This is a genomic window from Sphingomonas chungangi (genome assembly GCF_013778325.1).
Classification (GTDB): Bacteria; Pseudomonadota; Alphaproteobacteria; order Sphingomonadales; family Sphingomonadaceae; genus Solisphingomonas; species Solisphingomonas chungangi.
Genome location: NZ_JACEIB010000001.1, coordinates 114,414 through 170,251, shown reverse-complemented (window position 1 = coordinate 170,251; position 55,838 = coordinate 114,414). Strand labels below are relative to the sequence as shown.

Sequence of the window (55,838 nt, the reverse complement as noted above, 5' to 3'; positions counted from 1 at the left end):
CGTGTTCAGCATGATGTTCATGAACCAGGCCGCGATCCGATCGGTCGGCCCCGATCAGGCAAGCGACGCATCCGGCCTCTACAACACTGCGCGCAACCTCGGCGGCAGCCTCGCACTCGCCACGATCGGCGTGATCCAGGATCATCGCATCTGGCTGCACAGCCGCCGGATCGAGGAGAGCCTGTCTGCCAACTCGGACACCGTGCAGGCCTACATGCAACAGCAGTCCGCCTCGCTCGGCGGCAGCGACGCAGCCTATCAGTCGCTCGGCGGGCTCATCCAGACACAGGCGCTGACCATGACCTATGCGGACCTGTTCTGGCTGCTGACCGTCGCGATCATCTGCGTGACGCCGCTTGCCTTGTTCCTGCGGCCGCTGCCGAAGAACCAGCCGATGTCGATGGGTCATTGAGATGAAGACGATCCGCCCCGCTTCCGCCCTCGTCGTATCGGCGCTGCTCGCCGGCTGCACGGTGGGCCCGAACTATTCCGGCCCCCCGGTCGCCGCACCCAAGGCTGCGAAGGCGCCCGCCTTCGTGCGTGCCGGGGATGCGCCCGTGGCCGCGACGCCGCCCGTCGCGCGGTGGTGGGAGTCGCTGAACGACACCACCCTGACGGCGCTGGAAAATCGCGCGCTATCTGCCAATCCGGATCTCGCCGCCGCCGAGGCGAAGCTGCGGCAGGCCCGCGCGTCCCTGCGAGAGCAGAAGGCCAATCTGCTGCCCAAGGGCAGCGCCAGCGCACTTTACGCCCATGCCCGCTTCCCCGGCCTCGATCTCGGAAGCTCCGACAGCGGCAGCGGGCAGGGCGGCAGCGGCAGCGTGTCCGATATCGATCTGTACAATCTCGGCTTCGACGCGAGCTGGGAGGTCGATATCTTCGGTGGCCAGCGCCGTGCGATCGAGGCGGCGCGCGCCACGGCGGAGGGCGCGGAAGCCAGCCTCGCCGACGCGCAGGTGAGCCTCACCGCAGAAGTCGCCCAAGCCTACATCAATGTTCGCGACCGGCAGCGTCGCATCGCGCTCAACCAGCAATCGATCGCGATGCAGGAGCAGATGCTGGCGCTGACCCGGCAGCGCTTCGAGCGCGGCACCGCCTCGCGCCTCGACGTCGAGCGGCTGAGCCAGCAGCTCGACAGCACCCGCGCCGACGTGACCCCACTCCATGCCGAGCTGGACGCCTATCTCGACGAGCTGGCGACGCTGACCGGCGACGAGCCCGGCGCGCTCGACGCCACGATGGCGACGCCCGCGCCACTCCCCCTGCCCCCGGCCGAAGTCGCGATCGGCGATCCGGCGGGTCTGCTCCAGCGCCGGCCGGATATTCGCGCCGCCGAACGAATGCTCGCCGCCGACACCGCCAAGATCGGCCAGGCCAAGGCGGCCGAGTTTCCGAGCCTTTCGTTCATGGGGATCATCGGCATCGGCGGCACCAGCCCTGCCGACCTGACTAAGCTGGACGATTTCACTGCACTGCTGGCGCCCCAGCTCAGCTGGAGCTTCCTCGATTTCGGACGCAACGCCGCCAAGGTGAAGCAGGCTGAGGGCGTGCGCGACGAGGCGGAGGCCAAATATCGCTCCGCCGTCCTCGCCGCGCTGCGCGATGCCGAGGATTCGCTCTCGCAATTCCGCAACCGGCGCGGCACGGTGGCGACGCTGGCCCGCGCCAAGGCCTCGGCGGACGAGACGCTGGCGCTATCCCGCCAGCGCTACGCGGCGGGCACGTCGACGTTGATCGATCTTCTCGATGCCGAGCGGCAGCAGGTGGAGGCTGAGCAGAATCTGTCGATCGCCGAGGCCGGCCTCTCCGGCGATTTCGTCACGATCCAGAAGGCGTTGGGACTGGGCTGGGGGGCAACCGAAGCTCCGCGATAAGCGGTATCAGCCAAGGCCTTTTCCAGCCTGTTCTGAGGGCTTTGCCGGTATGTGCCCGGACCATCCCCCCGCTGTCGCCACGTAAAGCCGAGCGATATTGAGATACTGCCGGGTTTGCGCGAGGACCAGATCGGTGTTGGCGCGCTGATACAGGCGCTCCGAATCGAGCACTTGCAGCACGCCGCTGTTGCCGACCTGGAAGCTGCGACGCGACAAGGCAAGCGAGCGCTGCGCGACGGTGACCGACTCCCGCTGGTTGCTCACCGATCGCGCGTCGCTCTGCAACGCGGAGAGCAGGTCCGCCACCTGCCCGAAGGCGTCGAGCACGGTCTGCTGGTAGGTCGCCGCCGCCGCGTGCGCGCGATCGACCGCCGCCGCGCGCTCGGCCTTCAAGGTGCCGCCGTGGAAGATCGGCGCGGCGAGGCCCGCGAAGATGTCGTATCCGCGAAAGGCGTTCTTGAGCAGGTTGCCGGCCGAGGGCGTGCCCTGCTCCAGCGTCGCGCCGAGCGTGATGTCCGGATAGAGCTTCGCGGTGGCGACGCCGATCGCGGCGGTAGCGGCGTGCAGATCAGCCTCGGCCTGCAGGATATCGGGCCGCTTGTGGACCAGCGCCGACGGCAGCGTCACCGGCACGCTTGTCGGCAGGGTCAGCGTCTCCAGCCGGAGATCGGTCGGCCCGAGATCGGCGGGCGCGATGCCCACCAGGGTCGCCAGCAGATGCCGCGCCTCGTCATATTGCTGGCGAAGCTGCGGGATGTCGCCGCGATCGGCAGTGAACTGCGCCTGGGCGTTGAGCACCTCGACCATCGTGCCTTCGCCCGCCTGCTGTCGCTTGGTGACGAGATCGACGTTGCGCTGATCGTCGGCGAGCAGGGCATCGGCCACATCGATCTGCCTGGCGATCGCGGCAATGGTCAGCACCTGGCCGACCACCCGCCCGGCGACGGCGAGCCGCGCGGCCTCCGCCTGTCGGCGCTGCGATTCCGCCTGGGCGAAGCCCTGCTCCTCCTGCCGGCGCAGGCCGCCGAACAGATCGAGATCGTAACTGATCCCGCCGCCCACCGAATAGAGGTGAAATTCCGGATTCGCGATCGACACGCCGCCGATGCCGGAGAAGCCGAAGGACTGTAGATTGACCTCCTCCTGCTCGACTCGGGCATTGGCGTCGACCTGCGGCAGACGGCGCCCGGCGATCGCCCGCGCCTCGGCATCGGAGGCACGCAGCGTCGCATCTGCCGCTGCGAGGCCGTAATTGTGGGCAAGCGCCTGCTCCACCAGCGCATTCAGATCGGCCGAACCGAAGGTTTCCCACCAGCGGCCTTCCGGCCCGACGCCGAGATCGGCCGCGGGCTCCGCAGGGGCCGCCGCGCGCGCCTCGCTGGTCGGCCGATAGGTGGTGGTGCGCGGCGCGGGCGGCTGCTCGAAATTCGGGCCGACGGTGCAGCCGGCGAGCGCAGTCAGCCCGAGCAGGAGAGGGATGATTCGTCTCAAGGGATCATTCCATGTGTATCTGCTGATCGGGCGTCATCGCGGTGCGCGGTGCGCGCAGCAGCAGCACGAGCGGCATCCCCATCAACGTCACGATGAAGAGCAGCCAATAGACGTCGACATAGGAGACCATCGCCGCCTGCCGGTCGATCTGCCCGTTCATCGCCGCCACCGCCACGGGATTGTGGAAGTCGAAGCCCGGCACCGCACGTCCCAGCACCGGATTGTCGGGGCGGATATTCTCGACCAGCCGCGAATGGACCGAGGCCGAGGCGCGGACCGAAAGGATCTGCAGGATCGAGATGCCCGCCGCCGCGCCGACGTTGCGCACCAGCGTGAACATCGCGGTGCCCTGGTTCCGCAGCTTGGACGACAGCGTGCCGAAGGACAGGAGCGACAGCGACACGAAAATCATGCCCGATCCCATGCCCTGCAGGAAGCCGCTGATGACGAGCAGCCGCGCATCCATGCCCAGCGATAGGCCACTCATCTGGAAAAGCGAGAAAGCGGCCAGCAGAAAACCGACGGTCATCACCAGGCGGGGATCGAATCGCTTGAGAGTATAGCCCGACGTGCCCATCGTGATCATCGAGCCGATGCCGCGCGGCGCAGTCACGATGCCGGTCAGCACCACCGGATAGCCCATCAGCCGCTCCAGCATCGACGGGATCAGCGCGAGCGTGCCGAACAGCATGATTACGAGCAGGAAGCCAATGAGGCAGCCCAAGATGTAATTGCGGTTCTCGAACAGGGCGACGTCGAGGAAAGGCCGTTCCGCCGTCAGGATATGGACGACGAAGAGATAGCCGAAGAAAAGAATGCCGCCGGCATAGATGCAGATCTCGGTCGAACTGAACCAATCCTGTGTCTGTCCGCGATCGAGGAGCAGCTGCAGGCAGGCGACTGCCAATCCCAGCATGCCGAACCCGAACAGATCGAAAGGCCGGGGCTCGGCCTGCGGTTGGCTGGTCATGAAAGCCGAGACGCCGAGCGCGGCGATGATGCCGAACGGCAGGTTGATGAAGAACACCCAGCGCCAGGTGAAGCTCTCGGTGAGCCACCCACCCACCGTTGGCCCGAGGATCGGCCCGAGCAGAGCCGCCATGCTCCATAGGCCCATCGCCTGCGCCTGCTCGCCCGGAGGCGCCATGTCGAGCATCGTCGCTTGGCTCATCGGCTGCAGCGAAGCGCCGAACACGCCCTGCAGCAGGCGGAAGAGCACGATCTCCTGCAGATTGGTGGCGAGGCCGCAGAGGCCTGACGCCGCCGTGAAGCCGATGATCGACCAGACCAGCACCGTCTTGCGCCCCAGCCGGTCCGCCAGCCACCCGGTCAGTGGCGTCACGATCGCGGCGGCGACGATGTAGGAGGTCAGCACCCAGCTGATCTCGTCCGCCGAGGCCGCGACGCTGCCCTGAATGTGCGGCAGGGCGACGTTCGCGATGGTGGTGTCGAGCGAGTTCATCATCGCCGCGAGCATCACCGAGACGGTGATCGCGCGGCGGGCGCCCGCCGAGGGGATGATGCCGGTCATCGGCCGGCGGGCGGCGTGCCGGTCGCGCTCCCGAACAGATGGCGGCGATGCCCGGTGTCCACCGTCACCTCGACGCTGAGCCCCGCATGGAGCGGCACGTCGGCCGGCGGATTGTCGATATCGAGTTCGACCGGCAGGCGCTGGACGACCTTCACCCAATTGCCCGTGGCGTTCTCCGGCGGCAGCAGCGCAAAGCTGTTGCCGGTGCCGGGGCTGAAGCTCACGACATGGCCGGTGAGCTTCAGATCGGGAAAGGCATCGACCTCGACCGTCGCCTGCTGGCCGATGCGCATGTGATCGAGCTGGCTTTCCTTGAAGTTGGCCTCGATCCAGATGCGCGTGCCGGCCAGCGTGAACACCGGCTTGGCGGCCGCCACATAATCGCCGACCTGCAGCTGATCGACCTTGGTGACAATTCCGTCCTGCTTGGCGCGCACGACGGTGTAGGACAGATCGAGCCGCGCCCGGTCCAACGCCGCCTGCGCCCGCTTGATCGCCGGCTGGGTTTCGATCGGGCCATCGACCCGGCCGGAGAGCGTGGCGGCGACGCTGGCATTCTTCTGGCGGCTGGTCTCGATCCCCTGCGCGGCCGTCTGCGCGGCAAGCCGCGCCTGATCATATTGCGCCTGGCTGGAAATACCTTCGGCGAGCAGCGCCTTCTGGCGGGCCGCCTCTCGCTCGGCATAGGCGAGTTGATCCTGCGCGGCCTTCAACTCGGCCTGACCTTGCGCATAATTGGCCTGGAGCGACGAGACCTGCGTGCGGGCGTCGGCGAGCGCCGCCTCCGCCTCGTCGACCGTCGCCTGAAAGGGCGCGGGATCGATGCGGAACAGCACCTGCCCCGCCTTGACACGCTGGTTGTCGTGGACCTCGACCGCGATCACCTGTCCGCTGACGTTCGCCGCAACGGCACCCAGGCCGGACTGGAAATAGGCGTTGTCGGTCGTCTCGTACCGGCCGCCGTGCAGATAGACGAACAGCACAAAGATCAGCGCGGCGATGGGCGCGGCGATCAGCAGAGGCCCGCGCATGCGCTGGCGGCGGGTGCGGGTAGGGGCTGCCGGCATCGGCTCCGCCGCTGCGATCGGTGCCGCGATCATCTCGGCAGGCGCATCCACCTCATGGTCCCCCGACCGATCGTCCAAAGCCATCGAATCCATGCCGTCCCCTGCGGGGTATTCCGCACCGCACCAAATAGTTGATGTCCCTCATAACCCTGCGGCACCATAAATCCAATGACATTCCGTCAAATGCAGTATGAACGATGCTCATGGAGATCGACCTCAACCTGCTGCGTGTCTTCGACACGCTCATGGAGCTGCGCAGCGTCACGCGCGCGGCGGATCGGCTCGGCCTCACCCAGTCCGCCGTCAGTCATGCGCTGGGGCGATTGCGGCAGGCGCTCGACGATCCCCTGTTCGTGCGCGGCGCGCAGGGGCTCCAGCCCACCGCCCGTGCCGCCGAAATGGCCGGCGGCGTGCGCGAGGGCCTGCGCCGGATCAGCCAGACGCTGGCGCCCGCCCATTTCACCGCGCGGGACAACGGCCGACGCTTCTCTCTGGCGGCGGGGACCTATTTCTGCATGCTGCTGATCCCCGCGCTCGTCGAGCACATGCGGATCGAGGCGCCGGCCGTATCGCTGCGTATCGTTCCGGTTTCCGACCAGTTGGTCGCTGCACTCGATCGGGGCGATGTCGATCTCGCCTTCGGCACCTTCGCGCGCGCGCCGGGGCGCTTCGTGATCGAGCCGCTGTTCGAGGACGAGATGGTCTGGATTGCGGCGCGCGGCAGCGCCGAGGCGCGTCGCCCGTTCGATGCGGCGCGCGTCGCCGCTTTGCCCCGCGTCTCGATCGTCGCGCGGGGACCGTTCGATGCCTCACCTCCGGGCGGCGGCGATGAACGGCTGATCGGCGGCTATGCCGATGCCGCCGCCGGGCTGGAGGAAACGACGATCGTCTACGATTCCTACACCGCCGTCACACTCGTGGCGGCGACCGACATGGTCGCGATCGTGCCCCGGCGCCTCGCCGAGCGCTCCGCCGATTCAGTGGTCGCGCTCGGCCCGGGCGGCGAGCGGTCGCTCCAGATCGCGATGCTGTGGCATGCCCGCCACCGCGCGGACCCCGCCTTCGAATGGCTGAGAGGCGTGATCCGCGGGCTGGTTTGAGGATGCGCGGGCGCGGGTTCAGCCGAGATGCTCGGCGAAGAATGCCTCGGTGCGTCCGTCGGCCAGCCGGGCACCGTCCTCGTCGCGACGTTGACCAGAGGTCGTGGCAAAGCCGTGGTCCAGCCCCGCATAGTCGTGCAGCGTCACCTTCGGGTGATCGTCCAGCCCCTCGTGCATCGCCTTTTGCGTTTCGGGCGGTACGAAGCCGTCATTCGATGCGATGTGCAGCATCAGCGGATGGGCAATCGCATGCGATTCGCGCAGCAGGTTGTCGATGCCGACGCCGTAATAGCCGACCGTCGCGTTGCTGTCGGTACGCGCGGCGGTCATGAAAGCGAGCCGGCCGCCCATGCAATAACCGACCGCACCGACCTTGCCGCCGCCGACCATCGCCCGCGCGGCGTGGATCGTCGCCTCGATATCCCTGATCGCCTGATCCTGATCCAGGCGCTGCATCAGCCCGACGCCCTTCTCGAGCGCGCCCTGCTCATCCGGATCGATCTCGAAGCCCGGCTCCAGCCGCCAGAACAGATCCGGCGCGAGCGCGACATAGCCCTTCGCCGCCCAATGGTCGCACTTGTCGCGGATGCCGGCATTGACGCCGAAAATCTCCTGGATGACGACGATGGCGGCCCTGGCCGTGCCCGCAGGCTCGGCGACGTAGCAGTGGAAGCGGGCGTCGCCTTCGATCGTGGCGACCTCGATCGTCTTTCCCATCATCGTCTCCTGTCCTAAGCGCTTGTGCCTCGCACGCATCCTTGGCACTTCGCAACGAAAGGGGCCATAGGCGGAAGCGGAGATCGCCGATCGCTCTTTGCCGCCACCGGTGCAGGGCAACGTCCGGCAGAGGATTTTGGTGACCCCAACGGTCACTCGGTTATCGCGGCAAGGTACTGATTTAACGCTGAACTTTGCGTCCAACGCCTGACCCATACCATCACATATACCAACCGTCTACTGGGTCCGGATGGCCTCGATTGAGACTGGGCGCAACAATGGAACGCGAACCCTTAGGCAGTGTCAGCCGGCACGACGATCGCAGGGGCACCAAATCAAGCTCGACGTTTGCTCTCCATCGCTGCTTGACCCCTTGGCTGATGCGCTAGTCGGCTGGCTGCGGGTTTGAGTACCAGCCTTCGAAGCTACAAATCTGAATGAGCGGGAGTTGCCAGCGCGGGATAGGCGTCGGTTTCGCGGAAAATCCCATTGCAACGCAAGTGCGATTCCAGCAGTCGACCTGCAATGCTCGCAGTTCGCCGACACACTCCTGCTCGACGTCCGAACGCCGCCGATCCCATTCATTTAGCGCCTCTGGGGTTGGATCCGTGCTCGCACGGATCTCAAGCAAAAGTGCCATCCATTCCTTGAGCCAGCGTCGATGTTCGGCGGCACATCGATCGACCTGGAAAACGATCTGGACGACGCCGATCAAGGCGACAAGCAAGGTCGCGATCTTCGCGAAGGTGGTGGACTCGCCAAATAGACTTGCGAAGGCGCCCGCGCCTCCCATCAAGATGGCGGTCGACATGAAAGCGCTCGTACGCTCCAGAAATGAGGCGCGCCGACGATGATATCGGACCGAAAGCTCGGCACCGAACAAGGCATCAGCGCGCGTCATTCCTCATCCACCTTTGGGTTTGGGAGGAGGCCGATCGAAGGAGACGGTATTCTCGCTGCTTTTCCCACTATCCCGATAGCCATCATTCCCCGGACGAGACGGCGGCCGGCTAGGCTGCGCGGGCGGTACGTTCTTCTTTTCTGACATATTGGCTCCCCAATTGAAGCACGTCATCGCAGCATGGTCATGCTGCGAAGTCCAGTACCTTCGCCGTTTCGGAGGGCTATCTGCGATACGGCAATTTTCCCATCGATCCGAGCGAGATGGACGAAGACGTCGATAGACTCCCGGATGTAGGCAGTCAGATCATCCCATTCGGTCCGAAGGCCGGACTGCAACGCGAGAAACGCAAGCTGCTTGATCGCACCCTCGGGCGAATTGGCGTGGATGGTGCACATCGAGCCGGGGTGCCCGGTGTTGATCGCACGCAGGAAGGTATAGGCCTCGGCACCGCGGATCTCGCCGAGAATGATCCTGTCAGGGCGCATGCGCAGCGAAGCGACAAGGAGATCATCCACCGAGACATCGGCCTCGCGCAACGATCCACGCGCCGCGATCAGCCCGACCATATTCTCGTGGCCCACGCTGATCTCCGGCGCATCCTCGATCAGGATCAACCGCTCGTGCGCCGGCACCTCTCGTAGGAGCGTGTTGAGCAAGGTCGTCTTGCCGGTCGATGTGCCGCCGGAAATCAGCACGGTCGCCTTGCCCCGGACGGCCCGCCTCAACACGGAAATGGAATCAGAAGTATCGAGGTTTTCAGTAATCCCTGAACGATCGCCGTCCACTGTCGACCGAACCTCCGGCAGCCGACCGCCTGCCAGGAAATCCTCCAGAGCCAGATTGGCGACGATATGCTTGCGGATCGCGATGGCGATCTCGCCCCGCGTCGCTGGTGGCACGACGACCTGAATACGGTCACCGGACGGCAGGCTGGCCGCCAACAACGGATGCTCGCGACTGATCCCCTGCGCGCTGAGCGCTGCCACCTGGCGCACGAGATGCTGCAATGTCTCACGCGTCAGGTCTGGCAGGTCATGCCGCTCGGGCCGCTGGCCGTAAGCCTCGATCCACAGCTCGCCAGGCCGGTTGATATAGAGATCGGTGACGTCGGCACGCGCCAGGAACGGCGCAAGCGGGGTCAGGTAGGTCTGAAGGTAGATATTCTCCATCGGCTATTGAGTGACCGATGAGAAATCGAGATCGCGGCTGACGAAGACCGATACGCTGGTGCCCTCCTTCACGGTCAGGGTCCGCTGGACCTTGTCAGGGGAGACGGTCGGCGTGATCGATGACGTCCCCGGCAGCGCCAGCACGACCGTGTCGCGCTCGACATGCTGCGATGCCAATTGCACGCCGATATCGAGAGCGGATTGCAGGATGGCACCGCTAAAACGCTCGAAGAAATGGCCGTTGACCTTACCCTTGATGCCGGCGCGACCGAGCGGGTCGGCAGACGGGGAATCGAGGTCGATGATGACGCCGTCGGGCCGCATCAGGCGTTGCCACTGCACGAGCGCGCGATTCTGCCCCGCGCTAATGTCCGCCTTATATTCACCGATTAGCCGGCTTCCCTTGGGAACGAGAATCTTCGTCCCGTCGAAGCCGTAAACGTCCTTCGAGACCAGTGCGCGCGCAAAGCCGGCATGGTTGGAATCGAGGGCTGTTTCGAGAACGGCCTGGATGACCGTACCCATCGGAATCGTGGTCGATGGGTTCTGGAAAGTTGTCGCGTTGACCCGCTCACCCTGTTTCAGACCTGTCTGTCCACCGACATTTGGTGTCGGTCCGGCCGTCGCACCATTGAAGACGACTGCCTGACTTCCGCCATCGAATGGCGGTGATGCCGTCTGCCGCGCCTCCGGGGGCATCGGCGGTACATACGGCGATGGCTCTGGCGGCATTGCCATCGGAGTACTGGCAGTCCTTATCGGGCGGGGCACGGCCGCTGGAACACCGAGCATCGCGCTAGCCATCGATCCTTGTGCCGAAGACTGGATGTCCTCCGCTGCGTCTTCAGCCGGCGGTATCTGGATGTCAGGTGGCGACGAGATCATCGTGCCGGCTGGTACATTTGTCGGGACCGCAATCGACGCGAGCGCCGACGTCCGGCGTGCTTCGAGCGTATAGAAGAGTAGGCCAGCCGAAACGACCGCGACGCCCGCAAATGCCCAGACGCCGCGATTGCCGGGAGGCGACGCGACCATCGGGCGAATGTCGGGGCTCGAAGGCTCGTCCCCGCTCATGGCTTCCTCTTCCCGCTCACCCGCGCCGCCGTGGCGACCGCTTTGTCGATCCGGAAGATCAGACGTTCGTACACGCGATCGATGGTGAAGACGCCGTCGCGCATATAGCCGTTGATCGTCTCTTCGCCGCTCGCCCCTTCAAGCGCGAAGACGGCTGGAATCGATTGGTCGGGCGCCCAACGGATATAAGTCTTGGATCCGTCGTCGCTGACGCTGAGGGGACGAACGTCCTTATCGCCGGTCAGCTTGTAGCTGCCGGAAGCAGCCACCGGCGTAGCCGATTGACCTTCAGCTGCGGGGACAGCGGCTGCCGCGACATTCTTGAACGCCACGACGTAGGGCGCCGGCTGGTTCGGATCGGACGTGACGTCGATCGCGTAGATGCGCGAACCGGCACTCACCGTCATCGTCCCCCGGGCGTCCGGCCGCTTCTGCCGGAGATACAGGCCATCTCGCGCTGCGGTGACGGCCACCTGATAGGCACCGGGGTCGCTCATCACGACGGTATCGATCCGCTCGCCGGGTGTCAGCATGATGAAGGAGGTCCCGCCTGGCGCGGTGTTGATCGACCAGCTCCGGTTCGGCGCATAGTCCATCACTTCGACTCGGGGATCACCGCTGAGCCCCTGAGCGCCGGCAGCACCAGCGCCTGCGAGCGAAAGCAAAGCAATGGAGACTAGGCGGGATTTCAAGGGGTCTCTCCGCCGGACACAACCGTCCTGGATGGGGAGACCGTGGTCGGCGCGGGCGCGGGGACCGGCTGGTCGACCGGCATCTCCGGATCACGGCGGTAGCGATCCACCTGGAAGCCGAGCGGATCCTGAAGACGATCGGCCTCGCTCATCGCGGCGTTGGAGAAATGGTAGGTAATCACCGCCGCCCAGGGCATCGGCGCGCTCGATCGGCCGCCCTGATCGGTGCGGACCGTCGCAAATCGTACCAGCGCCGTGTTGGACGACAACGAGGAGATGCTCCGGATTTGCGCCTGCACGATCGTGCGCCGGGGCAGCGACGCGAGCGGGCTCGCCGGATTGGAGGCAAGGACCGAGCTGATATAGCGGTTGCGCTCCTGACCCTCCGTCCACAGCGCGACCTTGCGATAGTCGCTCTTGAAGCTGTCGATGTCGAAACCTTCGCGCGCCAACACATATTGGGCGAGCATGGATTTGGTCATCGCGGCGTCGGGCGCGATCAGCTGGGTTGAGGATGGCTTGAGCTGCTCCACATAGCCCGTCTGTCGATCGACCAGCAGGGTATAGGGTTCGACCGTCTTGAGCGGCGTAAGGGCGACAAGCGCTATCGCCTCCAGCACGGCGATCGTTGCGGATACACCGGCTGCAATCCAGGCGATGCGGACCGAGCGTAGACGGCTCTTCTCCCGATCCAGCGCCCAGGTCTCGCCGGCCCGGTAGTAATCGGCACGATCCATTTTGCCGTTCGGACCAGAGGTCATCGCAAATCCCGTCGTTGCGTGGATGCCAGACGTCGCCCGACCGTCCGCTTCGCATTCAATCCCGATTGCCCGTTGGACGCCCTGTCATTCCCTCGCGCGGCGCCAGGAGAGATCGATCCTGTCATACCGCCAGCCATAGCGCCGCCGATGAGATGGCGTCGTGTCGTGACAGCTTCCTGCCGCATGGAAGTGGAGACCGATTCCGCTACGAGTTGCGCGCGGCTCGCCGGGACGGGCTGAGCGCGGCCTGCAATGGGCCGCCGTTCCGACTGCTCGGTCGCGACCGGTGATCCCTCACGGTGAAACAGCGAGGCCAGCTTCGCACCGGGGAAGAACGCAACCTTTGCACACACGAACAGCAGGCCGAGATTGATGATCGTGAAGGACATGGTCATGACGAGAAGCTCGGTCGGCGCCGACGGCGTCAGCGCACCACCTTCACGCCCCGCGATGACATCCTGTGCCCAGGGCATGATCAGCCCGACCTCGATCGCCTGCATAAGATATTGCGTGAAGGAGCCGACCGCGCAGAAAGCCAGCCCGCGCACCCAGCCAGTAAAGAGCCCGATCGTCGCACCAAACAAATAGAGTCCAGCAACCAAAGGGGTCAGCGCCAGAAGAAGGCCGGCACCCAATCGGGAGATGCCGAACGGCACGATTGATCCGATCAGAAAGGCGCTGCGTCCCCAACCCAGCGCGAACTGATCGGCGAGCGCGATACCCTGAAAAGAGTCGCCCGGCTCGTCACCTTGCTGGACGCCACCTCCCGCGAGCCTACCGGTTCCGTAGGCTGTCATCACGACCAGATTGTCGTCCAGCGCCTGAAGCTGGTCATAACGTGCGGTCGGAGTGGTGCCGGACGCGATACCCACCGACTGCGCGACCTCCAGCGGGCCATCCAGAACAAGATCGTATCCGATGATACGCCACGCCGGCCAGCTCGTTGCCAGCGTGAGCACGATCCCGATCTTGACGATGTCGTTGACCAGCCGCTGCGGATAATCGTGACCATCGAAGAGGAGACGAATGCCGTGCAGCGCAATGAAGACGGCCAGTAGCGCCGTCGTGACGGCAAAGGCGGCGGAACTGCGATCGGCGAGCGCGCCGTAGCCATAGGCACCAAGCCCGCGCGACTGGCAATCGATGTGCGACATCATGCCGGACAGGAACTGGCTGCCGGTCGTGAGCGCAGGACACGGCATGTCAAGCCCTCTCCAGCAACTGCGCCATCCAGTCGGCCGGTTCTTCCGCCTGGTCGGCCACGATCTCGTCGTAGAGGCGCACGGTAGCCTCACGGCCCGAGAGGATCGTCAGCAGATCCTTCTCGCCCGTCAGGTTGAGCCGGACCACCACGCTGTCGGTGCCGCGCTTCACGAGGAAGCAGTGGGAATTGTCGGGGAGCGTGCGGACGAGCTCGAGTTCATGCTCGGTCAGCCCGAAGCCACCGACATAGTCTTCGGCCCGGGCCTTGGGGTTGATCATGAAGATCTGCGTCGCGGCCTGCTCGATAATCGCGCTCGCGATCCGGCTTTCGAGCGCATCCTGCGCGCTCTGCGTAGCGAAGCCGACGATCCCGTTGCGCTTGCGGATCGTCTTCTCCCAATCCTTGATCCGGCGCACGAAGACATCGTCGTCGAGCGCCTTCCAGCCCTCGTCGATGACGATAATCGCCGGCGTGCCGTCGAGCCGTTCCTCCACCCGGTGAAAGAGATAGAACAGGGCCGGCGTGCGAACGACCGGATCGTCGAGGATTTCGGTCATGTCGAAGCCGATAGTCGCGGCATCGAGGTCGGTCAGATCGGCCTCATTATCGAAAAGCCAGGCGCGCTCGCCCGATCCCCGCCACGGCCGCAGGCGAGCATAGAGGTCGCCCGCGCTCGGACGCGCCGCGCCCCGGAACAGTTCCACCAAATGTCGCAGGCGTCGATAGGCTGGGGCCTGTTGGAAATTCGCCTCGACCGCCTCGCGAATCATATCCTGCTCGGCGACGTCGGCTCCGCCTGCGAGCAGCGCCAGCCAGTCCATCAGGAACTGGCGATTCTCCGGCCGGTCCTCCAGCTGAAGCGGATTGAGACCGGCTGCTGCTCCGGGGCGCAGCCGGTCATATTGGCCTCCGATCGCACGGATGAACAATTCGGCGCCGCGATCCTTGTCGAAGAAGATCGTGCGCGGCGCGAAGCGGCGCGCCTGGGCGAGCAGGAAGTTGAGAACGACTGTCTTGCCGGAGCCGGATGGGCCGATGACCGTGAAGTTGCCGAGATCGGCCTGATGGAAGTTGAAGAAATAAGGGCCGGCCGCCGTCGTCTCGAACAAAGTGACGGCGTCACCCCAGTGATTGGCCTGTGCCTGCCCGACCGGAAAATTGTGGAGGCTCGCCAGCCCTGAGAAGTTGGCGGTCGAGACCAGAGACCGTCGGACCACATATTTGAAGTTCGCCGGAAACTGCGCCCAGAAAGCCGGTTCCAAAGCAATGTCCTCGCGCACGGCAACGATACCGAGATCGGCAAGCGTGGCCGTCACTTCGGCGACCCGCGCATCCAGTGTCGCCAGGCTGTCCGCCTGCACCATGATGGTCGTGTGATGTTCGCCAAAGCCGGCCCGCCCCGAGGCGACGTCGTCTTTCGCTTGGACGAGACCATCACGCAGCGAGATACCTTCGTCGTCGGCGGCGCGCATACGGCGCAGCGTCAGGTTCATCCGTCCCAATGCCGCGCCGCGCTCCACGAAGGCGAAGCTCTGCGTGACGGTCATCTCGAAGGGCATGCGGTAGAGCTGGTCGAACATGCCGGGAAAGCTTGCGGCGGGGTAATCCTTCACCGAGACGATCGCACCGAAGGTACGCGGATGGGGGCCGGCCGCAGCAAGTTCGAACGCTTCCTGGCCGAAGCTCACCCGACGGAAGGGCAGATGCTCGCCGAGATCGCCGAGCGGAAGACCGATCTCCTGATGGGCGCCGTTATAGAGGCTTCCAAGGAACTCCAGCGGCTCGGAGCGAACGATGCCGTCTGCCTCTCGCACCGACAGCAGGCGCGGCCCGTATTGGGAGAGAGAAGCGATGATGGTTTCGCACGCCGTATCGAGCGCCCGCTTTTCGGTGGCGAAGGCAGCCGAGCGATCCACGGCGCTTCTTGCCGCGAGACCACGCAATCGATCCGCAAACCCGATGCGTCCCTGCAACGGGCGGCGGATGACGGTCAGATAGAGCTCGTTGACGAACATCTGGCGTGCGCCAAGCCTCGCACGCCAGCGTCGGTCGAGCTCCTCGGAGAAGGGGTCGGGAAAGACACCGTCGAGGCTGATATCAGCCGGTCGGCGTACGACATGATGGTAGATCGCGAAGCGTGGCGATCCCAGGGTCCGCAGCATGGCATCGCGAAGCGATGCCCTATAGTTCAGTTCGTCGGTGTCGGCGGTCTCGAACAGCAGTCCATCGACCTTGATGATCTGCAGGAGCAAGCCGTCGCGTGTCTCGATCGTGACGTCATCGACATGCCGGGCATAAGGAAGGTGGCTGCCCGCCGACTTCTCGCGCGCGATCACGCGCGGATCGGCGGTCAGGGCCGGTAGGAGTTGCATCGCCACACGGCATGATTGCGGACGCGCGGGCACAGCCGCACTCGGGCGAGCCAGAGGTCGAAGAAGCGCGGCTCTCGCAGGCACATCAGCACACCCGCGACGTGGAGGATCGCGGCGACGAGGATCACCCAGAAGGATTTGAAGATCAGGAACAGCTCGGCTGCCACGATCATGTTGATGACGAAGAAGCCGTAGGTGACGCCCGCAAACATCTGCGGGCGCGTCAACGCGAGGAAGATCGTCTCCTGTCGCAACTGCTCGGCCATGGCGCGATCTCAGCTGCCCACGCTCGAGCGGATGCCGGCGACGATGCTGGCGGCGCCGAACAGGATGAAGCAGCCGAGGATGACGACCGCACCGTGACGCCAGTTGATGCGTCCGGTGAGCATCATGAAGCCGACCGAGGCGACCGCGATGACGGCGGCGACGGTCGCGACCGTGCCGAGCAAGGTCCCCTGCAACCAGTTCACCGCGCCGATGATGACGCCCGAGCCTTCCGGATCTTCAGCGACCTGGGCGAAAGCGGGAACGCTGCCGAGCGCAACCGCCAAAGCAGCTCCGAAAACATGAAGTCGTCTCAACGCGAACCCCCTACACCCCCGGACAATGCGACCTTGGCACACACTACTTCGAAAGGCTACTCGACGAATCAGCTAAATGCTATCGATTGACAGAAATGGTCGCGACGATCACTAACGGATATCATGGCTTATTTGAGCCCGAATATTGCTGGCGGCAGCATAAGTGAGGCGTCCGGCTGGATAGCCCACCTCCTGTTCGGAGCGCTGGGTGTCGCGATCGCGGTGTTGGCTGTCGCGTTGCTGGGCTTTCGCATGCTGCTCGGCTATTCCAGCCCCCGCGAGATGGGGCGCATCCTGCTCGGCTGCTTCATCCTGCTCGGCACTCCGGCCATTGTCCGAGCACTGACTGGTGAGGCGCGTGATCGGGTTCCGACATCGACTTATGCATCGGACATTTCGGTCACGCCGCCCCCTCGCGTTCTGCAGCAAATGCCCTTGGCGCCGACTAATCCATTCGATCCCTACGCTGCAGAGCACTCAAACCAATGAGCCAAAGTGTCGATCCCGGGACTGCTTGGCACAGTGAATACTTCCTCTAGCTTGAACCAATCGATATCGCGGCTTCGCAAATATCATTTTAAATATACATATCTGCGTGTAGAATACTATGCTTATTAATCTATTAACTCAGGGAATTCCTTTTCAAGAGGAATAATTATCTCTTCATTGATAGATCTAATGACAGATCCAAGCCTATTTGACCAAACTGCCCGCTCATTGGTATCGCTCATCGCGCTAATTATTATATCCAACTCTCCAAGATTGATATCCAGAGATTTAGCAAGATCCATCATAGATCTCCCGATTTCGGATTTCATTTATATCTTCCCGTTAGTAGTTATGATAACCACTCTTGGCCAAGCAATCTCTCATACACTTTCTGTATCTAATGGGCGCTTGACTTCCATAACCATGTCCAACCGTTAGTTCCACGCATTTCTCGTGGCATTCTTTTCTCGCCTCTTCTTCACTGCAGTTTGTCGTAAGAACAATTGTCGTAATAAATATTCCAGCGGCTGCCACGTCCGCGAAGGGATCTTCAGGGCCAAATCCGGCCATGTCAACGAGACCAGCAAGTCGAAATGCTAAGGCCCAATCAGTAGTGCCAAGAGGATCAATGCGTTTGATCGGATTGTTCGCGGCATAGCTATAGCTGTTTTGTCCGCCATTGAGACCGACGGGGTCAGCTTGTGCGTATCGGCCGGTAGAGGGATCATAGTCGCGATAGCGATTGTAATAAAGGTCTGCGATCGTCCGGCTCTGGCCCGGAAAGCCTGGCGCAAGGTAATCGTTAGGTGTGGTCGCGGCCACCCCGGTCGCATCAGTGGTGACGAGCGGCACGCCGAGATGGCTGCCATGCACCCAGTTGACAACAATCGTTCCGCTACTGTTGGGCGTGGCGACTGCGAGCGGCATGTAGCCCCCCACACCGTCGTCACCGCCGAACGGCATATTGTCATTGTCGATCTGCGGCAGCGCCCAGACGAACTCAGCCTTCACGTCAGCTGCAGACGTGCCGTATTCACCGATTTCGCGGCCGTCAGGATCGTAGACGAAGCGACGTGTTCCCGCGCTGCTGGTCTTGGAGACGCGGTCGTCGCGGCCGTTGTAGGTGAAGGTGAGCGAGCCCGTATCGGTGCGGGTATAGCCAGTAAGCCTTGCATAGCTGTCGTAGGTGGTGGTGGCACTGATCGACCCCGGCCGGGTCTCGCCAGCGAGATTGCCGCGCGCGTCATAGGTGAGGCTGCGCGTGCCGCTTGTGTTCGCGATCGAGGCCAGCCGATTGGTGCCGGTGGTGGTCGTATAGGTGTCGGTCGTCGTGGTGACTGTGCCGGCGGTCAGCAGCGTGCGCGCCAGCCGGTCGTTGACGTCGTAGCCGTAATAGACCGAATTGTTGTCGTTCAGCCCATCGACGATGCCGGTGACGTTGTCGTCATTGTCGTAGGTGTAAGTGAGCGAGGAGAGGTTGGTCCCTCCGCTAGTTTTGTAGAGCCGGCGCGAGGCGAGCCTACCGTCATTGCCCCAGCTGTTGGCGACCGACAGCGTGTTGCCGAGCGTCTCGGTCTTGAGCGCCGCGAACGGCTCGTAGGTGATCGCGCTCGCGAGGCTCGTCCAGCTCGTCACCGATGAGGATGCCTTGGTCTGCACCGTCGTCACGCGGCCCTTCGTGTCGCGCAGATATTGCACGATCCGGCCAGAGGGGTAAGTCACCTGTGTCACCCGGTCGCCGAGATCATAAGCGTAGGCGAGCTGCGCCGCCGTGCTGGTGCCGACCGACTGCTGCTGGACCAGCATATTGCCGCGATGATCGTATTGGAACGTGGTCGTGCCCGACGCATCGACGATCGCGTTAAGGCGACCGACGCCATAAGTGCCGGACAGGCCGCCCGTATCCCAGGTGTAGGTGACGACCTCGGCGGTGTGGCCTTGCGGTGTCTTCTTGGTGACGCGTCCGAGGATGTCGCGGGTGTAATCGATGATCTGACCGCGCCCGTCCTGTGTGCGCGTGATCCGGCCGGCGGCATCGTAGTAGAGGGTCGTGCTCCCCCGATCTGGCGATGTCTCCTTGACCACCTCGCCGAAGCCGTCGCGCACGAAGGTCGTGGCCACGGATTTTGGATCGGTGTTCTGGGTGATCCCGTCCTTCTGGTCGTATTGCAGGCCGGTGGCGCCGGTGTCGGGCGCCACGATCGAGCTGACCCGGTCGAGCGCATCGAATGCCTGAGTGGTTGCGTTGGCCAGCGGCGCTGTGACCGCCGTTGCATTGCCGTTGGCGTCGTAGGCCCAATTGGTGGTCCGCTGCGGTCCAAGCGTTTCGCTCAGCATGCGGCCGAGGCTGTCGAACGTGCGCGTGATCGACTTGGATGCCGTCGCATCGGTGCGCTTCGTTGTCTCACTGATGACGTCGCCCATCGCGTCGTAGGTGTAGTCGATCTGCTCGCCATTGGCGGCGCGAACCGCGGTCATCAGTCCCGCGAGGTTATAGTCGACGATCAATTTCTCGGTGGCGGGCAGCGTCAATCCAATCACGCGCCCCTCGACATCGTAGTCGAGCGTGGTGACAGCATTCAGGCTGGCGGTCGTCGGATGCCGGACAGTAATGGTCTTGACCCTGCCAAGACCATCGTAAGTGAAGGCTGTGACGATTCCGTTCATGTCGGTCATCGTGCCCGGGCGGCCATTGGCATCGTAGGCATCGTAATGGGTAACGTGGCCGAGTCCGTCGGTCATCGTGCGGCGGTTGCCGCTAACATCGTATGTGAAGGTGATGGTATCGTCGTGGCCGGACGCATCGACTGACAACGGGCCGTTTACAGTGAGCAAACGCCCATTGGCGTCCCACGCGAAGGTAGTAGTGCGCGTCTGCCCCTGCGTAGAATAAGGCAGCGTCTGCGTTGTCGTGTCGGTTTCGGTGCGTGTCAAAAGTTGACCGGTCGCGGTGTAGGTATAATCGGTCGTCAGGCCCTGACGAACCTCGTGGGTCGGCAGATTGAACTGATTATGCCATGTGGTGCTAGTGGTCCGGGCGACGCTGGTGCCCTGCGCCTCGGTCGTAGCGGTCGGCCGGCGGTTAACCGTATCCGGTGTAAACCCCGTGGTATTGCCCCGCGCATCCTGATCGGAGGTCATCATGAAATCGTAACTGTTGGTGGTGGTGTAGTTGAACACCTGTGACGAGGCCGGAACCGTAGCGCTGGCCGTCCGATCGATCCGCATCAGGGTCGGCGGCATTGCGGCCGGCGCATTCTGGTCGCGGAAATAGGTGTAGGTCTCGGCCTGCCCGAGAGGCCCCGTCACGTTGCGGATAAAATGCTGAAGCGGTGTCGTGGCATCCTGCAGGTAGGAGAAGGTGTATTTGTCGAAGCCACCCGCGCGCTGCGTGGACGAGACGAGGCCGGCGTTGGAATAAGCCAGCGTCGAGAGCCGCTGGCTGTTCTGGTCGACGATGCCGGTCAGCGCATAGGGGAAGTCCGCATTTTCATAGACGTAGCTGTGCTGCCAGAGCAGCGAGCTGCTAGCATCGAGATGCTTAGCCGAGATCAGACGATCCTGCCCTTCGTTCGAATAGAACGTGCCCGAATGCGGATGGTCGTAGCCGTAGCTCATCGACGTGCCGTCAGGCAGGTGCAGCGCGCTGATTACCTTGTAGACGATGGACGCATCGTAACTCGGTACCGTGGTCCAGTCGATCGTGATCTGGCGCCCGAAGCTGTCGCGAATCCGGCTCGGATACTCGCTAGTGTCGGGATAGTCGAAATATTGCTTATAGCCGCTCGGGAAATCGTGCTCGATGGGCACTAGATAGCGGATATAGGATTGATACCGATAGGTATCGGCACGGCGGAAGAAGAGGGTTTCGCCGTTGCCGAAGTCGAGCCGCATCTCGGCCGCGCCGTTGGCAACCGACGCACCCGTTCCGAAATAGTCGGTGCGGCTACCGGTCGGCGCACCCACCATCGAGAGCTTGTAGGGACTGGTTCCCTGTTCGGTATATACGAAGGAACTGGTATCGCTCGGTGCCTGGAAGAAGTCGATGAGGCCGACATCGTCGTGGAACTGCGCCTGGCTCTCGTCGCTGCCGGTGATGATGAGGCGACCGGGGATCACGCCGTGCCAGGCATAGCCGAAGCCGGGAAGCTCATGATCTGCTGCGGTATAGCTTCGCCGTTGAGTACTGCGATAGGCGCGATCGACGCCGAGTAGGCCGTCTCCGGTCGCATAGTCATGTTCATCTTCTGATTGCGAGCCCGTGGCGACCGACACCGGCTCGCCACGATCGAAGAGCCAACCCGCGAGGATGGCCAGCGCTCTGTGCTGCCGGGCGCATTCCTCGCATTCAGGCATTACATCTTCGCCATGAACGCAGCGATATCCCGTGACACGATTACCGCCGTTACAGAAGAACAGGACACTGCCTGACAGGATGAGACCACCGCCATGCCAGTTGCAGTCAAGGACATCAGATTCGCCGGGTTTTGAGGGCACACCGTCATAGGTCGCTGTCGGATTGAAATGCTGCCAATCCGCCCGACATGCGGAGTCCGCCGTCTGGTAGGAAAAGTTGTCGCCGGGAACGGTACTCGACCAGCCCCCGGTAAAGGGCACGGGCGGAACCGCATATGATTGCGCAGACAAAGGCGCGGCAAGACTGATCAACAATGCCCACAGAGACAGAATGACTGCAAACAGCCGCATGGATGCCCTCCCGCGCGCAACCCCATGCGCGACGCCGATCCCGCCCGATAGCCGGAATACGAATCGACTATGGATATATAGTCGAGTCTGTGCAACGATATTTTCTCGAATCGCGTTTTGCCCTACTGAATAGGGTCTTAATAGGAGTCACGAGACTGCAAGAGAGGTTAACGAGCCGAGAATATGACTTCTACTTCATTTTGGATAGATTTCTGAAGCTGGCTCGACCTTGACAGGAGGATCGCATTTGGAGGGTGAAGAGGTCGACTGTTGGCCTTAATATGGGTGTCACGTTGTTTGCAACGGCTGAGGGGGTGGGTATGAAAATGCGTCGTTCAGCGGGATTAACAGCCATATTGCTGCTGGCGGGCTGCGTGATCTTTGCACCTGCGGCGCAGGCCAAGACAGGCGACGCAACGGCAAAAACGCCGCAAAACATGCCGATGCCTCGCTTGGCCGTCGCCTTTCAGATGATGCTGATCAATCAGAATCAGTGCATCAACTACGTCTACGACAAGAACGGCAATCGCACGAGCCAGTCGAACACGGCCTTCACTTCCACACATCCAGTCTGGGGCACCAGCTCTTATCTTTGCTTCGCCTGGAGCGCGAACTGATCAACACGGCTCACGCCAATCTCTCTTCATGATTTCGACGTCTTGGACGTCTGGGGAAAATGGGGTCGACAATGAAGAACAGGGCAATTTGGGCATCGCTCGCTCTCGGACTGGGCTTGGTGACGACATCGCCGGTGATCGCAGCGTGTACGGTCCCGAACAGCATCACCAACGGCCAGGTGGCCGATGCTACCAAGATCATGGGCAACTTCACAGCGCTCACGAGTTGCGCCCAGCAGGGCAATCTCACGGGCGATGTGACGACCTCGGGCGGCACCGCGACCACGTTATCCAATACGGGCGTGACACCCGGCACCTACACCAGCGCCAACATCACCGTCGATGCCAAGGGACGCATCACCACGGCAGCAAGCGGCTCAAGCGGTGGAGGCGGTGGCGCCTACGCATATTCGGTTTTCGTTACGGGACTGGCCGGCGGCAACACCGCCGCGAGCGCTACCAAGGGCATCGTCTTCACCGCCCAGCAGGCCGCGTCGATCGCAGCGGTGAGTGTCGTCAACCAGCTGGCCAGCGGGACATATGTCGTCCAGCTGCTGAAACTGGACGCCAGCTACAACGTCACCGCCGTTCTCGCGACATCCTCGCCGGTCACCGCAGCTGCGGCCGAGCAGGTCGTCCCCTTTACCAGCGTCGTCAACGTCACAGCTGGCACGCAATATGCACTCGTCGCCGTCCTCACCTCCGGCGCCGCGACCGATTATCTTCAGATACCCGGTGTCGGCAACGGCGGTACCTACAGCGAGCCCTTCGGCCTCACCCACGGTGGCCGGATCATCATCACGCGGAACACGGCTTATGCGGTAGGTGACAGCCTTTCGTCCGGCGTCACTGCCGGCGATTGGGCCTTTGACTTCCGCCTCTTCTTCAAGTTTACCGGGCTGCCTTGATAAATTGCGGGCCTTTCCGATCGAAATGTAGCCGGCCGGCCGCGCGCTTCCCAATAGCGCTGTAGCGGCTGGCCGGCTTCACGATGGGTGATCAGAACTCCTGCGCTTCAATCAAGATCGAACATCGCTCAGGCTTTCCCGCTTTCGCCGCTGCTCGCTCACACGCGGTAAGCGCGTCGAGATTTTGGCGTCGGATCTTGTCGGTTGATAGGATCGCCTGCCATGCGGCGGGATCACCGCCCTTCATCATCCGAGCGCCGGCATCCCATAGACTCGGCTCGCCGATGATATGCGCCGCCATGCTCTCCGGCAGATGCTAACTCGTCGGGAAGGCCCGGAGAACAGCACCGGGGAGGATCGACCATAGGACGCACCCGGCTAGAAGCGCGCCCCCCGCCGACCAAACCAGGCGCCGCCGCCGCTCTCTCACACCCTGCATGACACCGACTAGACCACGAATGGTCCGCGTGGCGTCCACATGCCCCTCCCGCGCCTCCCGAAGCGTCGTCTGATCCATGGCGCGAGATTTCTCCGCTGCCGCATTCATCCGCGATGCCAATGCTTCCGGGGTCAACTGCATGGCAGGCTTGCCCGCAATCTCCGCCAGCGCTTGCGCGGCGGCAGCGAGGCGCGTGTTCATCTGCCCCAGCGTCGCGCTGTAATCGGGAATGTCGATGCTGGCCCGTTCGGCGGCGAGATGTTCGACCGCACGCGCCATCATCGCGATCCGGCCGTCCAACCGTGTGAAAGCCTGCGCAGCGGTTTCCTCTTCGGGCTCCTGCTCGATCGGTGATGCGATGTCATCCATGCAACGACTCCTGACTAGCGACTGAGCCCAAGGCTCCGGTCGCGGACGAAGGGAATGGAATCGGCGAGCGCGCCGGACAGGCTGCGGCCCGTTCGCTCGGGCAACTCGAGGCCAAGATCGCGGGTGCGCAGACCCAGCACCGATTCGAGCTGGGCGTCGCGCTGGAGGCTCTTCGCCATATCGGACATGTGCTGGGCAGCGGTCTTCGCGCCCCGGAAATCACCGTCGCGCACCAAATCCTCATGCTGGCGCTGCAATTGCTGCCAGCCCTGGACGAATCGATCGGCCCGCTGGAACGGGTCGGCGCGGATTTCCGCCTCCAGTTGCATGGCCCGCATCGCAGCTTGGCCGCGTCCTTCGGCTGCCTCGCGGACAAGCTCGGGGCTGCGCGCGAACGTCGCGCCCGCATCCGTAGAGGCATCGGGCCGGATCGCATCGAGCGCTTGGCTGGCGCGCTCCAATGCCGCCCGCTGATGGGGCATGACGCTCGCCCCCGATTCGCGGGTTTGGCCAATCTCGTCCAAAGCTCTGGCGTAGCGCTCGATCGCGCTACGCAGGCCGCCAGCGCTGAGAGCAGGCTGGTTGCTCCGCAACTGTTCGGGCTGAGGTGCCTTTGGCCTGAACCCGTCGAATATGCCGCGCGCCTTCTCAGGCACCTTACGCATGATCTCGACGATCCGGTCGCGGACACTGATCCCGCGTCGTTCGGCGAACGCCTGGGCGGGATCGGTAGGCTCGTAATCTGTCGCCATATCCTTGGTGCGCTCGCGCGAAAGGGTGCGGACAAGCCGACCCTGATCGGCGAAATCGTCGCGGCCATAATGCAGGTCCACGCCGTCACGATGGCGCGACAGCGCGACATAGGCGCCGTGACGATCCATGCTCGGCGTCGCCAGCACATGCACCCGGTCCACGGTCATGCCCTGCGCCTTGTGGATCGTGGCGGCATACCCATGATCGAGGTCGCGATAGTCTTTGGTGTCGAAGGCAACGGAGCGCCCGTCGTCAGTACGCACCGCCATGTGGCCCGCACTCACCTGCTCGACCGTGCCGAGCGTGCCGTTCTTCACGTCCAAGCTGCGCTCGTTGCGCAGGAACATGATGCGGTCACCGGATGCGAAGGCGCGATCTCCGCGCTCGACCTTCATCGGCACGTCGTCACCCAGCGCGGCGGCCTCGCGCATGCGCTGGCGGGCAGCGGTGTTGAGGTCGCGAACCTCGTCGTTGGTGTGGGTGAGGATGATGCGGCTGGCGTCGGGGCGGGCCTTACGCTCCGCATCCCATCGATCGACCAGTTCGCCCCGCGCCCGTTCGCGCGTATCGGCGGCATGGACCATGCCTTTGTCGGCATAGGCTGCAATGGCTTCGCCTGTCCTACCGGTAGCGAGACGCCGCGTGACGTCGCGTTGCCAGTCGTCACGCTGGCGCCGAACCTCTGTGATCTCGACGCCGCCATGCCGCTCATGGATCGCGCGGAACGCGGCGCCCGCTTCGATCGACTGCAATTGCTGCGGATCGCCGACCAGAACGACCTTCGCGCCGGCCTCTGCCGCATGGGACAGCACACGCTCCAACTGGCGCGTGCCGACCATGCCGGCCTCGTCGATCACCAGCACATCGCGGGCGCTCAAAAGGTCGCGACCCTGCGCCCAGCCATGCTCCATGCTGGCGATGGTGCGCGACGCGATGCCCGAACCATTCTCCAAGCCTTCGGCGGCAATGCCGGACAGGGCCACGCCACGCACATGAAAGCCGGCATCCTCCCACGCCTCGCGCGCCACACCCAGCATCGCGCTCTTGCCGGTTCCGGCATAGCCGACGACGACGCTCAGGCCCCGGCCATCGGTCACATGATCGAACGTCGCGCGCTGCTCGCTCGAAAGCTCCAGCCCGCGCACCGCTCCCGCGCGGAGCGCCGCTTCCCGCTCAGGCTCACTAACGCCATGCCGTTCGCGCTCCGCCATGATCTCGGCGGCGCGCTGCATACGCTGCTCGGCCTCGATCATTTCGCGGCTGGTGAAGCGCTCTTCGCCGCGCCCGTCCTTGCCGAGCGCGATGAAATCGGGCGAGCCGCGCACCGCGCTCATCGCCGCGTTGAACTGCTCCTGCCCGTCACTGTGCCGATGCACGAACATCGCCAAGTCGCGATTGGTGAACGTCGCTTGGCTGTGCGTAATCGCATCCAAGGCGAGACGCGGGTTCTCGATGATCCGCTCGCCATTCCCGCGCGCGATCTCGCGGTGCATATCGGCACGATCGGCATCCAGGCCGCGCGCATCCATGCGTTGAGCCGGAGCGCCGATCTTGCTTTGTGGCTCCAGGTCGATGCCCTGGTCGGCAAGGCTGCGGTGATCGATCCGCGCGTCGATATCGAGTTCGGACAGCCGTGCATTGGTGTGATCGGCCCAGCGTTCGCGCCAGCGCTCGACATTCTCCTTGTCGTTCCAGTCGCGCACCTTCTGGCCGAATCCATTCGGCCCTGCTTCGCGCATGGTGAGCATGACATGTGCATGGGGTTTGGGCTGGCCGTCGCTGCCGATATCCCAATGCACATTGAGGTCGGCGATCATGCCGCGATCGACAAATTCCGCCTGCACGAAGTCGCGGGCAAGCTCGATGCCCTGCGCCTTGGTCATTTCACGCGGGATGGCGAATTCCACCTCACGGGCAATTTGGGCATCCTTGCGCTTCTCGAACGCCTCGACATCGTTCCACAGACGCTCGCGATCACGCCACTGCTCGGGCGCACCTTCGGGCAGCATGATCTCGCTGTGCTCGACGCCGGAGCGGGCGCGGAAATCATGGTCGCGGTCGAGGCGCTCGTCGTGCAGACGCTCGCCCGCGCGATAGGCCGCCGCCGACACGGCGGAGCGGCCCGACGCCCGACCGATGACCTGAACGCTGAAATGGTAGATCGCCATAGCGGCGTACCATCTACACTTCTCAGCGCACGTCGGAACGACGTATAAGCGCGCCCTTCTCGAAATTTTCTCGGAAGGGACTAGGTGGTCCCAGCGTGTCCCGGCGACTCTACTGCATCACGGGCATGGCTCTTCTATCATAGCTGCATCACCTCGCAATGGAGACTGTTCGATGCGCAAACCTCGCGACTTCGATTCGGAACTGAAAGCGCTAGCCGATAAGGCGAAGGCGCTCAGGGAACGACGGGTGCGCCAGCTTGGCGAACTGGTCGTGGCCGTGGGTGCCGATATGCTCGACAGCGATGTGCTGACCGGCGCGATGCTGCACGCCATCGGGATGAATGATGCGGCGACCAAGGATGTATGGCGTGCGGCGGGCGCGGCCTTCTTTCGGGGCAAAGAGCGCAAGCCTGCGCGCGGACCTCGAAGCGAGCCGGGCGGCACTCTCCCGCTCGAAGGCGGTTCGGCATCGGCTTGAGGCAGGCAAGGCACGAACCGACATGCGCGAATGGGTCGTCAAGCGCCGGGAACGCACCCGCCATCTGATCGAGCTTGGCGGCCTCGTCGTGAAGGCTGGCCTGGTCGATCTCGTCGATGATGATCGCGCTACGCTCTACGGCGCGTTGATCACGATCGCGGAGAGATTGCGGGCCGAGGAACGTGACACAGCGCTCGCGCTCTGGCGGCGGAAGGGCAAAAGAGCTTTCGAGCAAGAGGGGAAGGATCGAACGGGCGGTTCATCGTGATCTCATATCCCGTCGTGATCATGGGATCATTCGCGCAACGCGGCCCGTACCTTGCGCAAGCGATATGCCCACAGATTCCGTTTGCCGCTCACCACGAGATAGATTCGCCACGCTAGGTTTGGGTAGGTCCAGCCCGCGACGGCGTAGAATGCCCGATCGCGTCGGCGACCAACGCTGCGGCGGCTGATGCCAAGCCGCCTTGCGATCTCATGGCTATTCCGACCGCTCAGATGGAATAGGCCATAGACATGCTGTGTCACGATCGGGAGTGTGTCGAAGCGAGCTTGCCGTTCCGCATCGTCCGGCCAATGCGGCAACCAAAGTCCCGGCTCGGCGGAATCCATTTCGCCCGGCAGCGGGCGACGCAAACGGGCAATCGACATGACGCCATCCGGATAGTAGCGCTCCGGGGCAATACGATCCGCCAACCACGTTTCGAATGTCTGCCAGCCGGAGCAGCGGAGTTCGGCGGCGACCTGCAAAAGCCGGCCCCGCCTGATCCGACGCCACGGGCGCACGGATTGCCAGAGATCGAGCGTGGTGACGCCTTCGCGCTGTGACCGTGCGACAGCAGCGCGTAGCGACGGGTGAAGCTGCGAGACGATAAACGCCGCCGCTGAATTCTCGTCAGCGTGTACGTCATCGCTGGTGGCAGGCCATAGGACGGTGCCGACGTAGCCACACTCGATGAAAGCGGCCTCCAGAGACGCCCGATAATCGAGCCGCAGGCTCTCACCCAGCGCCGTCACTGTTGCGGTGCTGTCGCGAGCAGCGTGCTTCTCGCCGTCGAGCCGGGGCCAGTGACGAAAGATCGCGCTTCTCGCATCGGAAAGGCAGGCCGCAATGCTGGTCGCATGCGTGCCGATCCCGTCGGCCATCGCATCAACGTCCACGTCATAGAAGTTGTGAAGCAGGAAGATCGCGCGAGGCAGCACGGGGAGCGCCCGAATCGCAACAGCGCGCCGATCCTCGTCAAAGGACATGACACGCCTCCGGCGCGGTAAGTAATGCGCTGGTCGCTGACGCTGTCGACGTGGAAAGTCGCTCGGGGCATAGCTTCGCCACAAGTTCGTGCAGCAGGACGATACGCTCCATTGCCCACGTCAGTTCGTCGGTGGCGATCCGGTAGGATTGTCCATAACGTACCTCGATATAAGCTCTGCGAATGCAGCCGAAGGCGTGTCGCTCGGGCGCTTCTTCTCGCGGCCATGCTATTCGCAGGCGCGGCTCCAGCGCCTCCGCCAGTTCCCGCAATTCGTCAATCGCGTGCGTGCGCGGGCCGTGCAGTGTCAACGAGCGCAAGGCGGATTGATAGAGATGCTCGCATGTCTGGTGGAGCAGGAGCGCCGCCATCGGCGCATTCCCTTGCGCCTGATAGAAGGCAGCGCCCAGCAGGAAGTCGCTCGCGCGTTCGTACCAGCGCGCATATTCAGCGAGGCCTCGCGCACTGCGCTCTGCCGCCGACATCAGGCGCGGTGTTTGAAGGCGCGCGCCCGTCGCTTCAAAAAGAAAGATCCCCTCTGCGGCGATCGTAGCGAAATGCGGCCTGCCATCGACCAGCGCACGGTTGATCCCTTCCAGGCTTTCGAGGGTGAGCCGCACCGGATGCGTGATCTCACTATGCTGCCATGCGCGATCCAATCGATCGCGAACGAGGCGCCAATCGTCCATCCGGCGCGCAAGCTTCGGATGATTGACGATCGCGAGCAGGTGGAAGGCCTCGCCAGGCTCGGCTCCCGCAGGATCGAAACGCGCATGACTGCCGTGGAGGATCAGCATGACGATGCGCCCGGTGCGATAACGATCCGACGTTCGGCCTTTGAGGCTTTCTGCATAGGCATCGAACACAATCGCGGAGATACGCCGAAGCTCTTGGGCGATGGGTGCCGATAGACGGTCCAGGCCGGTCATGCTCGGTCATCCCGGCGCTGATGCCACCCATTGGGACGCGGGTGTCCGGTGACGCTATGTACCCGCTCCAACAGGGCGCGCAGCAGCGGCTGGATTTGCTCGATGGTGAAGCCGCCGTTATCTGGAGTGGGCTCGCCATCGAGGTGCGGCCGGCGCCACACCCAATAGGGCGTCAGGACATCCGCCAGCCTCGCCATGTCGGCGCATTCGTGACCGAAGCCTGTGGCGTTTGCGTAGGTGAGTGCCTTCGTTACCCGCAGGCCGATGTGACGGGCGCACCAATCGTCAGGGAAACCGACGTCTAGCAGGTGGGCGCTGAGACCAAGCTGGGCGACGATGCCGGCGAGGTAGAGCGTATCGCTCGTTCGCCCACACCGGACACGTTCCAGTGTGCGGAAGAAGCTCTCCGCTCGATGGTAGCGGACGCGGCTCAACTGGCGCCCCTCTTTGCTTCGCGCGAGCGGAGCGGGGTCATCATCGAATCGTCGGTGAAGGGCCGTAAGCGTCCCGCCGCGATGGGTAACGCCTGCAACCGCCGGCACGGCGCTCAACGCCTGCAAGAAACCACGACGCGATGCGCCGCGCTCGACAACCGAATCAGAGGAGGAAGCATCGCGTCGGATCATCGGCCTGCCCTCGTCACACTCGCTGACAGAGGCGATGGAGGCGCCGGCAACGAGTAACCGGCACCGCTTATAGCGCACAAGCTTGGAAATAATCAATAAGCGGCACCGCTTATTCTGCTTCCGATTGAACGCGCGTTCTGCCGGGCTACGACACGAGAATGGGAAGGCCGCCGCTCAACGTGAAATCGACCAACGTCCGGCTACCTGAAGGGCTTGGCGAGCGGATTGACAAATTGGTGGGTGCGCAGCGCAGGGCGGCGTTTATCCGCGACGTCTTGGAGCGCGAAGTCGCGCGCTTGGAAGCCGCTCAAAATACCAAGTAAGCGCCGCCTTGCGAAGACCAGGCGTGGCGCGAAAGGCCCGATAACCTCCAACGCGCCGGGTTTCGAAGCTCGAATAGATTGAGGATCGCTCCAGGATCGGCATCGCCGTGCCGTAATCGGAACTTCAGTGCCGATAGCCTTGCACGACGACACGGTTAGGAACATGCTGATCTCTGGCGGGCAGGCCAGAAAATCAGGTCTGCCATGTACGACTCGACTTAAAAGTTTTCAGAAACGAGCACGAGACGCCCGATCCGCTCTCGAAAAGCGTGTCTCCCGTGCAACAGTAAGACAAAAGCTGGATCGCTTTATTTTGCGCTGGAATGCGCCGAGATTCCGCTGCTGTCCTCTCGGGTCCGCTACAGTCTTCTATAGTCACCCTGCGGATTTTTGTTGGCATGCCGGGGCGCCGAAGGCGCCGCTTGCCCGGGACGCATCAACATCCAATGTTCGTGGCGGGAGCTAGTGAAACGCCTGCTTTGAAAGGCTTGCATCCATGTCCAACTCCGAACGCATCATCCGACTGAAAACGGTTCTGGCCCGTACTGGGCTTTCTCGCTCGACCCTCTACCGCAAGATCGCGGATGGCACATTCCCGCGTCAGCTTTCCATCAGCGTCCACGGCGCTGGCTGGCGCGAGTCCGCCGTCAATCGCTGGATCGACGATCCGGCTGCGTATCGAGAGGGGCAGGGTGCCTGACGAACGGGATGCCGTGCCCCGCCGTTCGTCGGCGGGGCACGGTGGACGCGAATCTCGGTCAAGCGGCCTTACGGCTCGTCTTTGCAAACTTGCCGGTGACCACATTCCGCCCATCGCGGAGCAAATCGAGGTAGTCTGACCAGTGCTGCATCATGCAGGCACGCTCATCCCAATATTCCCCCCGCGTGTAAGCGCGGCGCACCGCGTTGTTATCGGAATGGGCCAACTGACGCTCGACGGCATCGGGATGCCACTGCCCCATTTCGTTGAGCAAGGTCGCCGCCATGGCGCGGAAGCCGTGGCCGGTCATTTCATCCTGCGCGTATCCCATACGCCGTAAAGCCGCGTTGATCGTGTTCTCCGACATCGGCCGATCGACCGAACGCAGCGACGGAAACAGAAGCCGGCTGTAATCCGCATCATGCTCGATGCTACCGAGGATCGCGAGAGCCTGGGTTGAGAGAGGAATGCTGTGTGGGCGCCGCATCTTGGTTTTGTGCGGCGGGATCGTCCAAAGCGCCTTGTCGAGATCGAAGTCGGCCCACTCAGCATGGCGCAGTTCACCTGGGCGGACGAACACATGCGGCAGTAGTCGCAACGCCGTCTTGGTGTTGGGATGCCCCTCGAACGCCTCGATCGCACGCAGCAGACCGCCTGCTTCTTCTGCAATGGTGATCGCAGCCCGATGAACAGGTTGGGGAGCGATCAGCGCGCCGCGCAGGTCGGCGGCTACATCACGATCCGCGCGGGCGGTAGCGATAGCGTAGCGGAAAACCTGGCCGCATGTGCTGCGCAGGCGCTTGGCGGTTTCGTAGCGGCCCTTGCTTTCCATCTTGCGGAGCATCGTCAAAAGCTCCTGCGCCGTGATCGCGGAGATCGGGCGCTTGCCGATCGAGGCGTTGATGAAGTCCAGCAACCATCGGAGCTTCTTCATCGTCACGGCGGAGCGGCCTTCGCGTTCTGCCTTCACCAGCCATTCGTCGGCGACCGCCTTAAAGCTGTTGGAGGCGGCCACAGTCGCCGCGACCCTATCGAGCCTGATCTTCTCGGCGGGGTCATCTCCGCGAGCCAACACCTTTCGAGCCGCGTCGCGCTGCTCGCGGGCCTCGGCAAGACCGGAATCGGGATAAACCCCGAAGGCCAAAGTCTTCTGCTTGCTCATGTGGCGGTAGTTCATCCGCCAGTAGCGACGGCCATTCGGCGTCACATAGAGGAACAGCCCGTCGCTGTCGGTGAGCTTGTAGGGCTTATCCCTGCCTTTGGCGTTCCTGATCGCGAGAGCGGTAAGCGCCATGATGGTATCTCCTGCTCGGGGAGGGCTGCGCTACCATCAGACATACCATCAACGTGCTGGTATCCGGTGGTCCGAGACCGCTCCGTATGGGATACCTTACCACGAAAAACCGCAGAAATCCGCCATTCCTGGCATCTTCTGGAACCCTCTGGGAGAGGATTTTGGTGACCCCAACGGGACTCGAACCCGTGTTTTCGCCGTGAAAGGGCGACGTCCTAGACCGCTAGACGATGGGGCCAGCGCGAAGCGAGGCCGCGCGTTAGGGCATCACGCGCGTCCGGTCAATCCGCCCAGGCGGCGTCGTCGAGATGAAGTTCGGCCGCGGGGCGCGACGCCCAATCGTCGATGCGGGCGCGGCCGGCGAGCCAGAGCTTCCGCGTCGAGCCCGCGCCGAGCAACGCTTGGCCGAGCGCGGTGTCGGCAGAGCCGAACGCCATTGCCTTGATCGGCTTGCCGTCGTCACCCGAGACGATCGCGCGGACATGGCCGTTGCCGACGATGTCCGCCTTCACCACGCGCACCCGCCCGGCGGCGACGCGCGGGCCGGGCCAGCCGGCGCCATAGGGGCCGCCCGCCTCCAGCGCTTCGACCAGCGCCGGGGTGACGCCGCCGGGGCCGACCACCGCGTCCAGCAGCAGCGCGCGGGTATCGGAGCTGACCGCGACGTCTTTCGCCAGGCGATCGTCGAGAAATTCGGCAAAGGCGTCGAGCTTCGCCTCGTCGATGGTAATGCCGCAGGCCATGGCGTGCCCGCCGCCCGCGACGAGCAGACCGCTGTCCTTGGCGGCCAGCACTGCCGCACCAAGATCGACGCCCGAGATCGAGCGGCCCGATCCCTTGCCGATGCCGCCGTCCAGCGCGACGACGATGGCGGGCTTGCCCGCGCGTTCCTTGATCCGGCTGGCGACGATGCCGATCACGCCGGGGTGCCAGCCATGGCCGGCGATCACCGCCACCGCGCGATTGCCTTGGGCCGCCAGCAGCGCCTCGGCCTCCTCGCGCACCGCCTGCTCGATCGCGCGGCGCTCCTCGTTGAGGATGTTCAGCTCGGCGGCGATGGCGCGGGCTTCGCCTTCGTCCTCGGTGGTCAGCAGGCGCACGCCGAGATCGGCGCGGCCGACGCGGCCGCCGGCATTGATGCGCGGTCCAAGCGCGAAGCCGAGATCGGTGCAGGTCGGGTTGCGGGTGAGCCGTGCCGCCTCGATCAGAGCGGCAAGGCCGATGTTGCGGCGGCCGGCCATCACCTTGAGGCCCTGCGCCACGAAGGCACGGTTGAGGCCCTTGAGCTGTGCCACGTCCGCCACCGTGCCGAGCGCGACGATGTCGAGCAGGTCGAGAAGCTTGGGCTCGGGCCGGTTGGCGAACCAGCCGCGCGCGCGCAGCGTCCGGATCAACGCGGCGCCCAACAGGAACGCCACACCCACCGCCGCAAGGTGGCCGTGTGCCGCACCTTCGTCCTCGTCGAGCCGGTTCGGGTTGACCAAAGCGTGCGCGACCGGGAGCGAGGTGGCGCATTTGTGGTGATCGACCACCACGACATCCAACCCGGCATCCTTCGCGGCCTGCAGCGCCTCATAGGCCATCGCGCCGCAATCGACGGTGACGACGAGGCTCGCGCCTGCCTCCGCGAGCCGCACCAGCGCATCGGCGGAGGGGCCGTAGCCCTCGAGCAGGCGATCGGGGATGTAGGTGCCCGCCTTGAGGCCAAGATCGCGCAGCAGGCGGACGAGCAACGCCGCCGAGGTGGCGCCGTCCACGTCATAGTCGCCGAAGATGGTGACCGGCTCCTGATGCTCGACCGCCTGCGCGAGGCGCTCGGCCGCCTTGTCCATGTCCCGGAAGATCGACGGATCGGGCATGAAGGCGCGGATGGTGGGTGCGCGGTGGCTCTCCAGCGCGTCCCGCGCGCAGCCGCGCGCCATCAGTAACTGGTCGACCAGTGAGTCCGGGCGGAAGCCCACGTCGCTGTCGACGTTGGCGAGGCCGCGCCAGCGCCAGGGCTGGCCGAGGATCGATCGGGTCACTCCACAGGGGGCGGCGGCGTTCATGCCACCGCCCTAGCGGATGATGACGGGCCTGTGAATCGAGCTTCTGGAATCAGGCCTCGGCCGCCCTCAGCACGACATGGCCGACGCGCGGCAGCAGCAGCTTCAGCAGCGGCCCGGTCATCAGCGTCGTCGCTACCGCCATCACCACCAGCATCGTGAACATGGTCTGCGGCAGAAAGCCGAGATCGAAGCCGATGTTGAGCACGATCAGCTCCATCAGCGCGCGGGTGTTCATCAGGCTGGCAAGGATCGAGGATTCGTTGGTGTCGAAGCCAGCGGTGCGCGCGGCGAGGAACACCGGCACCAGCTTCCCCCCGATCGCTGCCGCCAGCACCAGCGCCAGCCAGCCGAGATCGCTCGGAGCCAGGCCCAGCAGGTTGGTGCGCAGGCCGGTGAAGGTGAAGAAGACGGGCAGGAAGAAGACCAGGGTGAAATGCCCAGCCTGCCTGTGCCAGGCCGCGACGAATTCGGTGTGCCGGTGGAAGAGCAGGCCGCAGGCGAAGCCGCCGAAGATCGCGAAGATGCCGATCTGGTAGGTGGCGATGCCGAGCGCGAAGGTGAGGCACAGCACCGCCGCCATCAGGTTCGCGGGCAGGCGGCCATCCACCACCGGATAGCGGCGCACCAGCCAGTCCGCCAACGGCGAGAGCGGGAAGCGCAACACCAGCAGCAGTGCGCCGATCGCCAGCAGGCGCCAGAGCAGGAAGGTGGTGGAGAACATCGTCGTCGCATAAGCGGAGATGCAGGCGAGCATCACCCAGCCCACCACGTCGTTGATCGCGGCCGCCGAGATGGCGACGACGCCGATCGGGGTACGGGTCAGCTCGAACTCGCGCAGGATGCGGCCGAGGATCGGCACCGCGGTGATCGCCAGCGCGACGCCGCAGAACAGCGCATAGGTCAGCGGATCGATCGACGGTGCGATGCTCGGCTGCGAGGCGAAGCCCAGCCACAGGCCGAGACCGAACGGCACGACGATCGATCCGATCGCGATCAGCAGGGTGGCGCGCTTCATCTTGGCGGAGCGGAGGTGGCCGAATTCGAAATCCGCGCCGATCTGGAACATCAGCAGGATCAGGCCGATCTGGCTCAGCATCGTGATCGGCGGGCTGGCCTTGGCACCGAAGATCGAGAGCGAGATGCCGGGGAAGAAATGGCCGAAAAGCGACGGCCCGAGCATCAGGCCGGCGACGATCTCACCGATCACGCCCGGCTGGCCCATCGCGCGGAACACGCCGTTCAGGATCCGCGCCGCGCCGATCATCAGGATCAGCTGCAGCAGGATCGAGAACAGCAATTGCTCGTTCGCGTGCACCGACGCCACCGGAAACCCCTCCCGTGTTTTTCGGGAGGATTAGGCTCTTGGCTTACGCTGTCAACGCCACTCAGCGGGGCTTGTGGTGCTCGCCCTTCACCCAGCGGATGGTGCGCGAGGAGGCGCGCATCACCACGCTCTCGGTGGTCAGCACGCCGTCCTTGCGGCGCTTGACCCCATCGAGCAGCGAGCCGTCGGTCACGCCGGTGGCGGCAAAGATCGCGTCGCCCTTCACCAGATCCTCGAGCTGGTAGATGCGGTTGAGGTCGGTCACGCCCCACTTGGCGGCGCGCGCCTTCTCGTCGTCGTTGCGGAACAGCAGCCGGCCCTGGAACTGGCCGCCGACGCACGACAGAGCCGCCGCCGCGAGCACACCCTCGGGCGCGCCGCCCGAGCCCATATACATGTCGACGGTCGATTCCGGATCGGTCACGGAAATGACGCCGGCGACGTCGCCGTCCGGGATCAGGTGCACGCCGCAGCCGAGCGCGCGCAGCTCGGCGATCAGCTTCTCGTGGCGCGGGCGATCGAGCACCATCACTGTGATCTCGCCCGGTTCCACGCCCTTCGCCTTGGCGAAGGCGGTGACGCGCTCGGTCGGCGTCTGGTCGAGGCTGACGAGGCCGCGCTCATAGCCCGGCCCGATCGCCAGCTTGTCCATATAGACATCGGGCGCATTGAGCAGGCAGCCATCCTCGGCGATCGCCAGCACAGCGAGCGCGTTGGGGCCGGCCTTGGCGGTGATGGTGGTGCCTTCCAGCGGATCGAGCGCGATGTCGATCTTGGGGCCTTTGCCGGTGCCGACCTTCTCGCCGATGTAGAGCATCGGCGCCTCGTCGCGCTCGCCCTCGCCGATCACGACGGTGCCGTCGAACTCCAGCTCGTTGAAGGCGGCACGCATCGCCTCGACGGCGGCGGCGTCGGCCGCCTTCTCGTCGCCGCGCCCGATCAGCTTCGCCGCCGAGATCGCCGCCGCTTCCGTGACGCGCACCATTTCGAGAACGAGAACGCGATCGAGAACCTGACTTGCGGCGATACTGCTGGTCGACATGACGACTCCTTGAATTTGCCGGGACGGGCGAGCGATAGGGAAGCCCGGTTACGATGTCGAGAATGGCAGCGCTGGACTCTCAGACATCCAGGATGTGCATCAGCATCGGCGCGCCGATCAGGCTCTGCGAGCCTTCGAGACGGGCGAGCGCGTCGCTGACGGCGCGTTCCGGCCCTTCATGCGTCACCATCGCGACGAGTACGCCGCCGTCGGGCGTGGTGCCGCGCTGGATCAAGCTCTCGATCGAGACTCCTGCATCGCGCATGGCCGCCGCTATCTCGGCGAGCACGCCAGGCCTGTCGGCGACGGAGAAGCGGAGGTAGGCGCGTCCGCGACGCTCGCCGGCGGGCGCGGGCGCCATCTCGGCGAGGCTTTCCACCGGCATGGCGAAGGCGGGGCCATATTCGCCGCGCGCGATATCGATCAGGTCGGCGACGACGGCGGAAGCGGTCGGGCCTTCGCCCGCGCCCCGGCCCTCGAAGAACAGGCGGCCGACGAAATTGCCCTCCGCCACCACCGCGTTGAGCGAGCCGGCGACATGGGCGAGCGGATGGTTCGCCGGCACCAGGCAGGGTGCGACGCGCTGGAACAGGCCGGCGGTGGTGCTGCCCTCGGGCTGCGCCTCGGCGAGGCCGACGAGGCGGACGCGATAGCCCAGCGCCTGCGCCTGCGCGATGTCGGCGGCGATAACGTGGCGGATGCCGGATATGGCCGCCGCGCCGAAATCGATCTTCGATCCGAACGACAGCGAGGCGAGGATCGAAAGCTTGTGCGCCGCATCGACGCCATCGATGTCGAAAGACGGGTCCGCTTCCGCATAACCGAGCCGCTGTGCCTCGCCGAGCACCTCGGCGAAGTCGCGGCCCTCGGCCTCCATCGTGGTCAGGATGTAATTGCAGGTGCCGTTGAGGATGCCGTAGACGCGCCCGATCGCATTGGCCGCCGCGCCCTCGCGCAGCCCCTTGATCACCGGGATGCCGCCCGCGACCGCCGCCTCGTACTTGAACGCGACGCCCTTGCCCTCGGCGTCTCCCGCAAGACCGAGGCCGTGATGCGCGATCATCGCCTTGTTGGCGGTGACGAAGTGACGCCCGGCCGCGATGGTACGCCGCGCCAGTGTCAGAGCCGGGCCGTCGGCGCCGCCGATCAGCTCGACCACCACGTCGATATCCTCGCGGGCGGCGAGCTCGGCGGCATCATCAACCCAGTTGAAACGAGCGAGGTCGACGCCGCGATCACGGGTACGGTCGCGCGCCGAGACGGCGACGATCTCGATCGCGCGGCCGGCGCGACGCTCGACGATCTCGCGGTTGGTGTCGATCAGCTTGATCACCCCGGCCCCCACCGTGCCGAGACCAGCCAGAGCGACGCGCAACGCTTTCGACATCAAAAACCCTCCCGAGTGACCAGACGTCGCTGGCACGTCGGGAGGGTCAGGGCAAGCCGATTAAGCCTGGATGAGGCTTAACGGCACTTCACGTTGCCGCGATCGATCGAGCGGCCGAGCAGCGCGCCGCCGCCGGCGCCAAGCAGCGTGCCCAACGTGTTGCCGCCGATCGCGTTGCCGAGCAGGCCGCCGCCGATCGCACCGATCACCAGACCGGTCGTGCCGTCGTTGCGGCGGCAGTAATAGCGCCCGTCGCCACCGCGATAGACACGGTCGTCACGACCGAGGCGACGCGCCTTGTAGCGGCGATCGTAATGATAGGAGCCCTGCGGGTTCCAGTCGTGGCGATCGCCCTGCCAACCATAATGGTTGCCATTGTCATGGCCCCAATGCTTGGCCATCGCAGGCGCGGGCAGCGCCATCGGGGTCGCCAGCATCGACAGGGCGACGGCACCGAACATCAACTTCTTCATGGGTCCACTCCTCTTGCGTCCCCCCAGAACCGGCCGGGCGCCCGAAGGTTGCCCGGCCAAATCCTGATCTGGGTTATGCGCTCAGAAGTGTGGCACGTCCATGAACCGCTTCGTCAGCGAAACGAAAGCTTCAGACCGCCTTCGCCGTGGTCGGCGTGTTGACGCCCATCGACTGGAGGTAGCGTTTGATGTTGCGCGCCGCCTGCCGGATGCGGTGCTCGTTCTCGACGAGCGCGAGGCGGACATAGCCCTCCCCCTCCTCGCCGAAGCCGACGCCCGGCGCCACCGCGACCTGCGCGTGGGTGAGCAGCTGCTTGGAGAATTCCAGCGCGCCGAGATGGGCGAGTGCCGGCGGGATCGGCGCCCAGCAGAACATCGAGGCCTCGGGCGGGGGTAGCTCCCAGCCGGCGCGGCCGAAACTCTCCACCATCACGTCGCGGCGGCGCTTGTAGAGCTGGCGGTTCTGCTCGACGATGTCCTGCGGGCCGTTGAGCGCCGCCACCGCCGCCGCCTGGATCGGCGTGAAGGCGCCGTAATCGAGGTAGGACTTCACCCGCGTCAGCGCGCCGATCAGCGTCTTGTTGCCGACGGCGAAGCCCATGCGCCAGCCGGCCATGGAATAGGTCTTGGACATCGAGGTGAACTCGATCGCCACGTCCTTGGCGCCCGGCACCTGCAGGATCGAGGGCGTCGGCGTGTCGCCGAAATAGATTTCCGAATAAGCGAGATCGCTGAGCACCCAGAGCTTGTGCTCCTTCGCGAAGGCCACGACCTGCTCGTAGAAGGCGAGGTCCGCCACATAGGCGGTGGGGTTGGACGGATAGCCCATGACCAGCACAGAGGGCTTGGGCACGGTGTAGGCAACGGCATGTTCCAGCCGCTTGAAGAAATCCGGCCCCGGCGCCGCCGGGATCGATCGGATCGCGGCGCCCGCGATGATGAAGCCGAAGGTGTGGATCGGGTAGCTCGGGTTCGGCGCCAGCACCACGTCGCCCGGCGCGGTGATCGCCTGCGCGAGGTTGGCGAGGCCCTCCTTGGAGCCCAGCGTCACCACCACCTCTGTCTCGGGATCGAGATCGACCCCGAAGCGGCGCGCATAATATCCGGCCTGCGCCTTGCGCAGCCCCTTGATGCCCTTCGACGCGGAATAGCCATGCGCGCCCGGATCGCGCGCGACCTCGCAGAGCTTCTCGATGACGTGCGGGGCGGGCGCGCCGTCCGGATTGCCCATGCCGAGATCGATGATGTCCTCGCCTGCCGCGCGCGCCGCTGCCTTCATCGCGTTCACTTCGGCGAACACGTAGGGGGGCAGACGACGGATACGGTAGAATTCCTCGGACATTCGAAACGACCTTTTCCCAAAGACTTTTGAACGGCTCGCCACCATGGCGGCGGGCGCGCTATAGCCGAATCGCGGGCGCCGTCACAGGCGCGAGTGGACGGAGAGGACGATTGGCCGAGACGACCGACACGCTCGAAGCGATCCAGCCCACCCTCGAGGAGATCCAGCACTGGACCGGCGTGATGGGCCGCGCCCAGCAGCTGATCCTCGAATATGCGTCGAAACAGTCGCTGCAGGTCCCTTCCGCGCCCAATCTGCCCGATTTCTCGGCGCTGTGGACCAATCCGCAACCGGTTTCCTTCGATACCGACAAGCTCGCCGACGCGCAGGCCGACTTCTGGAAGGAGAGCCTGACGCTCTGGCAGCGCTTCCTCGATCCCGGCTCGGTCCCGGCGCCGAAAGGCGACAGCGATCGCCGCTTTTCGGCGCCGCAGTGGCGCGATCTGCCGCTGTTCGATCTGATCCGCCAATCCTACCAGATCGTCTCCGAGCATATGCTCCGCTCGGTCGAGGCGATCGGCGGGCTCGCGCCCAAGCAGCAGGAGCAATTGCGCTTCGCGACGCGCTCGTTCGTCGAGGCGATGTCCCCCTCCAACTTCGTCGCGACCAACCCGCAGGCGCTCGAGAAGATCATCACGTCGCGCGGCGAAAGCCTGCTCAGGGGCATGGAGAATCTGCTGGCCGATCTCGATCGCGGCCAGCTGACCCATTCGAATCGCGGTGCGTTCGAGGTGGGCCGCGACCTCGCCTCGACGCCGGGCAAGGTGATCCACGAGACCCCGCTCTACCAGCTGATCCAGTACGCCCCGACCACGAAGGAGGTCGCGAAGATCCCGCTGGTGATCTTCCCGCCGTGGATCAACCGTTTCTACATCCTCGATCTCAAGCCCGAGAAGAGCTTCGTCCGCTGGGCGGTTGCCGAGGGGCTGTCGGTATTCATGGTCTCGTGGAAGTCGGCTGACGAGAGCCTCGCCCACATCACGCTCGACGATTACGTCTCCGCGCAGATCGACGCGATTGACACGATCCGCGATCTGCTCGGCGTCGAGGCGGTGCACGCGATCGGCTATTGCGTCGCCGGCACCACGCTGGCGACGACGCTCGCCTGGCTGTCTGCGAAGGGCGAGGCGGAGAAGGTCGCCTCGGCCACCTTCTTCACCGCGCAGGTCGATTTCGCCGATGCCGGCGACCTCACCTTGTTCGTCGACGACACCCAGCTCGATCTCGCGGCGGGGCTGGCCGGGGACAAAGGCTATCTCGACGGCCGCTACATGGCCGCGACCTTCAACCTGCTGCGCGGCAAGGACCTGATCTGGAACTATGTCGTCCAGAACTACCTGATGGGCGAGGACCATACCGCCTTCGACCTGCTGCACTGGAACGGCGACGTCACCAACCTGCCCGCCGGCTGGCACCAGAGCTATCTGCGCGATCTCTACCGCGACAATCTGCTGGCGAAGCCGGGCGCGCTGACCGTGATGGGCGTGCCGATCGATCTCAGCCGCGTCGCGACTCCGGCATATGTGCAGGCCGGGCGCGAGGATCATATCGCGCCGCCGCAGAGCGTGTGGAAGATCACCGAGCATTTCCGGGGCCCATTGCGCTTCGTGCTGGCGGGTTCCGGCCACATCGCCGGCGTGGTCAACCCGCCGGCCTCGGGCAAGTATCAATATTGGACGAGCGACGCTCCGGCCGAGACGCTCGACCAGTTCGTTGCGGCTGCGAAAGAAACCAAGGGTAGCTGGTGGCCGCACTGGCGTAGGTGGATCGCGGATTGCGACGGCGAGACCGTCTCTGCCACGCGTGCGCGCATCCCCGGCAAAGGCAGGCGCAAGGCCATCGAGGATGCGCCCGGACGCTACGTCATCGAGCGCTGACACGGTTCGTCGCAGTCCCTTTTCGCTTCGGCCCATATTTTATGCTGCAGTGCACAATAAGCGCTTGCAGCATGAACCGCGATTGTGTATTGTGCATCGCAACATAAGCGTAACAGTGCTGCCGGAGCGGAATTCATGGCCGACGAGACGAGCAAGCCCGCGACGCCCAAGGCGCCTGCGACCGAGCCCAAGCCCCCGGTGGCGGCGAAGCCCGCCGCGCCGGTCGCCGAAGCCAAGCCCGTTGCCGTGGACACTCCGAAGCCTGCGCCGAAGCCCGCCGTAGTGGCCAAGGCCGCTGCCCCGGCACCGGTGAAGGCCGCGCCCGCTCCGAAGGCTGCCGCCGCGAAGCCGGCGCCGAAATCCGCCGCTCCGTCGGCCAAACCAACACCCGTCGTCGCGAAGTCCGCGCCGGTGGCTGCCAAGACGGCGCCCAGCGCGCCCAAGACCAAGTCGGCACCCGTGGCTCCAGCTCCCCAGCCGAAGCCTGTCGAAGTGTCCGCTACCAAGGTGGAACCGAAGGCCGAGGCGCCCGCCCCCGCAAGGGCAGCGCCGAAGCCCGCCGTGAAGGCAGCCGTGACGAAACTTGAGACGGCCCCAGCCGCCGTCCTCATCGAGGGAAGCAAGACCATGAACGACACCGTGACCAAGGCCCAGGAAACCGCCAAGAAGTTCACCGCCGATGCCGGCGAGAAGATGCAGGCCTTCTTCGGCGATGCCAGCGAGCGCGCCAAGGCCAATTACGAGAAGAGCCTGAAGCTCGCCGAGGAAATGTCCGACTTCGGCAAGGGCAATGTCGAGGCGATCGTCGAATCCGGCAAGCTGGCCGCCAAGGCCGCCGAGTCGCTCGGCCAGGAAGCCGCCGATTATGCCCGCAAGTCGTTCGAGAGCAGCACCGCCGCGTTCAAGACCTTCGCGTCGGCCAAGTCGCCGACCGAACTCTTCAAGCTGCAGAGCGACTATGTGAAGTCCTATTTCGAGAGCGCCGTCGCCGAGAGCACCAAGGTGACCGAGGCATGGCTGAAGCTGGCCGGCGACGTCGCCCAGCCGATCTCGAATCGCTATGCGGTCGCGGTCGAGAAGGTGAAGGCCACCGCCGCCTTCTGATCTCTTCCGAGACGGTAACGGGAAAGGGCCGTCCCGCGAGGGGCGGCCTTTTTCGTTTCGACATCAACCCTCCGTTCGCACTGAGTTTGTCGAAGTGCTGCCCTTCTTCCCCGACCACGCAAAAAGGAAGAACCGGGCTTCGACAAGCTCAGCCCGAACGGGATAGGAGCGCGTGCTGGCCCGCTCCTCGTTTTTGCACCGCCCTTGCCATTCGCATCCCCTTGCCCTGCCCCCGCGCAATGCCATATTCTGCTCGATGACCATGCAGCAGCACGACCCCCTCCGCGACACCTGGATTCGCGCCATCTCTGTCACCGGGATGGCCCAGAAGGACGGCGAGGATGCCGGCACCGGCCTCGGCGTCGCGACCCGCACCCGCACGCGCACCAAGAAGCCGTCGCTCTACAAGGTGCTGATGCTCAACGACGATTATACGCCGATGGAATTCGTCGTGCTGTGCCTGCAGCGTTTCTTCCGGATGAGCATCGAGGATGCGACGCGGGTGATGCTCCACGTCCACCAGAAGGGCGTCGGCGTGTGCGGCGTGTTCAGCCACGAGGTCGCCGAGACCAAGGCGACCCAGGTAGTGGATTTCGCCCGGCAGCATCAACACCCGCTCCAGTGCACGATCGAAAAGGCGTGAACCGCCTCTAGTAGCGGAAGGCCGTCGCGAGCGCTTCGCTGGTGACCGGATATCCGGCGTCATCCGGAATACAGAGCCAACGCTCCCCATCGCGCTGCTCGACCCAGGGCGAGATGATGCGCGGCGGAAGCCGCTCCGCTTCCGTGCGCGCCTCCTCGAAGCTGCCGAATCGCGCCAGCCGCTCCAGCAGCCGCCGCGTGGGGAAGATCGCGCGACCGTCACCTCGGGCACAGCGATCGAGCACATCGCGCGCTGTCGCCCAAAAGGCCTGGCTGCTTTCTTCCCCGTCCGCCACCGGAACGACATCGCGATCGATACAGGCGAGGTAGAAACGCGTGTCGAACCGGCGGATCACCTCCTCGTGCACGGGAAGCCAGCGCGCGAAGGGAATCAGATCGGCCGGCGATGCCTCGACATCGATGCCGGTTTCCTCGGCGGTCTCGCGAATTGTGGCAATGCGGGCCGCCGCGTCGACCGGATCGATGTCCGGCAGATCGCGCCCGGCCCGCGCCCGATCCTCGGGGTCCACCCGCCCACCGGGAAAGACATAGGCGCCGGCCGCGAAGACCAGGCCGCTGCCGCGCTGCACGATTAGATATTCCGGATCGCCCGAAACGCGCTCACGCATCAGGATCAACGATGCCGCATCGATCGGCGGCGTCTGCGGCGCATCCATGTGTCCCGAAACTGGCAACCGGCTTGCTCATTTGTCATTTTGCTGCTGCGTCGCAGCGTGAGATAGTCATTGTCGCACATTCCTGTGCATCGGCGAAAGGGCGTCACCATGCCCAACAAGATGGCCAGCATGCTCTGCCGCGTGGTCGGCCACCGCCGGTTGCGGACGAAGGTGTGGCATGACGGCGTCGACTATCGCGCGCCGTGCGCCCGGTGCGGCACGCCGCTGATCCGCGACATGCACGGCGGATGGCGGCCGTTCGACTGGGGCAAGGATGCGCCGCCCGGCTCGCAGGAACGGTCGGGGCGCCCGCACCACGACAGCTGATCGCGCTCATTCGGCGCCGTCCCGAGCATAGACGTCCGCGATGAAGCCCACGCCTTTCGCGGTCGGCACGGCCGTGAGGTACGTCAGATAGACCGGCACCGGCTGAGGGAGCGACACATCCTGCTCGGGCTGCTTAGAGCTTGTGGTGAAATTATATTGCCGATCAGAAGCCGGCCGATCGCGGCGGCATCCTCCAGCCGCACGCAACCGTTGCTCAAGTGCCGGTCCGGTTTGCCAGCAGCGCGCGTTTGGGCGTGTCGTCGACGATAGGTTCATCGGGACGAGAGGTGGCCGCCGTTCGGTGCAAGGTTGAGGGATATGCGGTCACCCCTGATCGACGAACGGGTACCGCGCGCGGATCGCGTCGATCGACCGCTCGACGATCGCGACCTCGTGAATCGCGCCGGCGGGGCGGATGTCCCAGTTGCAATGCGCGTGGGTGTCACGCGAATAGACCTTCACGCCGCCGACGATCTTGCGCCACCGCGCCGTGCCGCCCCCATGGGATTTCGCGAGGTCTCGCACCAGCAGGTCGCGCAGTTCGGAACCGGTCATCCCCGCCCCGTGCCGTGATCCGCCGTCGATGTCGAGTGGCGGGCTTCCTCGCGCGCTGATAAGGGAGGGCTATGCGATCACTGCTCCTCCTGCTGCTCGGCCTCGTCGCTGGGGCGGTGCTGTTCCACCTCTACTATCTGGGCCTCACGCCGACGCATCGCTGCGCGTGGGATCATCCGATCGACGCCAGCGCGCACGACGCCTGCGTATCGCGCGCCAGCTTCACCGGCTATGCCAACGGCGCGCGCAAGGCGCTCGACCATCTGATCGACGACGTCAGCCACTGAGGCTCCCCTCCCCGCGTGGGAAGGGGAGCCGTCAGTTCACCTACAGTGCACCTCGCCCTTGTCGACCGAGCGGCCGAGCAACGCGCCGCCGCCAGCACCCAGGATCGTGCCGAGCGCGCCGCCACCGCCGAGGATGGCGCCCAGCACACCGCCGCCGATCGCGCCGACCACCGTGCCGGTCGTGCCGTCCGAGCGCTTGCAGTAATAGCGGTTGTCGCTGCCGCGATAGACGCGATCGTCGCGGGTGATCACGCGATCCTGGCCCTGCTCGTCGCGATAGTCGCGACTGGGATCGTAGCCCGGAGGCGCATCGCGATCCCAATAGCCGCCGCGATCGCCGCGCGGAGCGCCGTTGTCGTAATAGCCACCCGGCGGGGGCGGCGGACGATCGTGATCGTAATAGCCGCCGGGCGGCGGCGGCGGAGGCGGCGGTGGGCCGTAGCCGCGCGGGCCGTCATCATCGCCATAGCAGCCGGCCAGCGGCAGCAGCATCGCGCAGGCCATCAAGGCCGACATCGATCGTTTCATGGGCATCGTCTCTCTCCCCTCGGGACCGCGAACAGTCGCGGCGACTGCCCCACAACGCCGGATCAGCGCTTTATCTCCCCTGAACCCGTCGTTTCGCCTCCGTTCAGGAACGACCCCGTCGCACGGCGCGTTTTCCACGCATGATCCACACGCTCACCGTTCTGACGCTCGACCTCGCGACCGCGATCGGTCTCTACTGGATCGCGGCGGGGATCGGCCTGCTGCTGTCGCCCGAGCGGATGCGCGCGATGGTGGACGATCTGGTGCGCGTGCCGGGGCTGACCTACGGGATCGGACTCGGCGTGTTCGCGATCGGCACCGCAATCCTGATCCCGCACCATGTCCTCTACGATCCGCTGAGCGTCATCGTGACGTTGCTGGCCGCGATCTTCGCGCTGGAAGGGCTGCTTCTGATCGCGGTGCCGCAGGTGCTGGTGCGGATGGCGCAGCCGTTTCTGGCGAATGCGCGGCTGTGGGCGATCGTCAGCGTCGCGCTGGGCGTGCTGATGCTGCTCGCGGGGCTGACCGGGCGGGCGGATGCGCTGCCTTGATAATTGCCGATTATCCGCCTCAGGTTTTTGCGACCGCGCCGATTAATCCTTCGGGATCTGCCACCGAACAGTCTGTGTATCGCTCTCCGCAACGACCCTACCCGCCCGGTCTCGCGCCGGCCAGTATCGGGCGTGGAGGGTGAACACGCCGCACGCCGTCCCATCCAACACGACGGAGCCGCTGCTTTTCGTCACCCGGCAGTCCCGCGCCAATCCATCCGCACCGACCGTGTAGCGAAAGGTCACCGGTCCCTGCAGATTGTCACGTAGTGCGGAGGGCGGATAGTCGTCGTCGGTAAACCAAGAGCCGGGACTATCCTCCGCCATGGCTCGTCGAGGAAGGGCGGTACGGGGATCGGGACGCTGCGGCCGGTCGGCGATGGGCCGGACCGGCTGGAAATTGGTATCGGATGGCGCTGCACGGTCCATCGTGGCGGGTCGATCGGGTTCGAATATGTGCCACAGGTCCTTCCCCAGCGCGGCACCCGCGATGAGCAGCGGGATAGCGATCCGGATCAGCCGACGTGGCGCGTATCGATTACGACGAGGCGGTGCGGGATCGTCGCTATAGGGGTCCCACGCATCGAAAGGCCGGGAGCGGCGGCGATCACCATAACGCATGAAATTGGATGCCCGTCTTCGCCCCGATCGAACCGACGAGACGGTGGCACAGCGCTCATCGACGCTCAAGCATCGTCTGATCGATGCGGGCCACACACCTTGACGATCACGTTCGTCGATTCCCGCCAGCCGTTCGCAGAAACCCGCTTCCCCAGCGCCCGCACCCCGCGCCCACTGCTCCCATCACACCCGGGGAGCCTGCCATGATCAAAGCCTTCGCCTTCGCCCTGCTCGCAGGCACCGCCGCCATCGCCGCCGCGCCTAAGCTGCCGGCCAACATCGCCCACGCCGCCGCCGATCCGGCGCGCCACGACGATGCCGCCAAGGATGCCACCCGCCACGGCCCCGAGCTGCTCGCCTTCGCCGGCGTGAAGCCCGGCCAGACGGTGATCGACCTGATCCCGGGCGGCGGATACTGGACGCGGCTGTTCGCCGGCGCGGTCGGCGCGTCGGGGCATGTCTATGGCGTCTGGCCGGCCGAATATGCGAAGGTCGATGACGACGAGCCTGGCCCATACAAGGCGCTCGCCACCGGCTATCCCAACGTCACGGTGCTGGAGCAGCCCGCCGCCGCGCTCGCCGCGCCGGAGCGGGTCGACCTGATCTTCACCGCGCAGAACTACCACGATTATCCCGACCCCTTCATGGGGCCTACCGATCCTGCCGTGCTGGACAAGGCGGCGTATGCGGCGCTCAAGCCAGGCGGCGCCTTCCTGGTGATCGATCATGTCGCCACCGCCGGCAGCGGATTGCGCGACACCAACACGCTCCACCGGATCGATCCGGCGGTGGTGAAGGCGCAGGTGACAGCGGCCGGCTTCCGCTTCGTCGGCGCGAGCAAGCTCCTCGCCAACCCGGCCGACGATCACACGAAGAAGGTGTTCGACAAGACGATCCGAGGCCACACCGACCAGTTCGTCTATCTGTTCCGCAAGCCCGGCTGAGGCGGCGGGGCCGGCCCGCCGCCTCGCTGGATCATCAGAAGCTCTTCTTGACGCTGACGAACCACTGGCGCGGCGCGCCGGCCAGCATCGTCTGCGAGTCCCCGCTGGCGACGAAGCCGTTGGAACCGATCGTCCCGATATACTTCTTGTCGAACAGGTTGGTGACGTTGGCCGTCACGTTCAGCCCGTCGAGCGCGCCCATGCCCCTGATCGTGTAGCCCGCAGAGGCATCGACCAGCACGCGGCCCTTCACCGAAACGTCGTTGGTGTAGGTGACGTAGCGCTTGGACATATAGTCGGCGCCCATGCGGAACATGAACTGGCCGTCGTCATAGACGACCTCGCCCTTCACCATGTTCTTGGGGGTGTCGACGACATTGTCGCCCTTGTTGACCTGCAGCTTGCCGGCCGCGTCGATCACCGTGTTCTCGTATTTGGAGCTGTTGTAGGAATAGCTCGCGAAGATCGAGAGCGGGTTGAGGATGCGGTAGTTGACCGACAGCTCCGCGCCGTAAGTGTGCACCGAACCGACGTTGGCGAGCGTGTTGGCGAGGCCCTGGATGCCGACGCCGTTGGTGATCACCAGCAGGCGGTTGGAGAAGTTGACATAATAGCCGACCGCCGAGGCCTGGAGCGGCCCGTAATGGACGCGGACGCCGCCTTCCGCCGTCTTCGAACGCTCGGGCTTCAGCTTGCCGGCGATGGCGTTGAAGCCCACCTGCGTGGTCGAGAACGGCCCGGTCGTCGCGGACGAGACGAAGGCGCGCATATTCTCGGTATAGTCGCCGAACACCTCGGCATTGGGCGTCACGTGATAGACGAGGCCCGCCTGCGGCTGGAACCAGTCACGCGCGCTGATCTGGCCGGAAGCGAGGCCGCCATCCACCCGCATGTTGGCGGTGTTGATGACGTTCACACCCTTCCAGCCGCCGTTCAGCACGAGCTTGTCGTCGAGCAGCTTCAGCGTGTCCTCGACATGGTACTGCCAGGTCTGGGTGTCGTACTTGCCGTCCCACGAGGTGAGGAAGGGGTTGCTCTGGAAATCGAGCGTCGGGCGCGACTGCACGTCGCTGTCGTCGAGGCCGTAATAGCGGCGCGCCTGATCGAAGCTGTTGCTCTCGAACCAGCCGCCGATCTCGAACGTGTTGGGGCCGTGCTCCCAGGTCGCAGCGCCGATCAGGCCGCCGCGGCTGATGCGGTATTCGGTGGTGCGGAAGGAGAGCGCGCCCGGATCAGCGATGACGGTACCGTCCTGGTTCAGCGCGCCGGCCGGCGTGGGCTGGTAGGGGGTGATCCAGCTGCCCTGGCCCTTGTTGTTATGATAGTAGCCGGTCGCCTTCAGGTTGATTTCGGGCGTCAGGTGCGCGTCGAAGGTGACGCCGCCCAGCCAGTCGCGGCGCAGGCCGCCGGCGTCGGCATATTCGTCGTCCACCGTGCCGAAGCCCGCCGGGAAGACGATGCCCTCGCCGAACCACGGCTCCGGCTTGCCTTGCGAGAAGGCGACCTGGTTCTGGTAGATCTTGGCGAGCTCGACGGCGAGCGGATAGTTGCCGGTCAGGTTGTCGTCACGCAGGCCGCGGCGGCGGATGATGTCGTAGCTCAGATCCTGATAATCGGTCTCGCGGCGATCGGAGAAGTTCGCAAAGGCCGAGATGCTGCCGAGATCGCCGAGATCCTCGACGATCTTGGCGTTGACCTGGTGCTGACGCTGCGGGCCGTCACCCTTCCACTTGTCGGCGTGGAGGAAGGCGTAGCTCAGATAGCCCTTGAGGCCGCTGCCGCCGATGTCGCCCGAATCGATGCGGACATAGGCGCGCTCGGTATCGTCGGCGCCATACGAGCCATTGACGGTGAGCCCCATCTTTTCCTTGGGTGAATCCGAGAAGAACTGGATGGTGCCGCCAAGGTTGCTGGTCGACGCGGTGCCGAGCGCGCCGGCACCCTGCGCCACCTCGGTGCGGGCGACGTTCTCGGAGATGATCGCGCGGCTGATGTGCAGGCCGTTGACGTTGCCGTAGCTCATGTCGCCGAGCGGCACGCCGTCGAGCGTGAAGCCGAGCTGGTTCTGGTTGAAGCCGCGCAGCGAGATGCGCACCGCCCATTCATAGGCGCCGAATGGATCGGCCGCCTGGAAATTGACGCCGGGAAGCTTCTCGATCGCCTTGAGCGGGCTGGCGCCCGGCACGATTCGCGCGATGTCGGCGGCGTTGATCTCCTGCACCTGGCGGCTCTTGCCGAAGCCGAGCACCACGATCTCCTGCGACGAGTCGTCGGCCGGTGCATCGGACGAGGCGGCGGGCGCCGCAGCATCGGTGGCGACAGCCGTGTCGGCGGCGAAGGCAGCGGCAGGCAGCAGCGCGACGCAGGCCACGCCGGCGAGCAGGCGGAACGACATCTTCATGAATAAGCCCCCTTGATGCTGGGCGCGGAACCGCGCTCTCGCAGGCTGCATGGAGGGAGTCCGTTTCACCTCCGCGATGGATTTGCGTCAGTTCGGTGTCGTTACGATCCGGTGACGCGATCGCTCAGTAGCCGGCGCTTTTGTCGCCATCGTTCAGCGTGTTGAGGAAGGCGATGATATCCCGCACCTCGGCGTCGGTCAGCGCCGGCCGGTCGCCCGGCTTGCGATCCAGCGGCTGGTCGGCGACATCGATATTGGCGCGATAGGCCTGCGGCAGATCGTCATATTTGTGGACCTTGCCGGTTGCGTCGTGCGGATAGACGCGGCCGGGCTGGACGTCGCGCAAATTGTAGAAATCCACCACCTGCTTCAGGTCGTGATAGAGGCCGTTGTGGAAATACACGCCGCGTCTCGCGCTGTTGCGCAGAGTCGGGGTCAGGAACATGCCGCAATATTGGGTCTGCTTCGCCAGATCGGCGCGCAGCGGGCCGCACAACCCCATGTCGAAGAAGCGCGGATCGCGATTGACCGCGAGGCGGCGGTTGCGCGGCACGCCGAGCGCCTCGTACTCGGTGTCGGTGAAGAGCGGCGGGAGGCCGTCGGCGGTCGGCTGACTGAGGTGGCAGCCGGCGCAATTGCCCTTGGCGGGATCGTTGAACAGACGCAGGCCGCGCATCTCGGCATGGCTGAGCCGCGCCTTGCCCTCCAGCCAGTGATCGTACTTGCTGTCGAAGCGGTGGAAGGATTGTGCTTCCACCTGGAAGCGCGACAGCGCCGACATCGCCTCGGTGAACAGCATCGCCGGCTGGTTGAGGATGTCCTTGCCGAAGATCGGCTTGAAGTCGTTCGCATATTTCGCGCGCGCCAGCTTGGCGGCGACGTCGTACATGCCTTTGTTGGCCATCTCGGCCGGGTTCATCATCGGGCCCTTGGCCTGATCCATGAACGTGTCCTCGCGTCCGTCCCAGAACAGGCCGCCGCTCGGCACCATCTGGTTGGCGGCCGGTGCCGTGCCCGCCGACTTGGTGGCGCGGGCCGTGCCCTGCGCCTGCTGCGCGAGCTGGTCGAGCGGCGTCGGATTGTCGTTCTCTTCGGTCGCCGGGCCGATACCGAACGGCCCCTGGCGATAGAGATAGGCGAGCGAAGGCGGAGGGCGCAGCCCCTCGGAGGCCATGGTCGGCCCGCCGAGCTGCACGTCGCGATCGTCGGGCGGGCCGTAGGAGCGCGCCGGATCGTGGCACGACGCGCAGGACTGGCGGCCCGACGCGGACATCGACGGATCGTGGAAGATCTTCTGCCCTAGCAGCGCCAGCGCGCTCAGCGGCTGCACCTGCGGGCGCACCAGCACCACCGGATGCGGATTCTCGCCGCTGACGTCCTCAATCATTCGGTCGAGCGAGGACGGCGCCTTTTCGGGATGTACGAGAAAGAAGCCGATGGTGCCGGCCACCAGCAACAGGGCGCCGCCGACCCCGCCCGCTGCCCAGCGCCAACCTGTCGATCGCGCGTTCGGCGCGGCGGCGGGATCGGCGGACGAGAGGGTGCTGGGCTGGTGGTTCATGGCACTTCACAAGGCTGGAAAAAGGAGAACCCTCCCGCCGGGATCGCCGGCGGGAGGGTCATTCTCGTCGGCCGTTCGCGCGTTACGCGGGAGCGGACGAGGTCTTCTTGCCGGTCGTCGGATCGAGGAAGACCGGGGTGGTGTGCGGGGCGGACTGGAAGTCGAACATGTCCATGATGTTGCCCGCGATCGCGTCGTTCGAGCCGCCGCCGAGACGCTGGCCATTCAGCCAATTGTCCTCGATGAAGCGGACGACCGAGGACTGGGTGATCGGCGTCGAGGAAACGTAGTTCACCTTGGCGTAGGGCGAGATCACCAGGAACGGGGTCCGGGTGCCCGGGCCGCAGCGGCCGTTGACCTGCTTGCCGTTGACGTCGAGCGCCTGCTTGGCGTTCGGGCCGGTGCAGGTGCCCGCCGAGTTCATCTGGTCGGCGGTCGGATCGAACGACGAGTTCAGGATATTCGGCGCGGAATGATCGTACCAGCCGTCCGAGTCGTCGTAGGTGACGATGACGGCGGTGTTCTTCCAGTCCGGCTGCTGCTGGAGGAAGTTGATCACCTTGGTGACGAAGGCCTGCTCGTCGAGCGGGTTGGAGTTGCCCGGATGGGCATCCTGGAAGGCCGGGGCCTTGATATAGCTGACCGAAGGGAAGTTGCCCGCGCTCACTGCGGAGACGAAGTCGTTATAGTCGTACTGGTGGTTGACCGCCTTGTTGGTCGACAGCGTGGCCGAGTGGACGTCGACCGGGCCGTCGGTGGTCTCGGTGTGGCCGATCATCGCCGTCGAGCTCGGGCGGCTGTGGTTCGGGTTCAGCGTCGAGGCGTAATACTGGAACCAGGCATGGTGCTGGACATAGTCGTTCACCGTGCGGTTGGTGTTCGGCGAGACGGTGCTGCGCGTGCACTTGGTCGGATCGCCGCCGGTGCCGTTGGCATTCTTGGCGGTCAGATCGAAGCCGCCCATGAAGCCGCCCCAGGTGATCTTCGCCGAGTTGAGCAGATCACCGATATTCTTGCCCGCCATGGTGGCGGTGATGGCGGCGTTGGTCGAGCAGATGTCGCCCTCCGGATCGCCGTCGTTGATCATGGTGAACTTGCCCTGCCCGTCGGCGATGGTGTCGCCGGGGATCAGCTTGTCGGCGCCAGAGGTGGTGCCCGAGATCACGTTGATCGCGCCCGGCGTCGACGGACCGAAGCTGTCGGTATAGGCGTTGTCGCTCATCGCGAAGTTCTGGGCGTAGTTCCACATCGCGGTGACGGTGTTGCCGTCGAAATAGCCCATCACCTGCGCGACCGTGCCGAACGCGCCGGCGCCGCCGGCCGAGCCCTTGCCGGTGTAGGCGACGAACGAATCCATCTTCAGGTTGTTCGTGGCCTGCTGCTCGGGCGTGTAGGCGTGGTTCTGGCTGGACGTGTCGAACTGCGCGCGATCGAGCCGGAACGGGTTCATGTAGCTCGCCGGGAAGCCCGCCGCCGACGCCTTGGCGATGTTGGCCGCGCTGGTGGTGTTCGGGTTCGCCGTCAGCAGCGAGGCGCTGCGGATGTAGCCGTTGACGTTGGCGACGTTCGACGGCGCGTTCGCCGAATCCGGAACCGGCTCGCCGGCCGGATTGGCCGACTGCGGATAGGTGCCGAAATAGTGATCGAAGGACTCGTTTTCGCCGAAGATCACGACCAGATGCTTGATCGGGGTCGCGGTCGCCAGCGCATCCTGTTCGGACAGCGCGGGCGGCGTGGTGCCCCCGGTCTCGCTGCTGTCGTTGTGCGAATGGCCGCAGGAGCTCAACAGGAGCGCCATGCAGGCCACTTTCATCGATGAAGATAACCGCGTGCGGATCATTATGGTCTCCACAGCCGACGGCAGCGCGCACCCGCAACGGGCGCACGTCCGTACAGAAAATCCAGGCCAGCAAAGCTGCAGGTCACGGCCCCCGTGCCCATGCCGGACCCACCACCGGAACGTGACAGAGGCGTGACGACCGTACATTAACAGTTTTTAATGTTCGGGAACCGTCGGGCAACATTCAGTAAAACGGGCGAGTCTTCGCCATATTATTTCCGGTATGAAATAATTTTCAGACATCATCTTCGTTTCGTCAACGAATTGACGCCGAACTGTCATGTGGTTTGTCGATGCAGGCCCGAGCGATCCGGAATCGCTGACTTTCGCATGAGCGGGGCGGACTTGCGGCTTTGGGCGGCATCGTTGGCGTTTTCCATCCTGCCGCTGGGCGGCGGGATCGCGCATGCCGATGTGCTGGAGATCGACGACCAAGGCACGGTCCATGTCCGCACGGGCGGGGCGGAGGTGCAGTGGATCGATCCTGCCGCCGCGAACGCCGAGACTGGGGACGATCTGCCCGCCATTCCCGTTGCGGCCGTCACCGAGATCGCCGCGCCGGCACAGGTGCCCGACGCGCTGCGAGCGCCGCTGGAGACGGCGGCGGCGCATTATGATCTCAGCCCGCAGCTGCTCGCCGCTCTGGTCTGGCAGGAAAGCCGCTGGCATCCGGCGGCGGTCAGCGCCAGGGGCGCGGTCGGTCTCGCCCAGCTGATGCCGGGCACCGCCCGCGCTTTGGCGGTCGACGCCAAGGACCCCTCCGCCAATCTCGACGGCGGCGCGCATTATCTCCGCCAGATGCTCGATCGCTTCGACGGCGATGTCGAGCGTGCGCTCGCCGCCTACAATGCCGGTCCGGGCCGGGTGGTGCGTGCCGGCGGCCTGCCGCGCATCGCCGAGACCCGCGCCTATGTCTCCACCATCATCGACCGGCTGACGCCGGACCTTTCGACAGGACTCGCCACCAGATGACCAAGCGTATCGCCGCCCTGATCGCGGCCGCCCTCCTGCCCTCCTCGGCCTTCGCGCAGGCGGCAGGCGCCAACCCCGCGGGCTCCGGCCCGATTGTCGCCGCGCTCGGTTGGCTGCAGGGCACCTTGATGGGCAATGTCGCCACCGCCGTCGCCGTGATCGCGGTCGCGATGGTCGGCTTCATGATGCTCACGGGCCGGATGAACTGGCGCTTCGGCGCGACCGTGATCATCGGCTGCTTCGTGCTGTTCGGCGCCGGCGCGATCGTCAGCGGCATCCAGTCCACCGCGATGGTGGCGCACTGATCATGCAGCGCGCTCCCGTCTTCCGCGCGCTGACCCGCCCGCAGATGTTCGGGGGCGTCACCTACAGCTTCTTCGTGATCAACATGGGCGTCACCACCGAAGCATTCCTGATCACCCGCAGCTTCTGGGCCTTGCCCGTGGCACTGGTGGTGCATGGCATCGGCTACCTCGCCTGCCTGCGCGAGCCGCGCGTGTTCGATCTCTGGCTGACCAAGGTCAGCCGCTGCCCCCGCGTGCGCAATCACAAGCGCTGGGGCTGCAACAGCTACGCGCCATGATGAAGTGGACCGGACCCGCGGCCTGGGGGGCCAAGGAAGCGAAAGCGGGCGATCGCCTGCCTTATACGCGCCACCTCGATAGCCAGACGCTGCGCCTGCGCGACGGTGCGGTGATGCGGATGATCCAGGTGCCCGGCCTCCCCTTCGAAACCGAGGATGACGCCG

55 protein-coding genes and 1 tRNA gene (2 of these 56 cut by a window edge) are annotated in these 55,838 nt (G+C 64.8%); 20 read left to right on the top strand and 36 right to left on the bottom strand.

The annotated features are described in order from the left end of the window. Positions 1–412: the end of a DHA2 family efflux MFS transporter permease subunit gene (locus HZF05_RS00775; RefSeq protein WP_160364725.1), read on the top strand. 1,166 nt of this gene lie to the left of the window's left edge; the window shows 412 of its 1,578 coding nt (coding positions 1,167–1,578); its start codon lies beyond the left edge, outside the window; the stop codon is at positions 410–412. Position 413: 1 nt separating this feature from the next. Further along, complete coding sequence (locus HZF05_RS00770) at positions 414–1,874, top strand: efflux transporter outer membrane subunit (RefSeq protein ID WP_160364724.1); 1,461 nt, start codon at positions 414–416, stop codon at positions 1,872–1,874. A 6-nt stretch (positions 1,875–1,880) separates the two neighbouring features. Here HZF05_RS00770 and HZF05_RS00765 read toward each other — a convergent pair whose 3' ends face one another. Genes HZF05_RS00765 through HZF05_RS00755 form a run of 3 tightly spaced genes read right to left on the bottom strand, consistent with a single transcriptional unit; the run spans position 1,881 to position 6,047 of the window. Further along, on the bottom strand, positions 1,881–3,365 hold the full coding sequence (locus tag HZF05_RS00765; RefSeq protein ID WP_160364723.1) for an efflux transporter outer membrane subunit: 1,485 nt from the start codon (positions 3,363–3,365) through the stop codon (positions 1,881–1,883). Between the two features lie 4 nt (positions 3,366–3,369). Further along, positions 3,370–4,896, bottom strand: coding sequence for a DHA2 family efflux MFS transporter permease subunit (locus HZF05_RS00760; RefSeq protein WP_160364722.1), 1,527 nt, complete (start codon positions 4,894–4,896; stop codon positions 3,370–3,372). Then, on the bottom strand, positions 4,893–6,047 hold the full coding sequence (locus HZF05_RS00755) for an HlyD family secretion protein (protein ID WP_160365213.1): 1,155 nt from the start codon (positions 6,045–6,047) through the stop codon (positions 4,893–4,895). The genes HZF05_RS00760 and HZF05_RS00755 overlap by 4 nt, the downstream gene beginning before the upstream one ends. Before the next feature lie 113 nt (positions 6,048–6,160). Here HZF05_RS00755 and HZF05_RS00750 point away from each other — a divergent pair, with 113 nt between their 5' ends. Continuing rightward, a complete protein-coding gene (locus HZF05_RS00750; RefSeq protein ID WP_181638761.1) occupies positions 6,161–7,063 on the top strand; it encodes a LysR family transcriptional regulator in 903 nt (300 codons plus the stop codon). A gap of 18 nt (positions 7,064–7,081) precedes the next feature. On the opposite strand, the gene HZF05_RS00745 is transcribed toward HZF05_RS00750, so the two are convergent. From HZF05_RS00745 to HZF05_RS00700, 10 genes are all read right to left on the bottom strand, one after another. Further along, the gene (locus HZF05_RS00745; RefSeq protein WP_160364720.1) at positions 7,082–7,780 is read right to left on the bottom strand and encodes a dienelactone hydrolase family protein; all 699 of its coding nucleotides are present in this window, start codon (positions 7,778–7,780) and stop codon (positions 7,082–7,084) included. Between the two features lie 385 nt (positions 7,781–8,165). Next, positions 8,166–8,591: a hypothetical protein gene (locus HZF05_RS00740; RefSeq protein ID WP_160364719.1), complete on the bottom strand. Its 426-nt coding sequence runs from the start codon at positions 8,589–8,591 to the stop codon at positions 8,166–8,168. Between the two features lie 260 nt (positions 8,592–8,851). Next, positions 8,852–9,853 carry a P-type DNA transfer ATPase VirB11 gene (virB11, locus tag HZF05_RS00735; protein ID WP_160364718.1) on the bottom strand — a complete coding sequence of 334 codons (1,002 nt, stop codon included), beginning with the start codon at positions 9,851–9,853 and terminating at the stop codon, positions 8,852–8,854. 3 nt (positions 9,854–9,856) lie between these two features. Continuing rightward, positions 9,857–10,927: a TrbI/VirB10 family protein gene (locus HZF05_RS00730; RefSeq protein WP_160364717.1), complete on the bottom strand. Its 1,071-nt coding sequence runs from the start codon at positions 10,925–10,927 to the stop codon at positions 9,857–9,859. Next, positions 10,924–11,523 carry a TrbG/VirB9 family P-type conjugative transfer protein gene (locus HZF05_RS00725; protein ID WP_160364716.1) on the bottom strand — a complete coding sequence of 200 codons (600 nt, stop codon included), beginning with the start codon at positions 11,521–11,523 and terminating at the stop codon, positions 10,924–10,926. The genes HZF05_RS00730 and HZF05_RS00725 overlap by 4 nt, the downstream gene beginning before the upstream one ends. 92 nt (positions 11,524–11,615) lie before the next feature. Continuing rightward, entirely contained in the window at positions 11,616–12,380 is a 765-nt protein-coding gene (locus tag HZF05_RS00720) for a VirB8 family type IV secretion system protein (RefSeq protein WP_160364715.1), read from the bottom strand. Then, the gene (locus HZF05_RS00715) at positions 12,377–13,582 is read right to left on the bottom strand and encodes a type IV secretion system protein (RefSeq protein WP_160364714.1); all 1,206 of its coding nucleotides are present in this window, start codon (positions 13,580–13,582) and stop codon (positions 12,377–12,379) included. Before HZF05_RS00715 ends, HZF05_RS00720 begins: the two co-directional genes overlap by 4 nt. A gap of 1 nt (position 13,583) precedes the next feature. Next, complete coding sequence (locus HZF05_RS00710) at positions 13,584–15,956, bottom strand: VirB4 family type IV secretion/conjugal transfer ATPase (protein WP_160364713.1); 2,373 nt, start codon at positions 15,954–15,956, stop codon at positions 13,584–13,586. Further along, a complete protein-coding gene (locus tag HZF05_RS00705; RefSeq protein ID WP_160364712.1) occupies positions 15,935–16,222 on the bottom strand; it encodes a VirB3 family type IV secretion system protein in 288 nt (95 codons plus the stop codon). Before HZF05_RS00705 ends, HZF05_RS00710 begins: the two co-directional genes overlap by 22 nt. Positions 16,223–16,231: 9 nt before the next feature. Beyond that, positions 16,232–16,537: a TrbC/VirB2 family protein gene (locus tag HZF05_RS00700; protein ID WP_160364711.1), complete on the bottom strand. Its 306-nt coding sequence runs from the start codon at positions 16,535–16,537 to the stop codon at positions 16,232–16,234. A 123-nt stretch (positions 16,538–16,660) separates the two neighbouring features. Here HZF05_RS00700 and HZF05_RS00695 point away from each other — a divergent pair, with 123 nt between their 5' ends. Next, positions 16,661–17,026: a TrbC/VirB2 family protein gene (locus HZF05_RS00695; RefSeq protein ID WP_160364710.1), complete on the top strand. Its 366-nt coding sequence runs from the start codon at positions 16,661–16,663 to the stop codon at positions 17,024–17,026. Positions 17,027–17,151: 125 nt separating this feature from the next. Here the strand turns inward: HZF05_RS00695 and HZF05_RS00690 are convergent, their stop codons facing one another. Together HZF05_RS00690 and HZF05_RS00685 are read right to left on the bottom strand one after the other, a co-directional pair. Next, positions 17,152–17,355 (bottom strand): hypothetical protein, encoded by a 204-nt coding sequence (locus HZF05_RS00690; protein WP_160364709.1) that lies wholly within the window; start codon positions 17,353–17,355, stop codon positions 17,152–17,154. A gap of 13 nt (positions 17,356–17,368) precedes the next feature. Further along, the gene (locus HZF05_RS00685) at positions 17,369–21,733 is read right to left on the bottom strand and encodes an RHS repeat protein (RefSeq protein WP_160364708.1); all 4,365 of its coding nucleotides are present in this window, start codon (positions 21,731–21,733) and stop codon (positions 17,369–17,371) included. 281 nt (positions 21,734–22,014) lie between these two features. On the opposite strand from HZF05_RS00685, the gene HZF05_RS00680 reads away from it, so the two are divergent. Both HZF05_RS00680 and HZF05_RS00675 read left to right on the top strand, forming a co-directional pair. Continuing rightward, positions 22,015–22,350, top strand: coding sequence for a hypothetical protein (locus HZF05_RS00680; protein ID WP_181638760.1), 336 nt, complete (start codon positions 22,015–22,017; stop codon positions 22,348–22,350). 71 nt (positions 22,351–22,421) lie between these two features. After that, entirely contained in the window at positions 22,422–23,258 is an 837-nt protein-coding gene (locus HZF05_RS00675) for a hypothetical protein (RefSeq protein ID WP_181638759.1), read from the top strand. 91 nt (positions 23,259–23,349) lie between these two features. On the opposite strand, the gene HZF05_RS00670 is transcribed toward HZF05_RS00675, so the two are convergent. From HZF05_RS00670 to traA, 3 genes are read right to left on the bottom strand one after another with little or no spacing between them, the layout of a single operon-like run. Continuing rightward, entirely contained in the window at positions 23,350–23,559 is a 210-nt protein-coding gene (locus HZF05_RS00670) for a DUF6118 family protein (protein WP_160364706.1), read from the bottom strand. Between the two features lie 15 nt (positions 23,560–23,574). Beyond that, entirely contained in the window at positions 23,575–24,066 is a 492-nt protein-coding gene (locus HZF05_RS00665; RefSeq protein ID WP_160364705.1) for a hypothetical protein, read from the bottom strand. 14 nt (positions 24,067–24,080) lie between these two features. Beyond that, positions 24,081–26,987 carry a Ti-type conjugative transfer relaxase TraA gene (gene traA, locus HZF05_RS00660; RefSeq protein ID WP_160364704.1) on the bottom strand — a complete coding sequence of 969 codons (2,907 nt, stop codon included), beginning with the start codon at positions 26,985–26,987 and terminating at the stop codon, positions 24,081–24,083. Positions 26,988–27,159: 172 nt separating this feature from the next. On the opposite strand from traA, the gene HZF05_RS00655 reads away from it, so the two are divergent. Both HZF05_RS00655 and HZF05_RS00650 read left to right on the top strand, forming a co-directional pair. Next, positions 27,160–27,465 carry a conjugal transfer protein TraD gene (locus HZF05_RS00655; protein ID WP_160364703.1) on the top strand — a complete coding sequence of 102 codons (306 nt, stop codon included), beginning with the start codon at positions 27,160–27,162 and terminating at the stop codon, positions 27,463–27,465. Between the two features lie 22 nt (positions 27,466–27,487). Then, positions 27,488–27,733 carry a conjugal transfer protein TraD gene (locus HZF05_RS00650; protein ID WP_160364702.1) on the top strand — a complete coding sequence of 82 codons (246 nt, stop codon included), beginning with the start codon at positions 27,488–27,490 and terminating at the stop codon, positions 27,731–27,733. 26 nt (positions 27,734–27,759) lie between these two features. On the opposite strand, the gene HZF05_RS00645 is transcribed toward HZF05_RS00650, so the two are convergent. From HZF05_RS00645 to HZF05_RS00635, 3 genes are read right to left on the bottom strand one after another with little or no spacing between them, the layout of a single operon-like run. Next, on the bottom strand, positions 27,760–28,716 hold the full coding sequence (locus HZF05_RS00645; protein ID WP_160364701.1) for a hypothetical protein: 957 nt from the start codon (positions 28,714–28,716) through the stop codon (positions 27,760–27,762). Further along, positions 28,706–29,644, bottom strand: coding sequence for a HEPN domain-containing protein (locus HZF05_RS00640; RefSeq protein ID WP_160364700.1), 939 nt, complete (start codon positions 29,642–29,644; stop codon positions 28,706–28,708). The genes HZF05_RS00645 and HZF05_RS00640 overlap by 11 nt, the downstream gene beginning before the upstream one ends. Then, positions 29,641–30,270, bottom strand: a complete 630-nt coding sequence (locus HZF05_RS00635) for a hypothetical protein (RefSeq protein WP_246331444.1) — start codon at positions 30,268–30,270, stop codon at positions 29,641–29,643. The genes HZF05_RS00640 and HZF05_RS00635 overlap by 4 nt, the downstream gene beginning before the upstream one ends. Positions 30,271–31,089: 819 nt before the next feature. On the opposite strand from HZF05_RS00635, the gene HZF05_RS00630 reads away from it, so the two are divergent. Then, positions 31,090–31,293, top strand: a complete 204-nt coding sequence (locus HZF05_RS00630; RefSeq protein ID WP_022691943.1) for a helix-turn-helix transcriptional regulator — start codon at positions 31,090–31,092, stop codon at positions 31,291–31,293. 58 nt (positions 31,294–31,351) lie between these two features. Here HZF05_RS00630 and HZF05_RS00625 read toward each other — a convergent pair whose 3' ends face one another. The 8 genes from HZF05_RS00625 to HZF05_RS00590 form a co-directional block, all read right to left on the bottom strand. Then, positions 31,352–32,587, bottom strand: a complete 1,236-nt coding sequence (locus tag HZF05_RS00625) for a tyrosine-type recombinase/integrase (RefSeq protein WP_160364699.1) — start codon at positions 32,585–32,587, stop codon at positions 31,352–31,354. A gap of 162 nt (positions 32,588–32,749) precedes the next feature. Beyond that, positions 32,750–32,825, bottom strand: a tRNA-Glu gene (locus HZF05_RS00620). Positions 32,826–32,868: 43 nt separating this feature from the next. Next, positions 32,869–34,635, bottom strand: coding sequence for a single-stranded-DNA-specific exonuclease RecJ (gene recJ / locus HZF05_RS00615; protein WP_160364698.1), 1,767 nt, complete (start codon positions 34,633–34,635; stop codon positions 32,869–32,871). 49 nt (positions 34,636–34,684) lie between these two features. Then, entirely contained in the window at positions 34,685–35,959 is a 1,275-nt protein-coding gene (locus HZF05_RS00610; protein WP_343046799.1) for a cation:proton antiporter, read from the bottom strand. Between the two features lie 61 nt (positions 35,960–36,020). Then, entirely contained in the window at positions 36,021–37,001 is a 981-nt protein-coding gene (gene glpX / locus HZF05_RS00605) for a class II fructose-bisphosphatase (protein ID WP_160364697.1), read from the bottom strand. A 79-nt stretch (positions 37,002–37,080) separates the two neighbouring features. Continuing rightward, complete coding sequence (locus HZF05_RS00600) at positions 37,081–38,388, bottom strand: homoserine dehydrogenase (RefSeq protein WP_160364696.1); 1,308 nt, start codon at positions 38,386–38,388, stop codon at positions 37,081–37,083. 77 nt (positions 38,389–38,465) lie between these two features. Further along, entirely contained in the window at positions 38,466–38,861 is a 396-nt protein-coding gene (locus tag HZF05_RS00595; RefSeq protein ID WP_160364695.1) for a glycine zipper 2TM domain-containing protein, read from the bottom strand. 130 nt (positions 38,862–38,991) lie between these two features. Beyond that, entirely contained in the window at positions 38,992–40,203 is a 1,212-nt protein-coding gene (locus HZF05_RS00590; protein WP_160364694.1) for an LL-diaminopimelate aminotransferase, read from the bottom strand. Between the two features lie 182 nt (positions 40,204–40,385). Between HZF05_RS00590 and HZF05_RS00585 the strand changes: the two genes are divergently transcribed. The 3 genes from HZF05_RS00585 to clpS all read left to right on the top strand — a co-directional run bounded on the left by HZF05_RS00585 (position 40,386) and on the right by clpS (position 43,827). Then, positions 40,386–42,080, top strand: coding sequence for a PHA/PHB synthase family protein (locus tag HZF05_RS00585; protein ID WP_160365210.1), 1,695 nt, complete (start codon positions 40,386–40,388; stop codon positions 42,078–42,080). A gap of 135 nt (positions 42,081–42,215) precedes the next feature. Beyond that, positions 42,216–43,184: a phasin family protein gene (locus HZF05_RS00580; RefSeq protein ID WP_160364693.1), complete on the top strand. Its 969-nt coding sequence runs from the start codon at positions 42,216–42,218 to the stop codon at positions 43,182–43,184. A 319-nt stretch (positions 43,185–43,503) separates the two neighbouring features. After that, positions 43,504–43,827 (top strand): ATP-dependent Clp protease adapter ClpS, encoded by a 324-nt coding sequence (gene clpS, locus HZF05_RS00575; protein ID WP_026095298.1) that lies wholly within the window; start codon positions 43,504–43,506, stop codon positions 43,825–43,827. A 7-nt stretch (positions 43,828–43,834) separates the two neighbouring features. On the opposite strand, the gene HZF05_RS00570 is transcribed toward clpS, so the two are convergent. Next, positions 43,835–44,521 carry an NUDIX hydrolase gene (locus tag HZF05_RS00570; protein WP_343046798.1) on the bottom strand — a complete coding sequence of 229 codons (687 nt, stop codon included), beginning with the start codon at positions 44,519–44,521 and terminating at the stop codon, positions 43,835–43,837. A gap of 90 nt (positions 44,522–44,611) precedes the next feature. Between HZF05_RS00570 and HZF05_RS00565 the strand changes: the two genes are divergently transcribed. Then, the gene (locus HZF05_RS00565) at positions 44,612–44,830 is read left to right on the top strand and encodes a hypothetical protein (protein WP_160364691.1); all 219 of its coding nucleotides are present in this window, start codon (positions 44,612–44,614) and stop codon (positions 44,828–44,830) included. A gap of 324 nt (positions 44,831–45,154) precedes the next feature. On the opposite strand, the gene HZF05_RS00560 is transcribed toward HZF05_RS00565, so the two are convergent. Then, on the bottom strand, positions 45,155–45,385 hold the full coding sequence (locus HZF05_RS00560; RefSeq protein ID WP_160364690.1) for a hypothetical protein: 231 nt from the start codon (positions 45,383–45,385) through the stop codon (positions 45,155–45,157). Positions 45,386–45,456: 71 nt separating this feature from the next. On the opposite strand from HZF05_RS00560, the gene HZF05_RS00555 reads away from it, so the two are divergent. Further along, complete coding sequence (locus HZF05_RS00555) at positions 45,457–45,672, top strand: hypothetical protein (RefSeq protein WP_160364689.1); 216 nt, start codon at positions 45,457–45,459, stop codon at positions 45,670–45,672. A gap of 36 nt (positions 45,673–45,708) precedes the next feature. On the opposite strand, the gene HZF05_RS00550 is transcribed toward HZF05_RS00555, so the two are convergent. Continuing rightward, positions 45,709–46,206, bottom strand: a complete 498-nt coding sequence (locus HZF05_RS00550) for a glycine zipper 2TM domain-containing protein (protein WP_425505597.1) — start codon at positions 46,204–46,206, stop codon at positions 45,709–45,711. Positions 46,207–46,340: 134 nt separating this feature from the next. Here HZF05_RS00550 and HZF05_RS00545 point away from each other — a divergent pair, with 134 nt between their 5' ends. Further along, positions 46,341–46,751 (top strand): DUF2065 family protein, encoded by a 411-nt coding sequence (locus tag HZF05_RS00545; protein ID WP_220129646.1) that lies wholly within the window; start codon positions 46,341–46,343, stop codon positions 46,749–46,751. Between the two features lie 42 nt (positions 46,752–46,793). On the opposite strand, the gene HZF05_RS22360 is transcribed toward HZF05_RS00545, so the two are convergent. Further along, complete coding sequence (locus HZF05_RS22360; RefSeq protein WP_425505606.1) at positions 46,794–47,078, bottom strand: energy transducer TonB; 285 nt, start codon at positions 47,076–47,078, stop codon at positions 46,794–46,796. A 497-nt stretch (positions 47,079–47,575) separates the two neighbouring features. Here HZF05_RS22360 and HZF05_RS00535 point away from each other — a divergent pair, with 497 nt between their 5' ends. Then, positions 47,576–48,316, top strand: coding sequence for a class I SAM-dependent methyltransferase (locus tag HZF05_RS00535; RefSeq protein WP_160364687.1), 741 nt, complete (start codon positions 47,576–47,578; stop codon positions 48,314–48,316). Positions 48,317–48,350: 34 nt separating this feature from the next. On the opposite strand, the gene HZF05_RS00530 is transcribed toward HZF05_RS00535, so the two are convergent. The 3 genes from HZF05_RS00530 to HZF05_RS00520 form a co-directional block, all read right to left on the bottom strand. Beyond that, a complete protein-coding gene (locus HZF05_RS00530) occupies positions 48,351–50,717 on the bottom strand; it encodes a TonB-dependent receptor (RefSeq protein WP_160364686.1) in 2,367 nt (788 codons plus the stop codon). A 124-nt stretch (positions 50,718–50,841) separates the two neighbouring features. Next, positions 50,842–52,278, bottom strand: coding sequence for a cytochrome-c peroxidase (locus HZF05_RS00525; protein ID WP_160364685.1), 1,437 nt, complete (start codon positions 52,276–52,278; stop codon positions 50,842–50,844). A gap of 82 nt (positions 52,279–52,360) precedes the next feature. Further along, positions 52,361–54,076, bottom strand: a complete 1,716-nt coding sequence (locus HZF05_RS00520) for a phospholipase C (protein WP_160364684.1) — start codon at positions 54,074–54,076, stop codon at positions 52,361–52,363. A gap of 408 nt (positions 54,077–54,484) precedes the next feature. Here HZF05_RS00520 and HZF05_RS00515 point away from each other — a divergent pair, with 408 nt between their 5' ends. The 4 genes in view from HZF05_RS00515 to HZF05_RS00500 are tightly spaced (at most 2 nt apart) and all read left to right on the top strand, a layout consistent with a single transcriptional unit that may run on beyond the window. Continuing rightward, complete coding sequence (locus HZF05_RS00515) at positions 54,485–55,090, top strand: lytic transglycosylase domain-containing protein (protein WP_246331443.1); 606 nt, start codon at positions 54,485–54,487, stop codon at positions 55,088–55,090. Further along, complete coding sequence (locus HZF05_RS00510) at positions 55,087–55,395, top strand: TrbC/VirB2 family protein (RefSeq protein WP_160364682.1); 309 nt, start codon at positions 55,087–55,089, stop codon at positions 55,393–55,395. Before HZF05_RS00515 ends, HZF05_RS00510 begins: the two co-directional genes overlap by 4 nt. A 2-nt stretch (positions 55,396–55,397) precedes the next feature. Next, positions 55,398–55,673 carry a VirB3 family type IV secretion system protein gene (locus tag HZF05_RS00505; protein WP_022688821.1) on the top strand — a complete coding sequence of 92 codons (276 nt, stop codon included), beginning with the start codon at positions 55,398–55,400 and terminating at the stop codon, positions 55,671–55,673. Continuing rightward, positions 55,670–55,838 carry the beginning of a VirB4 family type IV secretion/conjugal transfer ATPase gene (locus tag HZF05_RS00500; protein ID WP_160364681.1) on the top strand. It continues 2,231 nt past the right edge of the window, so 169 of the gene's 2,400 nt are visible here — the first part of the coding sequence; it begins with the start codon at positions 55,670–55,672; its stop codon lies beyond the right edge, outside the window. The genes HZF05_RS00505 and HZF05_RS00500 overlap by 4 nt, the downstream gene beginning before the upstream one ends.

Coding starts and splice junctions, on each gene's coding strand:
- HZF05_RS00770 (WP_160364724.1), top strand. CDS start 414: ATGAAGACGATCCGCCCCGCTTCCGCCCTCGTCGTATCGGCGCTGCTC.
- HZF05_RS00760 (WP_160364722.1), bottom strand. CDS start 4,896: ATGACCGGCATCATCCCCTCGGCGGGCGCCCGCCGCGCGATCACCGTC.
- HZF05_RS00755 (WP_160365213.1), bottom strand. CDS start 6,047: ATGGCTTTGGACGATCGGTCGGGGGACCATGAGGTGGATGCGCCTGCC.
- HZF05_RS00750 (WP_181638761.1), top strand. CDS start 6,161: ATGCTCATGGAGATCGACCTCAACCTGCTGCGTGTCTTCGACACGCTC.
- HZF05_RS00745 (WP_160364720.1), bottom strand. CDS start 7,780: ATGGGAAAGACGATCGAGGTCGCCACGATCGAAGGCGACGCCCGCTTC.
- HZF05_RS00740 (WP_160364719.1), bottom strand. CDS start 8,591: ATGTCGACCGCCATCTTGATGGGAGGCGCGGGCGCCTTCGCAAGTCTA.
- virB11 (WP_160364718.1), bottom strand. CDS start 9,853: ATGGAGAATATCTACCTTCAGACCTACCTGACCCCGCTTGCGCCGTTC.
- HZF05_RS00730 (WP_160364717.1), bottom strand. CDS start 10,927: ATGAGCGGGGACGAGCCTTCGAGCCCCGACATTCGCCCGATGGTCGCG.
- HZF05_RS00725 (WP_160364716.1), bottom strand. CDS start 11,523: ATGGACTATGCGCCGAACCGGAGCTGGTCGATCAACACCGCGCCAGGC.
- HZF05_RS00720 (WP_160364715.1), bottom strand. CDS start 12,380: ATGACCTCTGGTCCGAACGGCAAAATGGATCGTGCCGATTACTACCGG.
- HZF05_RS00715 (WP_160364714.1), bottom strand. CDS start 13,582: ATGCCGTGTCCTGCGCTCACGACCGGCAGCCAGTTCCTGTCCGGCATG.
- HZF05_RS00710 (WP_160364713.1), bottom strand. CDS start 15,956: ATGCAACTCCTACCGGCCCTGACCGCCGATCCGCGCGTGATCGCGCGC.
- HZF05_RS00705 (WP_160364712.1), bottom strand. CDS start 16,222: ATGGCCGAGCAGTTGCGACAGGAGACGATCTTCCTCGCGTTGACGCGC.
- HZF05_RS00695 (WP_160364710.1), top strand. CDS start 16,661: ATGGCTTATTTGAGCCCGAATATTGCTGGCGGCAGCATAAGTGAGGCG.
- HZF05_RS00690 (WP_160364709.1), bottom strand. CDS start 17,355: ATGAAATCCGAAATCGGGAGATCTATGATGGATCTTGCTAAATCTCTG.
- HZF05_RS00685 (WP_160364708.1), bottom strand. CDS start 21,733: ATGCGGCTGTTTGCAGTCATTCTGTCTCTGTGGGCATTGTTGATCAGT.
- HZF05_RS00680 (WP_181638760.1), top strand. CDS start 22,015: ATGGGTGTCACGTTGTTTGCAACGGCTGAGGGGGTGGGTATGAAAATG.
- HZF05_RS00675 (WP_181638759.1), top strand. CDS start 22,422: ATGAAGAACAGGGCAATTTGGGCATCGCTCGCTCTCGGACTGGGCTTG.
- HZF05_RS00670 (WP_160364706.1), bottom strand. CDS start 23,559: ATGGCGGCGCATATCATCGGCGAGCCGAGTCTATGGGATGCCGGCGCT.
- HZF05_RS00665 (WP_160364705.1), bottom strand. CDS start 24,066: ATGGATGACATCGCATCACCGATCGAGCAGGAGCCCGAAGAGGAAACC.
- traA (WP_160364704.1), bottom strand. CDS start 26,987: ATGGCGATCTACCATTTCAGCGTTCAGGTCATCGGTCGGGCGTCGGGC.
- HZF05_RS00655 (WP_160364703.1), top strand. CDS start 27,160: ATGCGCAAACCTCGCGACTTCGATTCGGAACTGAAAGCGCTAGCCGAT.
- HZF05_RS00650 (WP_160364702.1), top strand. CDS start 27,488: ATGCGCGAATGGGTCGTCAAGCGCCGGGAACGCACCCGCCATCTGATC.
- HZF05_RS00645 (WP_160364701.1), bottom strand. CDS start 28,716: ATGTCCTTTGACGAGGATCGGCGCGCTGTTGCGATTCGGGCGCTCCCC.
- HZF05_RS00640 (WP_160364700.1), bottom strand. CDS start 29,644: ATGACCGGCCTGGACCGTCTATCGGCACCCATCGCCCAAGAGCTTCGG.
- HZF05_RS00635 (WP_246331444.1), bottom strand. CDS start 30,270: ATGATCCGACGCGATGCTTCCTCCTCTGATTCGGTTGTCGAGCGCGGC.
- HZF05_RS00630 (WP_022691943.1), top strand. CDS start 31,090: ATGTCCAACTCCGAACGCATCATCCGACTGAAAACGGTTCTGGCCCGT.
- HZF05_RS00625 (WP_160364699.1), bottom strand. CDS start 32,587: ATGGCGCTTACCGCTCTCGCGATCAGGAACGCCAAAGGCAGGGATAAG.
- recJ (WP_160364698.1), bottom strand. CDS start 34,635: ATGAACGCCGCCGCCCCCTGTGGAGTGACCCGATCGATCCTCGGCCAG.
- glpX (WP_160364697.1), bottom strand. CDS start 37,001: ATGTCGACCAGCAGTATCGCCGCAAGTCAGGTTCTCGATCGCGTTCTC.
- HZF05_RS00600 (WP_160364696.1), bottom strand. CDS start 38,388: ATGTCGAAAGCGTTGCGCGTCGCTCTGGCTGGTCTCGGCACGGTGGGG.
- HZF05_RS00595 (WP_160364695.1), bottom strand. CDS start 38,861: ATGAAGAAGTTGATGTTCGGTGCCGTCGCCCTGTCGATGCTGGCGACC.
- HZF05_RS00590 (WP_160364694.1), bottom strand. CDS start 40,203: ATGTCCGAGGAATTCTACCGTATCCGTCGTCTGCCCCCCTACGTGTTC.
- HZF05_RS00585 (WP_160365210.1), top strand. CDS start 40,386: ATGGGCCGCGCCCAGCAGCTGATCCTCGAATATGCGTCGAAACAGTCG.
- HZF05_RS00580 (WP_160364693.1), top strand. CDS start 42,216: ATGGCCGACGAGACGAGCAAGCCCGCGACGCCCAAGGCGCCTGCGACC.
- clpS (WP_026095298.1), top strand. CDS start 43,504: ATGGCCCAGAAGGACGGCGAGGATGCCGGCACCGGCCTCGGCGTCGCG.
- HZF05_RS00565 (WP_160364691.1), top strand. CDS start 44,612: ATGCCCAACAAGATGGCCAGCATGCTCTGCCGCGTGGTCGGCCACCGC.
- HZF05_RS00560 (WP_160364690.1), bottom strand. CDS start 45,385: ATGACCGGTTCCGAACTGCGCGACCTGCTGGTGCGAGACCTCGCGAAA.
- HZF05_RS00555 (WP_160364689.1), top strand. CDS start 45,457: ATGCGATCACTGCTCCTCCTGCTGCTCGGCCTCGTCGCTGGGGCGGTG.
- HZF05_RS00550 (WP_425505597.1), bottom strand. CDS start 46,206: ATGCCCATGAAACGATCGATGTCGGCCTTGATGGCCTGCGCGATGCTG.
- HZF05_RS00545 (WP_220129646.1), top strand. CDS start 46,341: ATGATCCACACGCTCACCGTTCTGACGCTCGACCTCGCGACCGCGATC.
- HZF05_RS22360 (WP_425505606.1), bottom strand. CDS start 47,078: ATGGCGGAGGATAGTCCCGGCTCTTGGTTTACCGACGACGACTATCCG.
- HZF05_RS00535 (WP_160364687.1), top strand. CDS start 47,576: ATGATCAAAGCCTTCGCCTTCGCCCTGCTCGCAGGCACCGCCGCCATC.
- HZF05_RS00530 (WP_160364686.1), bottom strand. CDS start 50,717: ATGAAGATGTCGTTCCGCCTGCTCGCCGGCGTGGCCTGCGTCGCGCTG.
- HZF05_RS00525 (WP_160364685.1), bottom strand. CDS start 52,278: ATGAACCACCAGCCCAGCACCCTCTCGTCCGCCGATCCCGCCGCCGCG.
- HZF05_RS00520 (WP_160364684.1), bottom strand. CDS start 54,076: ATGGCGCTCCTGTTGAGCTCCTGCGGCCATTCGCACAACGACAGCAGC.
- HZF05_RS00510 (WP_160364682.1), top strand. CDS start 55,087: ATGACCAAGCGTATCGCCGCCCTGATCGCGGCCGCCCTCCTGCCCTCC.
- HZF05_RS00505 (WP_022688821.1), top strand. CDS start 55,398: ATGCAGCGCGCTCCCGTCTTCCGCGCGCTGACCCGCCCGCAGATGTTC.